At 34.2% G+C, this 57,671-nt stretch carries 49 protein-coding genes (2 of these 49 only partly in view); 17 read left to right on the top strand and 32 right to left on the bottom strand.

What is annotated here, in order from left to right; genetic code table 11:
* The 3 genes from cysS to lgt form a co-directional block, all read left to right on the top strand.
* Positions 1-869, top strand: the 3' portion of a protein-coding gene (gene cysS, locus ACNQGD_RS02980) for a cysteine--tRNA ligase (RefSeq protein WP_417998236.1). The gene continues 610 nt to the left of window position 1, outside the view; only the last 869 of its 1,479 coding nucleotides appear in the window; the start codon falls outside the window, past its left edge; its stop codon occupies positions 867-869.
* An 82-nt stretch (positions 870-951) separates the two neighbouring features.
* Positions 952-1,200 (top strand): membrane protein insertion efficiency factor YidD, encoded by a 249-nt coding sequence (gene yidD, locus ACNQGD_RS02975; RefSeq protein ID WP_417992681.1) that lies wholly within the window; start codon positions 952-954, stop codon positions 1,198-1,200.
* Positions 1,201-1,268: 68 nt separating this feature from the next.
* Positions 1,269-2,195 (top strand): prolipoprotein diacylglyceryl transferase, encoded by a 927-nt coding sequence (gene lgt / locus ACNQGD_RS02970; RefSeq protein ID WP_417998235.1) that lies wholly within the window; start codon positions 1,269-1,271, stop codon positions 2,193-2,195.
* Positions 2,196-2,447: 252 nt separating this feature from the next.
* Here the strand turns inward: lgt and ACNQGD_RS02965 are convergent, their stop codons facing one another.
* The 12 genes from ACNQGD_RS02965 to ACNQGD_RS02910 all read right to left on the bottom strand — a co-directional run bounded on the left by ACNQGD_RS02965 (position 2,448) and on the right by ACNQGD_RS02910 (position 23,857).
* Positions 2,448-4,715 (bottom strand): T9SS type B sorting domain-containing protein, encoded by a 2,268-nt coding sequence (locus ACNQGD_RS02965; RefSeq protein ID WP_417998234.1) that lies wholly within the window; start codon positions 4,713-4,715, stop codon positions 2,448-2,450.
* A 143-nt stretch (positions 4,716-4,858) separates the two neighbouring features.
* Positions 4,859-5,188 (bottom strand): acyloxyacyl hydrolase, encoded by a 330-nt coding sequence (locus ACNQGD_RS02960; RefSeq protein ID WP_417998233.1) that lies wholly within the window; start codon positions 5,186-5,188, stop codon positions 4,859-4,861.
* A gap of 415 nt (positions 5,189-5,603) precedes the next feature.
* Positions 5,604-8,576 (bottom strand): protein translocase subunit SecDF, encoded by a 2,973-nt coding sequence (gene secDF / locus ACNQGD_RS02955; RefSeq protein WP_417992670.1) that lies wholly within the window; start codon positions 8,574-8,576, stop codon positions 5,604-5,606.
* A gap of 225 nt (positions 8,577-8,801) precedes the next feature.
* Positions 8,802-9,737: a malate dehydrogenase gene (mdh, locus tag ACNQGD_RS02950; protein ID WP_417998232.1), complete on the bottom strand. Its 936-nt coding sequence runs from the start codon at positions 9,735-9,737 to the stop codon at positions 8,802-8,804.
* A 79-nt stretch (positions 9,738-9,816) separates the two neighbouring features.
* On the bottom strand, positions 9,817-11,760 hold the full coding sequence (gene gyrB / locus ACNQGD_RS02945) for a DNA topoisomerase (ATP-hydrolyzing) subunit B (RefSeq protein WP_417992668.1): 1,944 nt from the start codon (positions 11,758-11,760) through the stop codon (positions 9,817-9,819).
* Positions 11,761-11,940: 180 nt separating this feature from the next.
* Positions 11,941-13,557, bottom strand: coding sequence for an asparagine synthase B (gene asnB, locus ACNQGD_RS02940; protein WP_417998231.1), 1,617 nt, complete (start codon positions 13,555-13,557; stop codon positions 11,941-11,943).
* 195 nt (positions 13,558-13,752) lie between these two features.
* Complete coding sequence (locus ACNQGD_RS02935) at positions 13,753-15,378, bottom strand: amidohydrolase (protein WP_417998230.1); 1,626 nt, start codon at positions 15,376-15,378, stop codon at positions 13,753-13,755.
* 151 nt (positions 15,379-15,529) lie between these two features.
* Positions 15,530-17,206: an asparagine synthase B gene (gene asnB / locus ACNQGD_RS02930; RefSeq protein WP_417998229.1), complete on the bottom strand. Its 1,677-nt coding sequence runs from the start codon at positions 17,204-17,206 to the stop codon at positions 15,530-15,532.
* 199 nt (positions 17,207-17,405) lie between these two features.
* Positions 17,406-17,855, bottom strand: coding sequence for a hypothetical protein (locus ACNQGD_RS02925; RefSeq protein ID WP_417996715.1), 450 nt, complete (start codon positions 17,853-17,855; stop codon positions 17,406-17,408).
* Positions 17,856-18,041: 186 nt separating this feature from the next.
* Positions 18,042-19,853 (bottom strand): TonB-dependent receptor, encoded by a 1,812-nt coding sequence (locus ACNQGD_RS02920; protein WP_417998228.1) that lies wholly within the window; start codon positions 19,851-19,853, stop codon positions 18,042-18,044.
* A 44-nt stretch (positions 19,854-19,897) separates the two neighbouring features.
* Positions 19,898-20,761, bottom strand: coding sequence for a PhzF family phenazine biosynthesis protein (locus ACNQGD_RS02915; RefSeq protein ID WP_417998227.1), 864 nt, complete (start codon positions 20,759-20,761; stop codon positions 19,898-19,900).
* A gap of 81 nt (positions 20,762-20,842) precedes the next feature.
* A complete protein-coding gene (locus ACNQGD_RS02910; protein ID WP_417998226.1) occupies positions 20,843-23,857 on the bottom strand; it encodes a tetratricopeptide repeat protein in 3,015 nt (1,004 codons plus the stop codon).
* A gap of 248 nt (positions 23,858-24,105) precedes the next feature.
* Between ACNQGD_RS02910 and ACNQGD_RS02905 the strand changes: the two genes are divergently transcribed.
* Complete coding sequence (locus tag ACNQGD_RS02905) at positions 24,106-24,789, top strand: cell division ATP-binding protein FtsE (protein WP_417992660.1); 684 nt, start codon at positions 24,106-24,108, stop codon at positions 24,787-24,789.
* Entirely contained in the window at positions 24,789-25,703 is a 915-nt protein-coding gene (locus tag ACNQGD_RS02900; protein WP_417998225.1) for a glycosyltransferase family 2 protein, read from the top strand. The genes ACNQGD_RS02905 and ACNQGD_RS02900 overlap by 1 nt, the downstream gene beginning before the upstream one ends.
* Here ACNQGD_RS02900 and ACNQGD_RS02895 read toward each other — a convergent pair.
* From ACNQGD_RS02895 to ACNQGD_RS02885, 3 genes are read right to left on the bottom strand one after another with little or no spacing between them, the layout of a single operon-like run.
* Positions 25,677-26,777, bottom strand: coding sequence for a glycosyltransferase family 4 protein (locus ACNQGD_RS02895; protein ID WP_417998224.1), 1,101 nt, complete (start codon positions 26,775-26,777; stop codon positions 25,677-25,679). The genes ACNQGD_RS02900 and ACNQGD_RS02895 overlap by 27 nt on opposite strands.
* Positions 26,774-27,166, bottom strand: coding sequence for a sugar 3,4-ketoisomerase (locus ACNQGD_RS02890; protein ID WP_417998223.1), 393 nt, complete (start codon positions 27,164-27,166; stop codon positions 26,774-26,776). Before ACNQGD_RS02890 ends, ACNQGD_RS02895 begins: the two co-directional genes overlap by 4 nt.
* On the bottom strand, positions 27,163-28,290 hold the full coding sequence (locus ACNQGD_RS02885) for a glycosyltransferase (protein WP_417998222.1): 1,128 nt from the start codon (positions 28,288-28,290) through the stop codon (positions 27,163-27,165). Before ACNQGD_RS02885 ends, ACNQGD_RS02890 begins: the two co-directional genes overlap by 4 nt.
* A 36-nt stretch (positions 28,291-28,326) precedes the next feature.
* Between ACNQGD_RS02885 and ACNQGD_RS02880 the strand changes: the two genes are divergently transcribed.
* Entirely contained in the window at positions 28,327-29,466 is a 1,140-nt protein-coding gene (locus ACNQGD_RS02880) for a glycosyltransferase (protein ID WP_417998221.1), read from the top strand.
* A gap of 16 nt (positions 29,467-29,482) precedes the next feature.
* Here the strand turns inward: ACNQGD_RS02880 and ACNQGD_RS02875 are convergent, their stop codons facing one another.
* Genes ACNQGD_RS02875 through ACNQGD_RS02860 form a run of 4 tightly spaced genes read right to left on the bottom strand, consistent with a single transcriptional unit; the run spans position 29,483 to position 33,561 of the window.
* Positions 29,483-30,757 (bottom strand): O-antigen translocase, encoded by a 1,275-nt coding sequence (locus ACNQGD_RS02875; RefSeq protein WP_417998220.1) that lies wholly within the window; start codon positions 30,755-30,757, stop codon positions 29,483-29,485.
* 1 nt (position 30,758) lies between these two features.
* Entirely contained in the window at positions 30,759-31,925 is a 1,167-nt protein-coding gene (locus ACNQGD_RS02870) for a DegT/DnrJ/EryC1/StrS family aminotransferase (RefSeq protein ID WP_417998219.1), read from the bottom strand.
* Positions 31,922-32,923: a GNAT family N-acetyltransferase gene (locus tag ACNQGD_RS02865; RefSeq protein WP_417998218.1), complete on the bottom strand. Its 1,002-nt coding sequence runs from the start codon at positions 32,921-32,923 to the stop codon at positions 31,922-31,924. The genes ACNQGD_RS02870 and ACNQGD_RS02865 overlap by 4 nt, the downstream gene beginning before the upstream one ends.
* Before the next feature lie 35 nt (positions 32,924-32,958).
* Positions 32,959-33,561: a trimeric intracellular cation channel family protein gene (locus ACNQGD_RS02860; protein ID WP_417996727.1), complete on the bottom strand. Its 603-nt coding sequence runs from the start codon at positions 33,559-33,561 to the stop codon at positions 32,959-32,961.
* 210 nt (positions 33,562-33,771) lie between these two features.
* Between ACNQGD_RS02860 and ACNQGD_RS02855 the strand changes: the two genes are divergently transcribed.
* The 6 genes from ACNQGD_RS02855 (at position 33,772) to ACNQGD_RS02830 (ending at position 40,320) form a co-directional block, all read left to right on the top strand.
* The gene (locus ACNQGD_RS02855; RefSeq protein WP_417998217.1) at positions 33,772-34,557 is read left to right on the top strand and encodes a TrmH family RNA methyltransferase; all 786 of its coding nucleotides are present in this window, start codon (positions 33,772-33,774) and stop codon (positions 34,555-34,557) included.
* Between the two features lie 112 nt (positions 34,558-34,669).
* Positions 34,670-36,889 (top strand): RelA/SpoT family protein, encoded by a 2,220-nt coding sequence (locus ACNQGD_RS02850; RefSeq protein ID WP_417996729.1) that lies wholly within the window; start codon positions 34,670-34,672, stop codon positions 36,887-36,889.
* Between the two features lie 118 nt (positions 36,890-37,007).
* Positions 37,008-37,463: a Fur family transcriptional regulator gene (locus ACNQGD_RS02845; RefSeq protein WP_035670620.1), complete on the top strand. Its 456-nt coding sequence runs from the start codon at positions 37,008-37,010 to the stop codon at positions 37,461-37,463.
* Positions 37,464-37,521: 58 nt separating this feature from the next.
* Positions 37,522-38,793: an adenylosuccinate synthase gene (locus tag ACNQGD_RS02840; RefSeq protein ID WP_417992647.1), complete on the top strand. Its 1,272-nt coding sequence runs from the start codon at positions 37,522-37,524 to the stop codon at positions 38,791-38,793.
* A gap of 64 nt (positions 38,794-38,857) precedes the next feature.
* Positions 38,858-39,439 carry a GDP-mannose pyrophosphatase NudK gene (nudK, locus tag ACNQGD_RS02835; RefSeq protein ID WP_417998216.1) on the top strand — a complete coding sequence of 194 codons (582 nt, stop codon included), beginning with the start codon at positions 38,858-38,860 and terminating at the stop codon, positions 39,437-39,439.
* Positions 39,439-40,320: a DMT family transporter gene (locus ACNQGD_RS02830; RefSeq protein WP_417998215.1), complete on the top strand. Its 882-nt coding sequence runs from the start codon at positions 39,439-39,441 to the stop codon at positions 40,318-40,320. The genes nudK and ACNQGD_RS02830 overlap by 1 nt, the downstream gene beginning before the upstream one ends.
* Before the next feature lie 195 nt (positions 40,321-40,515).
* Here the strand turns inward: ACNQGD_RS02830 and ACNQGD_RS02825 are convergent, their stop codons facing one another.
* From ACNQGD_RS02825 to ACNQGD_RS02815, 3 genes are all read right to left on the bottom strand, one after another.
* On the bottom strand, positions 40,516-41,154 hold the full coding sequence (locus tag ACNQGD_RS02825; protein WP_131917079.1) for a peroxiredoxin: 639 nt from the start codon (positions 41,152-41,154) through the stop codon (positions 40,516-40,518).
* A gap of 258 nt (positions 41,155-41,412) precedes the next feature.
* Positions 41,413-42,624, bottom strand: a complete 1,212-nt coding sequence (locus ACNQGD_RS02820) for an MFS transporter (RefSeq protein WP_417998214.1) — start codon at positions 42,622-42,624, stop codon at positions 41,413-41,415.
* 54 nt (positions 42,625-42,678) lie between these two features.
* Positions 42,679-43,590, bottom strand: coding sequence for an AEC family transporter (locus ACNQGD_RS02815; protein ID WP_417998213.1), 912 nt, complete (start codon positions 43,588-43,590; stop codon positions 42,679-42,681).
* Between the two features lie 164 nt (positions 43,591-43,754).
* Here ACNQGD_RS02815 and meaB point away from each other — a divergent pair, with 164 nt between their 5' ends.
* The gene (meaB, locus tag ACNQGD_RS02810; protein ID WP_417998212.1) at positions 43,755-44,846 is read left to right on the top strand and encodes a methylmalonyl Co-A mutase-associated GTPase MeaB; all 1,092 of its coding nucleotides are present in this window, start codon (positions 43,755-43,757) and stop codon (positions 44,844-44,846) included.
* Between the two features lie 4 nt (positions 44,847-44,850).
* Here meaB and ACNQGD_RS02805 read toward each other — a convergent pair whose 3' ends face one another.
* From ACNQGD_RS02805 to ACNQGD_RS02795, 3 genes are read right to left on the bottom strand one after another with little or no spacing between them, the layout of a single operon-like run.
* Complete coding sequence (locus ACNQGD_RS02805) at positions 44,851-45,081, bottom strand: hypothetical protein (protein ID WP_417998211.1); 231 nt, start codon at positions 45,079-45,081, stop codon at positions 44,851-44,853.
* Positions 45,082-45,111: 30 nt separating this feature from the next.
* Entirely contained in the window at positions 45,112-45,339 is a 228-nt protein-coding gene (locus ACNQGD_RS02800; RefSeq protein WP_091204000.1) for a hypothetical protein, read from the bottom strand.
* A 28-nt stretch (positions 45,340-45,367) separates the two neighbouring features.
* Entirely contained in the window at positions 45,368-46,750 is a 1,383-nt protein-coding gene (locus ACNQGD_RS02795; RefSeq protein WP_417998210.1) for an MATE family efflux transporter, read from the bottom strand.
* A 231-nt stretch (positions 46,751-46,981) separates the two neighbouring features.
* On the opposite strand from ACNQGD_RS02795, the gene ACNQGD_RS02790 reads away from it, so the two are divergent.
* On the top strand, positions 46,982-47,572 hold the full coding sequence (locus ACNQGD_RS02790; protein WP_417992638.1) for a hypothetical protein: 591 nt from the start codon (positions 46,982-46,984) through the stop codon (positions 47,570-47,572).
* A gap of 58 nt (positions 47,573-47,630) precedes the next feature.
* Here ACNQGD_RS02790 and ACNQGD_RS02785 read toward each other — a convergent pair whose 3' ends face one another.
* The 3 genes from ACNQGD_RS02785 to ACNQGD_RS02775 form a co-directional block, all read right to left on the bottom strand.
* Positions 47,631-49,403, bottom strand: coding sequence for a cytochrome c peroxidase (locus ACNQGD_RS02785; RefSeq protein ID WP_417998209.1), 1,773 nt, complete (start codon positions 49,401-49,403; stop codon positions 47,631-47,633).
* 94 nt (positions 49,404-49,497) lie between these two features.
* Positions 49,498-50,946 carry a PhoX family protein gene (locus tag ACNQGD_RS02780; protein ID WP_417996740.1) on the bottom strand — a complete coding sequence of 483 codons (1,449 nt, stop codon included), beginning with the start codon at positions 50,944-50,946 and terminating at the stop codon, positions 49,498-49,500.
* A 176-nt stretch (positions 50,947-51,122) separates the two neighbouring features.
* Positions 51,123-52,004, bottom strand: a complete 882-nt coding sequence (locus ACNQGD_RS02775; protein WP_417998208.1) for a PPK2 family polyphosphate kinase — start codon at positions 52,002-52,004, stop codon at positions 51,123-51,125.
* Positions 52,005-52,176: 172 nt separating this feature from the next.
* On the opposite strand from ACNQGD_RS02775, the gene ACNQGD_RS02770 reads away from it, so the two are divergent.
* Positions 52,177-53,028: a DUF6929 family protein gene (locus tag ACNQGD_RS02770; protein ID WP_417998207.1), complete on the top strand. Its 852-nt coding sequence runs from the start codon at positions 52,177-52,179 to the stop codon at positions 53,026-53,028.
* 134 nt (positions 53,029-53,162) lie between these two features.
* Positions 53,163-53,879 carry a 3-ketoacyl-ACP reductase gene (locus tag ACNQGD_RS02765; protein WP_417996743.1) on the top strand — a complete coding sequence of 239 codons (717 nt, stop codon included), beginning with the start codon at positions 53,163-53,165 and terminating at the stop codon, positions 53,877-53,879.
* A 170-nt stretch (positions 53,880-54,049) separates the two neighbouring features.
* Here ACNQGD_RS02765 and mtaB read toward each other — a convergent pair whose 3' ends face one another.
* Positions 54,050-55,378 (bottom strand): tRNA (N(6)-L-threonylcarbamoyladenosine(37)-C(2))-methylthiotransferase MtaB, encoded by a 1,329-nt coding sequence (mtaB, locus tag ACNQGD_RS02760; RefSeq protein ID WP_417998206.1) that lies wholly within the window; start codon positions 55,376-55,378, stop codon positions 54,050-54,052.
* Between the two features lie 120 nt (positions 55,379-55,498).
* Here mtaB and ACNQGD_RS02755 point away from each other — a divergent pair, with 120 nt between their 5' ends.
* Positions 55,499-55,921, top strand: a complete 423-nt coding sequence (locus ACNQGD_RS02755; protein WP_417998205.1) for a hypothetical protein — start codon at positions 55,499-55,501, stop codon at positions 55,919-55,921.
* A 371-nt stretch (positions 55,922-56,292) separates the two neighbouring features.
* Here the strand turns inward: ACNQGD_RS02755 and ACNQGD_RS02750 are convergent, their stop codons facing one another.
* The 3 genes in view from ACNQGD_RS02750 to ACNQGD_RS02740 are tightly spaced (at most 23 nt apart) and all read right to left on the bottom strand, a layout consistent with a single transcriptional unit that may run on beyond the window.
* Positions 56,293-57,090, bottom strand: a complete 798-nt coding sequence (locus tag ACNQGD_RS02750; protein ID WP_417996746.1) for a Cof-type HAD-IIB family hydrolase — start codon at positions 57,088-57,090, stop codon at positions 56,293-56,295.
* Positions 57,091-57,113: 23 nt separating this feature from the next.
* Positions 57,114-57,332 (bottom strand): putative signal transducing protein, encoded by a 219-nt coding sequence (locus ACNQGD_RS02745; RefSeq protein ID WP_417996747.1) that lies wholly within the window; start codon positions 57,330-57,332, stop codon positions 57,114-57,116.
* A gap of 16 nt (positions 57,333-57,348) precedes the next feature.
* Positions 57,349-57,671 carry the 3' portion of a DEAD/DEAH box helicase gene (locus tag ACNQGD_RS02740; protein WP_417998204.1) on the bottom strand. 379 nt of this gene lie beyond the right edge of the window, so the window shows 323 of its 702 coding nt (coding positions 380-702); the start codon falls outside the window, past its right edge; the stop codon is at positions 57,349-57,351.

Below are 57,671 nucleotides of genomic sequence, written 5' to 3'. Positions count from 1 at the left end.
GGAAAAAAGCCGAACCACAACATATCATGCGTTGGCCTTCGCCATGGAGCGATGGATTTCCAGGCTGGCATCTTGAATGTACTGCAATGAGTACAAAATATTTAGGCAATCATTTTGATATTCATGGTGGCGGAATGGATTTGAAATTCCCGCATCATGAATGTGAAATTGCTCAAAATGAAGCGTGTACCGGGCAAACTCCTGTTAATTACTGGTTGCATGCCAATATGCTGACTTTGAATGGTAAAAAAATGGCGAAATCTACTGGTAATAATATTTTGCCAAGAGAAATATTGACCGGAGAAAACACTATTCTAAGCAAAGCCTTTTCAGCATCGGTAGCACGATTTTTTATGTTACAAGCACATTACAGAAGTATCCTTGATTTTTCTGATGACGCTATTGTCGCTGCCGAAAAAGGATACAAACGATTAATGGAAGCTATGAATTCATTAAAAGAAATCACTGCTGGTTCAGAAAGTACGATTGCTATTCCGGCTTGGAAACAATTATGCTATGATGCCATGAATGATGATTTTAATACGCCAATTTTAATTGCTCAATTATTTGAAGGCGTTCGTTTTATCAATTTATTGAAAGATGGAAAAGAAACATTGAATACCGAGGATTTAAAATCTTTTGAAAAAGCAATGAACCGTTTTGTTTTTGAAGTCTTGGGACTGGAAGATGAAAAAGTTTCGGATAGCAGTAATGACAAATTAGAAGGAACGGTAAACATGCTTATTGAAATGAGAAAACAAGCTCGTGACAATAAAAATTTTGCTTTATCAGACCAAATTAGAGATCAATTGATTGCATTGGGAATTCAGTTGAAAGATGGAAAAGAAGGAACTACTTTTAGCATTTAGTTTCCCATATCAAGTTGCAGAGTACTACCGTGAAATAATTTTGATTAACAAAAGTGAAGTTTTAAATTCTAATACTAAAGTTATGTTGTCAAAAATAATTATTTACCCATTTTTACTATTGGTTCGGTTTTATCAAGTTGCTATTTCCCCATTTACTCCTGCAGCTTGCCGATTTGAGCCTACTTGCTCTTCGTATATGATTGAAGCATTACAAACCCATGGCTTATTTTATGGTGGATTTTTAGGAATGAAACGTATATTGAGTTGCCATCCTTGGGGAAAAACAGGTTATGATCCTGTTCCCAAAAAAGCATGTAATCACAAACATTAACTTTTTTTAAATACGAAATTTTACTTTAAATCTTTATTTTTACGACTAATAAACAAATTTAACACTAAATGACACACGCTTTAAACATCGTTTGGAATCCATCAGAAGGAATCGATTTAGGCTTTTTTATCATCCGATACTATAGCTTAATGTTTGTAATTGCTTTTGGATTAGGCTGGTACATAATGAAACATATATTTGAACGTGAAGGAGAATCTATAGAAAAATTAGATTCTTTGTTTATCTGGACTGTACTTGCTACTTTGATTGGCGCCCGTTTAGGACACGTTTTCTTTTATGATTGGGAATATTACCGCAATCATTTATTGGAAATCATTTTACCATTCCGCTTTTCGCCAAATTTTGAATTTACCGGTTACCAAGGTTTAGCAAGCCATGGTGCAGCAATTTCTATCATAATCGCGATGTATTTTTACAGTAAAAATGTCCTTAAAAAACCCCAAATGTGGATTTTAGACCGAGTGGTAATTCCTGTCGCCAGCGGAGCCATTTTTGTAAGATTAGGAAATTTTTTCAATTCAGAAATTATAGGTCATGAAACCAGCTCTCCATTTGGGATAAAATTCATCAAAGATCATTTTAGTCCAATGGATGCTGTTAATGCAACCCAAATAGCAAATCCTAAAGATGCCTATACCGCAATCACAACTGACCCTAAATTTGCAGCATTGCTGGAGCAGGTCCCAGTAAGACATCCTACTCAATTGTACGAAGCATTTTGTTACATTTTTGTTTTTGCAATCTTATTTTTCTTGTATTGGAAAACTGAAAAAAGAAACAAAACAGGATATATATTTGGTATGTTTTTAGTGCTTTTATTTTCTGTTCGTTTTGTGGTGGAATCGGTTAAAGAAAGCCAAGGCGGATTTGAAAGTTCTTTGGGATTATTTTCTACGGGACAATGGCTTAGTATTCCTTTTATTTTAATTGGACTCTATTTCATTTTCACTTCCGAAAAACCCCTTAAAATATAACATCTTATTTACTTAATGAAGCAAAAAAGCTCCCGCAGATACGAGGGCACTGAAAAAGTCCCGCTAAAAAAAATTCCTACAAAATCTTGATGGGAAAACGGAATAAACGCTCTGAGAATCGCTTAATCAAGTTTAAAAACTTTTAAGTATGAAAATATAGCAAAGAGAAGGGCTTAAACTGATTTAAAGTTTAAGCCCTTCTATTTATAGGTAGTTTTTCAGTGCCCTCGCAGATACGAGAGCTTTTTTGTTTTATCTTTTTAATGAGAAATGCGATCTAAATTTTTTGGGAACATCTTGTTCTGTGTATTCAATGCTGAACCAATAATCATTGGCTGGCATTGGCTGTCCAATGTACGTTCCGTCCCATCCTGTTCCATTTGGAAAAATTTCTTTTAAAAATTTACCATGACGGTCAAATATTAGAATTTTAGAATTTAATTGATTTTGTAAAGTAAAAACATTCCAAGTATCATTATACCCATCCTCATTTGGCGTGAAAAATTTAGGATAATTGATTACTAGGACATTAGTTCTTGTAATTGGAATGCTACAGCCATTTTTCTCTTGAACTGTAATGGAATGAGTTCCTACAGAAACATATTCAAAAACTGGGCTTTCCTGAAATGGTCCATCATCTAATTGATACTCATAATCTCCAGTTCCAGTAGCGATGACAGTCACCACTTGATTTTTAGCAAAAGGTTCAGAAACTGTCCAATCTACAGCTAAGAGCGTATTTGAAGGATTCACTGTAACATTAATTGTTTTTGAAGTGGCACATTGATTTGAGTTTGGAGAAAAAACATAAGCAGCGCTTGCCATGTTGTTTACAATTGCTGGTGACCAAGTCCCTCTGATTCCATTTGGAGAAGTAGTATTCAAAATAGGAGTAATACCGCCCATGCAGATTGAGAAATTAGAAAAATTAGGTTGAACAAGAGGAATAACCGCTACTGTTAATGTTTGATTGTTTGCACACTCAGATGTATTTGGCGTAAAAATATAACTTCCACTAGTTGTATTGCTTACTGTTGACGGTGTCCAAGTTCCTGTGATTCCATTAGGTGATGTTGTTGCTAATATTGGTGCGGCAGATCCTGAACAAAACGGAGCTATTGCTGAAAAATTAGGTGTTCGCTTTGGTATAATTTTGACATTTAATGTTTGCGTAGTCGCGCATTGATTGGGATTTGGAGTAAAAACATAATTGTTGCTCGCTGTATTACTAACCGTTGACGGAGCCCATGTTCCAACAATACCATTTGGAGAAGTATTAGTCAGAAGTGGGGCTGTAGTTCCAGAACAAAACGGTGGAATATTTGCAAAATTTGGCGTAACTAGGGTTACAATATTTATTGTGACTCTAGATAACGTAGTTGAAGTACATTGACCTGTATTAGGTGTAAAAGTATAAGTGACAGGCCCTAAAACTGCTGTATTAACCGAAGCCGGACTCCAAGTACCTGAAATAGCTGGTGTATTATTTGAATTTGTTGGCAAGATTGGTGCAGTTGTATTTTGACAAACAGTAGCTGGAATACCAGTAAATGTTGGTGTGACTAATGGTGTAACAATTACATTCAAAGTTTGTGTAGCTGCACATGGAAACAACGTTGAATTTGGAGTAAACACATAACTTCCGCTAGTTGTATTGCTTATAATTGCTGGCGACCAAGTTCCCGTGATTCCATTTGGAGATGTAGGGTTTAATAATGGTGCTGGAGTTCCTGTACAAAAAGGAGCTATGACAGGGAAATTAGGAGTTACTGTTGAAGTTCCACAGGGAACACTACAAGTAATGGTTTGTGAAGACACACAAGGATGTGTAGCTGAAGACAACGTTAATGTTGCAGACTGCCCTGGTAACATATTAAAAACCTGAACATGAGAAACGCTAGTGTTTCCAGTGACTGCAGAGGCGCCTTGAATTGTATAGGTGTAATTATATGAATTAGAAATCAGAGGATTATTAGCCCAATCAAAAAATACGGAAGAAGTTCTATCAGCTGGTAAAATCTGCGAAGCGTCACATCTGAAACTAAGAATAGTTGCTCCATTGTTAGCAACTACGATAACATCAATTTTTGAACGAGTACTTTCAACACCTCCTACAGTTTCGCTAACATAATAAGAAGTAGTGCCTAGGGCAACTGTTGAAGGAGTTGGTGCAGTAACTGAAGCTGTTCCACCTGTTGCATTTGTTCCATACCAATTTAGTGTTCCTCCAGAAGATGCTGTAGCGGTCAATGCAGTTGCAGCAGCATTTTGACAATAATAAACAGGGGATGTAACTGTTGGCGGGGAAGCAAAAAAAACGAATTCTGTACTTACAGTAGTAAGAGGTAGTAAGGCAACCTTAGCATTAGAAATTTTTTCTAAAGTAAAAAATGAGTTATTGTTAACCAAATCAACACTACTATATTCAAGAGCAATACTGTCATTTTTAGCAAAAAGAACTGAATTAGATAAAATTGTAATCAAAAAAATAAAAACGAAAGACTTGATAAATTTTTCCATTATTAGTTAGGTTTTAATTTAATCAAAAAAGTAGTAAGCAATAACAAATATTTAGTAAATATATAAATTTTATACTTTCATAATATATAAGTTTTGACATATTAACTGATTATAAGTGACATAGAAAAAAAACTATAGATATTCTATAAAGGAAATGAAAAACCGAAATCAATATTTTTAGTATTGTAACCTGAATTAGAACTTTGCAATCCAGCATTGGAGATATGGCGAAAATTGGGTCTTATGTCAAATTCAATTTTATTTATTTTAAAAGTAAAGCCAATAGCCAATACATCTGAAAAGGCAAAACCTTTTGATAATCGTTCCGTTTCTGTATCAGTATACATAGGTCCAACACTTCCTAAAAGATAAATACTCGCCGTTTTAAAAATTGGTTTTCGCATCAAAAAACCAATATTCAAAACATATTCTTTTATATCTTTTAACTTGGTATATCTTTCCCTTTTTTTCATGTAATTAGGATCATCAGGCTGTACAAAATAAAAATTCAACAGTTGGTGTTTCGCAAAGTTTAGCTCTGGCTGCAGCAAGAACTCATACTCAAAGTTTTTTGTTTCTTTTATTGTATAGTATAATTGAAGTTTATAATAATTGTTGGTATACGTATAATCACTGTTTTTTAATTCATTCCCAAAACCATAATCAACACCTAATTTTTACTTTACTCCAATTATCTTGAGCGTAAAACGTCTGACAACTAAAGACAATAATTAAAATAAAAAATATTTTTTTATACATTAAATTTATTTTAAAGACATTACATTTCCTTACCGTTAAATTACAACTAAAAATAGTCATTACGGATTAAAAAAAAAGAGATTCAACTTACGTTGAATCTCTTTTAAAAATTTATATAAAAAAGCTTTTTTAGCTTTCCTGATGTGCTTTTTCTACCTTGCTTTTATCTTCTTTAGAGATTGTATCCACAAGTACTGGAGTTGCAATAAACAATGAAGAATAAGTTCCCACAATAATACCTACTAACATTGCGAATATAAATCCTCTGATAGATTCCCCACCAAAAACAAACATGATTAATAAAACCACGATCATTGTCAATGAAGTATTTATTGTTCTAGACATCGTCGTATTAATAGATTGATTTACAATCTCAGCAAAAGTACCTTTTGTTTTACCGGCTAAATACTCTCTAACCCTGTCAAATACAATAACTGTATCGTTCATAGAATACCCAATAACGGTTAGAATCGCAGCGATAAAATGCTGATCGATTTCCATACCAAAAGGCATAAATTTATAGCATAATGAATAAATTCCTAATACAAAAATAACATCATGTGCAATAGCTGCAATAGCCCCTAAACTGTATTGCCATTTTCTGTAACTGATCATCAAGTATAAAAATACGATCGCCATCGCTCCAAGAACAGCCCAATATGCGTTAGTCTTGATATCCTGCGCAACAGTTGGACCAACTTTAGAAGCTAGTAAAACACCTACTTTTTTACCATCATAAGCATTTATAAATTTATCATAAGTCATATCTGCTGAAAAATGCTGTTTTAAAGTAGCAAACAATAATTTATTCACTTCTTCATCCGCCTTAATTCCTGGTTCTTGAACTTTGAATTTTGTTGTGATTTTTAATTGATTATTACTACCAAATATTTTTACTTCAGCACTCCCTTCAAAAACTTTAGCTAATTCTGCTTTTACAGCTTCTGTTCCAATTGGTTTTTCAAAACGTACTTGAAATGTTCTTCCTCCAACAAAATCAACACCTTCATCAAGCCCGTTTGTTGCTAAAGAGATAACACTTATTACAACTACTATACTTGAGAATAGATAGGTCCATTTTTTAATTCCCAAGAAATCAAAATGAAAGTTATTAAACATATTCTTAGAGAAATTTGTAACAAACGTCAAATTATTCTTTTTACTTATGTTCCAATCAATGAAGATTCTTGCAATAAAGATCGAAGTAAATAATGATGTTACGATACCAATCAATAATGTAGTTGCAAAACCTTTAATTGGTCCTGAACCAAAAATAAACAATACCGCTCCAGTTAAAATATGCGTTACGTTAGCATCAGTAATTGATGACATCGCTCCTCTCCAACTGTAGGAAGTTTTAATTGCTTCTTCCAATGTTTTTCCAGCACGTAGTTCTTCTTTTGCTCTTTCGTAAATAATGATATTCGCATCAACTGCAGTTCCCATTGTTAAAACAATACCGGCAATACCTGGCAATGTAAGAACTGCTCCGATACTTGCTAAAATTCCGAACAAGAAAAGTAAGTTAACCGCTAATGCAACATTAGCATACCATCCAGCTTTACCATAATAAATCATCATCCAAAGTGATACTAAAAGTAATCCTATCAAAGCAGAATTAGTACCATTATCAATTGCTTCTTGCCCTAAGGATGGACCTACAACTTCAGATTGAACAATATCTGCTGCTGCAGGAAGTTTCCCTGCTCTTAACACATTCGCTAAATCTTTCGTTTGTGTAATATCAAAAGCTCCTGAAATTTCAGATCTACCTCCTGAAATTGCACCTGTAGAAACTCCCGGTGCAGAATAAACTACATCATCAAGAACAATAGCAATATTACTTTTTTGCGTATACGCCCTACCGGTCAATTCTTCCCAAGCTTTAGCTCCTTGACCATTCATTTGCATTGAAACCGCTGGTTTACCCGATTGGTCAAATGTATCTTTTGCATCAGTAACCACTCCGCCAGCCATTGCCGGCACATTGTCCCTGTTTCCTTTTAAAGCATATAATTCTAAAACTTCAATATTTTTAGCTTTGGCATCTTTTATTGTAGTTGGAATACCCCAAACAAATTTTGCATAACGTTGCTCTGCTGTCAACAAGATTCTAATATCAGCTCTTTTCAAATATCCGTTTATTACGGCAGTATCTTTTGGAGAGAAAAGCCCTAAAACTGGACCTCCACCTTGACCAATAATTTTATCAAATAAAGGATTTTCTCCTTTTTTAGTAGCAGTTGAATCTTTAGTATCCGTAAGTAAAGCACTTAAAGAATCTTTTACAACTGGTTTTACTTCCGTAATTTTGATTTCAGTTTTTTTCAATGCCTCATTAGCAGCCATTAAAAAGCTACCTATTTCTTCAATTTTGTAGGTTTCCCAGAACTGCAATTGAGCTGTGCTTGACAATAATTTTTTAGCACGATCTACATCTTTTGCACCAGGAAGTTCAACAAGAATCTGACCTGAATTTCCTAATTTTTGAATATTAGGTTGCGTTACACCAAATTGATCGATACGTTTTCTTAAAACTCCAAAAGCACTTTCTACAGACTCATCTACTTTTCTGGAGATAACCTTTCTTACTTCGGCATCTGTCATTTGAAAATCAACTCCACCTTCACCTTGTAAACTTCTGTTTGCGAAAATATCAGGAGAAGCTAATTTTACAGTTCCTTTTGAATTTGCTTCAAAAGCATCAAAAAACTTATCTAAATACGATTTATTCCCTTGTAAATCTGCAGTAGCATCAGCCAAAGACTTATTAAAAACTGGGTTTTTAGAATTATTCGATAATCCTTTTAAAATGTCTTTTACCGATATTTGAAGTATAACATTGATTCCACCTTCTAAGTCAAGACCTTTATTGATTTGTTTGTCACTAACTTCATTGAACGTAAAATCCGTAAAACCAAGATTAAATACTTTTTCTTTACTAATAGAATCTAAATATTTTACTTCTTTTTCAGGATTTCCACCAGCAAAAGATTTTGCATCACTTTTTACTTTGCTTGCAACAAAAGTGAAAGAAAGTTGGTAAATACTTACCAATGCAAATAGAATTGCGAAAAATTTAATAAGTCCTTTATTCTGCATTATTACTAAAAATTAATTATTTTTTATTTATTTATTTTTGCTTTAAACCTTATAGAATAAGACTTGACATCGATTTTTTAAATTCAAAAAAGAATATCTCGAACTACATCATTTTTTTAAACCGAGCAAATATATAATTAACGTTAAGATTAACCAATTTATTTATTAATTAATCTCAAGAAAAAGACTGCATATTAGCAGTCTTCCTTGTTATATATGTATTTTTTATGCTAAAATCGATTTTAAGGCATCATTCATTTGTCTAACCGCGTCAGCACTTTTAGCAAATAAGGCTTTTTCTTGTTCATTGAGCTTAATGTCAAGGATTTCTTCCACTCCATTTTTACCAATAATACAAGGAACACCTATACAGATATCATTTTGACCGTATTCTCCCTCAACAAAAACAGAACAAGCAATCATTTTCTTTTGGTCATTCAAAATACTGTCTACCAAGAAAGCAACTGAAGCCCCAGGTGCATACCACGCCGAAGTTCCTAAAAGACCTGTAAGTGTAGCTCCGCCAATCATCGTATCTGCAGCTACTTTTTGCAATTCTTCTTCTGATAGAAATTGAGAAACTGGAATTCCATTATAAGAAGCCAATCTTGTTAAAGGAATCATAGTAGTATCACCATGTCCGCCAATAACCATTGCTGAAATATCATTAGCCGGTTTATCTAAAGCCAAAGATAAATAGGTTCTAAAACGAGAACTGTCTAACGCTCCTCCCATACCTATTATTCTATTTTTTGGCAATCCAGTAGATTTCAATGCTAAATAAGTCATGGTATCCATAGGGTTAGAAACTACAACTATTATAGTATCCGGTGAATGTTTCAATACGTTTTCAGCAACTGTTTTCACGATTCCTGCGTTGATCCCTATCAATTCTTCACGAGTCATTCCTGGTTTTCTTGGAATTCCGGATGTAATAACAACTACATCACTTCCAGCGGTTTTAGAATAATCATTGGTAACACCTGATACTTTGGTATTAAAACCCGTATTAGTAGCACATTGCATAATATCTAAAGCTTTACCTTCGGCAAAACCCTCTCTGATATCTAACAATATTACTTCGCTGGCAATTCCTCTATAAGAAATTACATCTGCACAGGTTGCACCTACATTTCCTGCTCCTACAATGGTAACTTTCATATTTATTAGTTTATTTGGTTATTTGTTTAACCGTTGAATCGATTAAATAAATAACCAAATCAACGAATAAACTTTTTGATTAAGCATCAATATTTGCATAAACTGCATTTTTCTCAATAAATTCTCTTCGTGGCGGTACCTCATCACCCATTAACATAGAGAAAACTCTATCGGCTTCCGCCAAACTGTCAATAGTTACCTGACGCAACGTTCTGAAACTTGGATCCATTGTAGTTTCCCATAGTTGCTCCGCATTCATCTCCCCAAGACCTTTATAACGTTGAATTCCTGCGCTTCCGCCCATTCTTTCATTCGCTTGATCACGCTGAACGTCATTCCAAGCGTATTCTTTCTTGTTTCCTTTTTTAACTAAATACAAAGGTGGTGCTGCAATATATACGTGCCCTTCTTCGATTAATTCTTTCATAAACCTAAAGAAGAACGTCAAGATTAAAGTAGAAATGTGACTACCATCGACATCGGCATCACACATAATAATTACTTTATGGTAGCGTAATTTTTCAATATTTAAGGCTTTACTATCTTCAGCAGTTCCTATTGTAACTCCTAAAGCAGTAAATATATTTCGAATCTCTTCATTTTCAAAAACTTTGTGAACCATTGCTTTTTCTACGTTCAAAATCTTACCACGTAATGGTAAAATAGCCTGAAACGCACGATCACGACCTTGTTTTGCTGTTCCACCCGCCGAATCTCCCTCGACAAGATATACTTCGCATTTTGCAGGGTCTTGCTCTGAACAATCTGATAATTTCCCTGGCAATCCACCGCCTCCCATTACGGTTTTGCGTTGTACCATTTCACGCGCTTTTTTGGCTGCGTGACGAGCCTGTGCTGCAAGAATTACTTTTTGAACAATGATACGGGCATCATTTGGATTTTCTTCCAAATAATTCTCAATCATTTCACTCACCGCTTGACTTACTGGCGAAACAACTTCTCTGTTTCCAAGTTTTGTTTTAGTTTGCCCCTCAAATTGTGGTTCCGCAACTTTTACAGAAATAATAGCTGTCAATCCCTCACGAAAGTCATCACCAGAAATATCAAATTTCAGTTTGTCTAACATTCCAGAAGCATCAGCATATTTCTTTAAAGATCTGGTCAAACCAGTTCTAAAACCCTGCAAGTGCGTTCCTCCTTCGTGCGTATTGATATTGTTTACATACGAAAAAATATTTTCGGTGTAACTTGTATTATAAATTAACGCAACCTCAACTGGAATTTCTCCTTTGTCATGATCCATAGAAATAACGTGTGCAATAATGGGCTCACGATTTCCATCTAAATACCGGATATATTCTTTAAGACCTTCTGTAGAATGAAAGATTTCAGAAACAAAATTTCCGTCTTTATCTAATTCTCTTTTATCTGTAAATGTAATTGTAATTCCTTTATTCAAGTATGACAATTCGCGCATACGAGCAGACAAAGTATCATAAGAATACTCTATTGTTTGCGTAAATATGCTTGGATCAGGATAAAAAGTTACAATAGTACCTCTCTTAGTCGTTTCCCCAATTTGTTTAACCGGATACAACGCCTTTCCTTTTTCATATTCTTGCTCATATACTTTTCCATCACTGCTGTGAACGGTAGCTCTCAAATGATTAGATAAAGCGTTTACTACAGAAACCCCAACACCGTGAAGCCCTCCAGAAACTTTATACGAATCTTTATCAAATTTACCTCCGGCACCAATCTTGGTCATTACAACCTCTAATGCCGAAACACCTTCTTTTTTATGAATACCAACTGGAATACCACGTCCATTATCTTCAACGGAAATAGAACCATCCGCATTTATATCCACTATAATTGTATCACAATGACCTCCCATTGCCTCATCAATAGAGTTATCTACAACTTCATAAACTAAATGGTGGAGTCCTCGAACACCTACATCTCCAATATACATTGATGGACGCATTCTTACATGCTCCATTCCTTCTAATGCCTGAATACTATCCGCTGAATAATTGTCCTTCTTGATTTCTTCGCTCATATATTTTATTCTAAAAAAATGTAATTTTTGTCTAACACGCAAATATATAAAAACGCAAATTATATAACCGTTAAAATCCCTTTTTAAGCTCTTAAGTTATTAACATTTGTTCATATAACGACAAAAAAATGCTCTCAAAATGGAGAGCATTTTCTATTTATGTAAAATCAAATTATTATTTTAGACCGTAGCCCCAGTTTTAGCAATTTCGGTATCTGCCTGAACGTGCGACGCATTGGCTCTTCCGCTTGGATCTTGGTTTTCCTGCCATTTTGGAATCCACTTCCTAACCGTTTGTGCCGCACTTACTTGCGGATAATATTTATTAAATATTGACCTGTAAAAATACGCTTCTTTAGTTGCGGGAGAATTGTATGGGAATTCTGTTGCTGCTCCGGCTAATTGCTCATCCGTAACCTGAGTAGCACAATAATCAATTAATTCATCAATCCAGTTGTACCCAACACCATCAGAAAACTGTTCTTTTTGCCTCCACAAAACTTCCTCTGGAAGATATGGATTATCCGGAGTATCAAATGCTTTTCTTAAAATGTATTTTTCTTTTCCATCGTACGTTTTAGGCATCTTTTCTTCTGCTTTGATACGAACTGCTACATCCAAGAAAGCTTTGTCTAAAAACGGAACTCTAGCCTCTAATCCGTGAGCCATTGTTGATTTATCTGCTCTTAATAAATCCGCAGTAAATAATTTTTGAACCCTTTCAATGGTTTCCTTTTGAAAATCTTCTGTCGAAGGTGCATTTCTAAAATACAAATACCCGCCAAAAATCTCATCGGCTCCTTCACCTGAAAGCACCACTTTTATTCCCATATCCGCAATGGCTTTAGATAAGAAATACATTGGAGTACTTGCTCGTACCGAAGTCACGTCATAGGTTTCTAAATGCCAGATTAATTTATCTAATATTTTAATTCCCTCCTCGACAGTGAAGTGAATTTCATGATGCATAGTTCCTAAATATTCCGCTACTTTTCTGGCAGCCGCTGCATCCGGAGCATCAGCATCTAAACCAATAGAGAATGAATGTAATTTTTGACCGCTTTCCGCCAATAATCTGGAAGCAATTGCCGTAGTCAAGGAAGAATCCAATCCACCAGAAAGCAATACCCCAATAGGCACATCACTCATCAGTCGTTTGCGAGTCGCTTCGGTCAACGTTTCTCTGATTAATTTCAAGTCTAATTCTTGGTCTGCTTTTAAATAATCTTCGTATTCCGGCTTGTAATATTTTACAAAACCCGTTTTTTGAGTATAAAAATGTCCCGGAGGAAAAGTAGAAAATGTTTTACATTGATCCACAATAGGTTTCATTTCAGAGGAGAAATAGATTCTTCCTCTTTCGTCTAAACCATAATACAACGGCTTCACTCCCATCGGGTCTCTACCGGCAATAAAATCATCACCATCAACCACTACAAAAGCCCAATCTCCATCGAGCATGTTGCAAAAATCATAACCAAACTCTTCGTACAAATGCACAATAACCTCTGAATCTGATTTCGTTCTAAAAGTATGTTCTTTCAAAACACCATCTCTTAATTCCTGATGATTGTATATTTCGCCATTATGAACCATAAAAGCCGTTTTTGTTCCTTGTATCGGTTGTTTTCCGGAATGTAAATCGATAATAGACAATCGTTCATGGCTCAAAATATGTCCTTTCTCCATAACATGCAAATCACTTTCATCCGGGCCACGATGTGACATTCTTTTCGAAAGTTCTCCAACTAACTGTTCATCTTTTCCTCTTCCTATAATGGCTAATATTCCGCACATAACATTATATTTTTATTTTTTTCCAATTCTAACGCAACAAATATGCGATAGCAGTTATAAATACAAAACACAAACACACTATTTAGTTTCCATTTGAAACAAAAAAATTAATTTTACATTTAAAGTGTAATTAGAATAATCAATTAATAAAATTATTCTTTTACAATTGTAATTCATTAAGGAAGGTCCACAAACTTATTTCACTTTCTGACCTTTTAAATACGTGTGCGTTGGTTTCATTTTCACTATTTTATTTTCTTCCACTTTCATTAAATCCTGATCATACATTACAAAGTCAGCCCATTTACCCACTTCCAGACTTCCTTTTTCTTTTTCTTCGAAATTAGAATAAGCCGCCCAAATGGTCATTCCTCTTAACGTTTCGGCTCTAGTCAACGCATTTTCCATCTGGAAACCACCTTTTGGATATTCCTTACTGTCTTTTCGGGCTACAGCAGCATGAAAAGTCAGCATCGGATTTACTTCCTCTACAGGAAAATCGGTCCCTAAAGCTATCATTCCCGCTTTTTGAAGCAATTTTTTATAAGCATAGGCATTTTTCAGTCTTTCTTTCCCCAATCTATCTTCAGCCCAGTACATATCAGATGTGGCATGCGTGGGTTGAACCGAAGGAATAATTCCGAATTTAAAATAGTCAAAATCAGCTTCACGTAGAACTTGTGCGTGCTCAATTTTCCATCTTCGGTCTTTTGTACCTTCTAAAACTTGTCTGTATATTTTTAAAATCACCGTATTTGCCGAATCGCCGATAGCGTGTGTATTCAGCTGAAACTTTGAAGTCGCAATTTGCCTGGCTACTTCTTTTAATTCTGGAACCGGTGCCAACAAAGCGCCATATTGGTCGGGCTTATCAGAATACGGTTTGTGCATGCAAGCGCCACGAGAACCCAAAGCGCCATCTCCATACATTTTAAAGGAACGTACATTTAGATTATCCGTTTTATAAATTCCTTTTTTAAGATACAAATCGATATTTTTTTGATTGGCAGTAACCATAGCATATACATTAAGCGTCATCAATTTTGCTTTTTGCAAACTGTCCATCAAATGAATAATATCCGGATCCAATCCTGCATCATTTACGGTTGTCAAACCATAATCAAACATTACTTTTTCGGCATCCAATAAAGCGGCAATTTGTATTTTACGGGTTGGTTTTGGAATTATTTTAAACACTAATTCCATCGGATTATCTACTAAAATTCCTGTTGGTTCCCCGTTTGCAATTTCAATTTGACCGCCAATGGCTTTCGTATTTTTTGTAATTCCTGCTAATTTCAAAGCCTTACTATTCACTATAATGGCATGCCCGTCAACTCTATTCAAGACTACGGGAATATCCGGAAATGCAGCATCTAAATCTGCTTTTGTAGGATACTTTTTTACTTTCCAATCGTTTTGATCCCAACCGTTACCGACAATAAACGTTGGATTCTTATCTTTTTGAAAAGCCTTTAAACGGGTAATTATTTCGGCCATACTTTTGGTACCGCGTAAATCAGCTTCCTGTAAACTTAATCCATAGCTGTAAAAATGACAATGCGCGTCAATTAAACCTGGATAAATAAATTTCCCTTCGGCTTCTATCGTATTCTTAGATTCATATTGTTTTGCAATTTCTCGATTTGTACCAATAGCCACAATTTTTCCCTTATCGATTGCCATAGCCGAAGCCTTTTCAAAAGAATTATTGATGGAATAAATCGTTGCATCTGTAATAATGGTATCAACGGAAATTTTATTTTTTTGATCACAGGAAATCAATAAAAACAAAGCAAGAAATAATGTAATGAATTTCATAATAAAAAATTTAGTTATGCTAATATAAAAAACTCTAAGTAATTATAACGTTTTTTCAAACTGTATCCTTCTCCATAAAATAATTTCCATAAAAAAACGCTCTCGAAAAGGAGAGCGTTTGTCTGTTTATAAAATCTTAGTTAAATTGTGATTATGCTGTTACATACGCATCATCATGTACACTAGCTACTGCTCTTCCGGACGGATCATTCATATTCTTGAATGCTTCATCCCACTCCAAGGCAATTTTTGTACTACACGCCACACTTGCTTCTTGCGGTACACATAAAGCAGCGGCATCACTTGGAAAATGCTCATGAAAGATAGAACGATAATAATATTCTTCTTTAGAAGTTGGCGTTTGCAGAGGGAACTTGTATTTAGCATTTGCTAATTGTTCATCGGTAATTTCAATAGCTACCACTTCTTTCAAAGTATCAATCCAACCGTATCCAACACCATCACTAAACTGTTCTTTTTGTCTCCAAGCCACACTTGGCGGCAACATTTCTTCAAAAGCTTTACGAACGACCCATTTTTCCATTGGGTGTTCAGCGTTGATCATTTTATCTTGTGGATTAACTCGCATCGCCACATCCATAAACTCTTTGTCTAAAAACGGCACACGTCCTTCAATTCCCCATGCTGCTAAACTTTTGTTAGCACGCAAACAGTCATACATGTGCAATTTACCTAGTTTACGTACGTTTTCTTCATGGAATTCTCTTGCGTTTGGTGCTTTGTGAAAGTATAAATAACCTCCAAAAAGTTCATCTGCTCCTTCACCAGATAATACCATTTTAATCCCCATTGATTTAATAACTCTCGCCATTAACCACATAGGTGTTGAGGCTCTAATCGTAGTCACATCATACGTTTCTAAGTTGTAAATTACATCTTTAATCGCATCCAAACCTTCTTGAATAGTGAATTTTATTTCGTGGTGAATCGTTCCAATATGATCTGCCACTATTTGGGCTGCCGCTAAATCTGGAGAACCATCCAATCCTACCGAGAAAGAATGCAATTGCGGATACCAAGCATCGGCAACATCGCCGGATTCGATACGTTTTTGCGCATATTTTTTGGCCACAGCCGACGTAATTGAAGAATCTAATCCACCCGAAAGTAATACTCCATAAGGCACATCACTCATCAATTGTCTGTGAACCGCTGCTTCTAAAGCGACTTTAATTTCGTCAATGCTGGTTACGTTGTCTTTTACAGCATCGTAATCAACCCATTCCCTTTTATACCATTGTACAAATTCTCCATCCTTGCTTGACATATAATGTCCCGGAGGAAACAATTGAATTTTGGTACAATATCCTTCTAATGCTTTCAATTCTGAAGCTACATAAAAAGTTCCGTGTTCATCCCAACCAATGTATAATGGAATAATTCCCATGTGATCACGAGCAACAAAATACTCATCTTTTTCTACATCATAAATGGCAAATCCAAAAATCCCGTTCATTTCATCAATAAAATGAGGTCCTTTTTCTTTGTAAAGTGCTAAAATAACCTCACAGTCACTTTCCGTTTGAAAGTTGTATTTCCCTTCAAATTGTTTACGCAATGCTCTGTGGTTATAAATTTCACCATTTGCCGCTAAAACAAGTTGTTTGTCTTCACTGAACAAAGGTTGTTTCCCTGAAGCTGGATCAACAATTGCCAAACGCTCGTGAGATAAAATAGCTTTTTCATTACTGAAAATTCCGCTCCAGTCCGGTCCACGATGACGGATAATTTTAGACATTTCTAACACTTGTGGTCTTAAAATTTCCGCTTTTTGTTTTAAATCAAAGGCACATACTATTCCGCACATAACTATATGTTTTTATTGTTTTGTTTATTTTGATAGGGCAAAGATGGCGTTATAGTTCTAATTGAAAAACACAAATGCTATTTTTAGTTATAAATAATAACTAAAAAAGACTATTTTAGTTTAAAATGTAATTGAAAGGTTATAAAAATAGAATTGAAGTTGTGGATTGTAAAAATGGAATGTAAATTATAACAGCTTTTTATTCGATAGTCTCCACTAAATACTTCGTACCATTAATCTCAAAAGTAAACCCTTCTTGATTTCCCATGAGTTTACTTCCCAAAGGCGATTGTGGAGATAATGCGATAATATTGATTCCTTCGACATTAATTTTTGGAAGTGCCACACTCAGGTATAAATAGATTCCATTTGCTTTTACTAAGCTCCCCACAATAATAGTTTCAGCACTTGCAGTAGCGTCAATTTTATCCAAAACTGTTTTTTGATCCAGTACTTCTCTCAATTTACGATTGAGTTTTTCCTGCTCAATATGCATCATCGACAAAGCGGTTTCATGTTTGTCTCCAGCAGAACCTTTGGCGTCGTTTTTAGAATCTTCGGTAAGTGCCACAATCATATCTTTGAAAACATCGATTCGATCCTGAACTAATTGCAGGTAATGGGCATGTATTTTTTGTTTGAAAGTCATAATTTAAAGTTTAACCACAAAGTTCACAAAGAAAGCACATTGTTCACGAAGTTTTTTTTTAATTATATTTTCTGTATTTAGAAAAAAGTTTTTTCACAAAGAAGACAAAAGGTTGACTTAGAATTTTTAATTATATTTTCTGTGGTCTTTGTGCTTTCTTTGTGAACTTTGTGGTTAAATAAAAAATTAAAAATCAAATTTATAGTTCACGCCTAAAATCACCTGAAAACCCTGAACTGGAAAATTCAACCATTTTTGGTACGCATTATTAGTGATATTATTGGCTCTTGCAAAAGCAGTCAATCGGTCGCTGTATTTGAATCCAACATTTGCATTTACATCAAAATAAGATTTTAAAGTAAAAGGACCCGGCTGAACTACATATACTAAGTCGGTATTTACCTGAAAATCTTTTCGCTCGCCTACGTAAAACACATTTGCACCAGCGAACCATTTCTCCGTTATATTAAAATCAAGATTTGAACTTATTTTTATAGTAGGCAGATTCCAAGCTTCCTGCTCAAAATCATTGGTATATTTACTGAAAGTCCCGTTGATCCCAAAAGACACAGCTGAAGAAAAATCAGCTTTTAATTCTCCGTAAAAACGTAATGTTTTCATATCATCATACACCACTTGAAAGGAATTTCCATACCCATAATCAGCATTGCTCGCATTTTCAGTATAATCATTGCTTCTAAACAAGGCTTTATTTCTTTCGTTTGCATACGAAGCTTTAATATTATAACTCACATTGTTCGTTAATTTACCTTTTAATCCGGCAAAAACATCATACTGTTTGTCTGTTGGCGCAATATTTAATGTTGGCGATAAAAAAGGATTTTCATTAACAAAATCCATATAGGAGTTTTGTTCCAAATTTCCTTCGGCTCCAGCATAAAAAATCATCAAATCACCCACCACTTTGTAAGAAGCATTGAACTGCGGATACACTAGAAATTTATTATTGCTGTTTACATTATCCAAACTATAAAATAAACCAGCTCCAATATTCAGCGTCCAATCCTCTTCCTGCATTACAAAGCTAGGAACAATTCCAAAATTTGTAAAGCCATATTTGACAAGCTCTGTATTGGTATTTGAATAATTTTTCTTGAAACTACCTCCTACATAATCTACGATTATATTTGTTTTTACAGCACTTTCCAATACATCAAATTCTAGCGATGGTTTTGCATAAAATCGATTTTCAGAAGATCCGAAAGCATCTGAAAAATGGTTGTATTTCAAACTTGCTTTGTTCAAAATACTTTCGTTAAACACAACATTTCCGCCTAACGATATCGTACCGTAAGTTTGCTGCGGATTAATTCTGTTAATTAAATTCGTTCTGTCTTGAGGAGTCAAAGTGCTTCCGAAATTTTCAGGTAATCCGTACCAATTATAAATTTGGTTTTGATACCCCAGATCCACATTCCACGATACATTTTTTTGATTGGAGCCATACATCAAGTCTAGCGATGTGTCATAAAAACGATCTTCTAATGCTACATTTTGGATTCCGCCTTCAGACGAATGATGACGAAACATTCCACCAACATAATCCGTATCATTAAGATCATGATTCACGAATAATTCTCCTATAAAGGTTCCGTAATTTCCAACCCCAAAAGTGGCGTAATTTTTAAACAAATGTGCTTGTTTTTCTTTCTCTACCCCTTCTGCTTTCCCTTTGGATGGTGTAAAAGTCGAAGCTACCGGAAAAGAGAAAATAGTATATTTTATATTTTCTTTCTTGGCATTTCCTTCATCATCGAGTTCCGGAATTTCTTTGACTTTGAAAGCGTCTGAAATTTTTGGCGTATATGGTTTTACAACATTCACAGTTTCTGTACCTATTTGCTCTTTCTTTTGTGCAAACGAAAATTGGGAAAGTAAAAGAAATAAAATCCCCACCCCAACCCTCCCCGAAGGAAAGGTAGCCGTAAACGTTGCTGTATTATTTGTGAATGATTTTATGTTTAATTTAAATGTCATGTTTTATTTTTTTTACTTCTTATTTATAACTCTTACCCTGTAATTTAAACTTCCCATTCCCCTTTTGCAATGAATTGCGTTTTCCCTCCAATTTTTATAACAAAATGATTTTCAGCTACTTTTCCATCAAAATAAATTTGAGAAGATCTGTTTATAAAATCGCCCTGATGATTGATAATTTGAATTTCTGGCGCATTATATTTTAACAGAAAAGCCTGTAAACAAGTGCTTGCACTTCCCGTTGCTGCATCTTCAATAAGTTGATTATTTTCAACACACAGCATTCTGCTAATGAGTTTTTCATCTTCTAAACAATAGAAATATAACGCTCTATGATTGGTTTTACAATGCCCGCGCAACCATTCGTCCGTTTTAACCTTGTCGAGAATTAAATTTTCCAATGCTTTTTTATTTTTAAGAGGAACAATTACAAAAGCACTTCCTGTAGTCACTTCCTGAATGGGAAATGCATCATCAAAATCAGCAGGGTTTAAATTGCTGAAGGTTAAAAAATCTTCTGCTGAAAAAGTATCCAAAAACTGGGGTTGAGCCGACTGTAACCAAACCAAATCTCCCGATTGATGCACTGGAATTTCACCAATTGGAACCGATAACGTAATTTTTTCAGGCTGATTTTCAAATATGGTGTTCATCAAAACCCACGATGTCCCTATGATTGGATGTCCTGCAAACTTCATTTCGTACTCTGGAGTAAAAATTCTAATTTCTGCGAAGCTATTTTCAGCGTCAAGCTTAGTTATAAAAGTGCTTTCCGCAAAGTTGATTTCACGGGCAATTTTTTGCATCTGTTCGTCACTTAAGCCTTCAGCCTCTAAAAAAACAGCCAATTGATTGCCTGCATATTTTTTCTCTGTAAAAACATCAACGATGTAAAAAGGTAGATTCATTCTCTTTGTTTTTTGGCTTTCGATTATTTTAAAAATTTCATGCCCATTCTTCTTTTTTCTTAATCTAATTCTACGCCTTCTTTACTTAGTAATTGATGAATTTGTTTTGGATTCTTCAGCTTTTATTATATCCAATTCTTTTTGCGCATCTGAAACTACATCCTGAAAATCAGTAAAGTTTTGAATTACATTTTCTAAAATATAGGTTGCTTGGTAGCTGTCTTTCAGTCCGTAAAAGTTTTTCGCCATCAATACTAATCCTTTGGCTCCAAAATATTTATAGCTGGAATAACTCTTCGCTAATTTTTGAACTGCAACATTTGAAGATTCAAATTTTGCGTCTTTATTTTTAAAATAAGCGTCATAATACAAGGCTTCAGCAGCTAATTCTCCTTTGGCAATCGTCATTAATTTTGCATAGGCAACTTTCGCTTTTGCTTCATCACCTGTTTCAATTGCTGCACGTGCAATGATAATCTGCGCATCGCTTTTTACATTATCATCTGTTTTAGGATTGATCAAAACCTTCTCGGCATAAACACCTGAATTCGGATAATCTTTCTTATCGTAATACAATTTCATCAAATTCGATTGCGCAAAAGTTTTATTCTGAGAAATATCCGCTTCGTTTTCTAAACGGGATAAAACCGGAATAGCTTTCTCATACTCTTTGTTTTTAAGGAAAATTTGAGCCAATCGTGACAACGATTGTTCTGTAAATTCACTTCTGGATTGTGCAATCACGTATTCATAATTAGGAATCGATTTACTCTCTGATCCATCAGAAAAATACAATTGAGCCAAATAATAATTAGCCTGTAAAGCATGAATTCCTCGAGAAAACTGATTTATATAACTACTAAATCCTGCAATTGCCTGCTTGACATTATTCTGTTGAAATTGTTTTTCAGCGGCTTCATACGTATCATTATCAAGTTCTGCATCAGTCACCGCGACGAAATCCAATGTACGAACCCATGTTGCATACTCATCCACTCTGCCATTATCCACATAAATCAATCGAGCAGTGGCTACCGCTGCTAAAGCTTCTGGAGTTCTAGGAAAATCAGCGGCTACTTTTTTAAATTTTAATAATGCCTGCTCGTCTTTATCTGTGTTATAATACACTAATCCCTGACGCAAAATAGATCTGGAAGTAAAAGAACCTTTTTTAAATTCAGTATTTAAACGGTCATACGTTTTTACGGCAAGATCATTTTTATTCTCGGCAACATACGTATTTGCCAATTCAAAAAGCGCATCGTCTCTGTATTCTGATTTTGGATACAATTGTAAAAAAGCATTTAGCTCCTCCATTTTTTTATCGTTTTTAGCCATAAATCCATAAGAAATTGCCTTTTGGAAATACGCATAATCTGCGTCTACACTTTTAGACTCGATCACTTTAGTATACGCTTCCATTGCAGGACCGTATTTTGAAGTTACAAAACGGCAATCCGCCAAACGCAAATAGGAATCATCCAAACGTACTTTATCTGAAGGTGCTTTTTCTATTTGTTTTTGGAAATAATCCCCTGCTTGCTCGTATTCTTTCAATTTAAAATACGTGTAAGCAATATTGTAATTACTGTTTTTAAATTCCGGTGTAGTTGCCGCTTGGTTTGCACCAATGAATTGCTTGAAACTCAGTAACGCCTCTTTGAAATCATTCAAAACATATTCCGTTTCGCCTTGCCAGAAAGTAGCACGAGCCGTAAAAATCGCATCTTTTTGTTCACTTACGGATTTCGTAAACATTTTCAATGCTTCCGGATAATTCTCATCGGTGTACAATTCTAACCCTCTATAAAAAAGCACTTTTTGGTACGCTAATTTATTTTCCGGTGCTTTATTTTTTTCCAATAAAACTATAGCTTCTTTGTAGTTTTTAGAAGAAATATAAGAATCTATCAATAATTTTTCCACCTCAGAACGGCTTGCATTATCTGGATATTTATTCAAGAAAGCTTGCAAAACTGCTGGTACACTTTGGTATGAATTCCCTAATTCATAACTCAATTTAGCATAATTCAAACTGGCATCTTCCTGAATGGCCAAATCAAATTCCATTTCCGAAGCATTTTTGAAAGCATTCAAAGCTTGTTGTTTTTTATCGGTATTCAGGTAACTTTCTCCCAAATGATAATAGGCATTTTGCGCTACGAAATCTTTCCCTCCAATAATTTTATTAAACTGAGAAATTGCGTTTTCATAGTCTTTTTGCTTGTAATAGGCATATCCCAACTGATAAAAATCCGTATTATTCCATTTCCCTTTTTTACCTTTATAATCTACTAAATATGGAATTGCTTTATCATATTGCTTCAAATTGAAATAGCTTTCGCCAATGATTTTACTCAGTTCTGATTTTTCTAAAGGAGTAGATTTAGCCATCGCTTTCTGCCCTAAATCAATTGCTTTTTGGAAATCACCAAGTTTAAAATTCATATCCGCCTGATAATACGAAAGCTTTTCTTTGTACTTTTCTTCGCCTGAAACTTCGTCAAAATACTTTGTTGCCTGTTTGTAATCATCCCCTTCGTACGCCATAAATCCCAAATAATACTTAGCCTGAGAACCATATTCGGCAGAATTAACGACTTTATTTAAATACACTGTAGCTTCCTTTTTATTTTTGGCGTTAAAAAAACTATAGCCTTTCTGGAAGTTAAATTTATCTTGATCGTTTCTGCTCAAACTACTTTCATCCACTTTATCAAACCATTGTAACGCTTGCGGATAATTCCCTTGGCTAAAATGATAATGTGCCACTTCAATATACGCTTGGTTTTGTTTTACGCTCGTAGGATAATCCAAAACAAATTGCTCCATCAATCCATCCGCATTCGCCTGATTGGTTCGAATGGCACAATTTGCAGCATAATACGCGCAATCTGATTTTAGCTCTTCAGTAGTCGCCGTTTCCTTTACTTTATTAAAAATTAGTTGCGCCGATGCATATTGCGCGTCTTTAAACAAAGAAACCGCTTTATTGAAATCTTTCGAATCGTGCGTGTAAATGGTTGATTTTTGTGCCGAAATAGTGGCCGTTATAATAAAAATTGGAATAAAGAAGAGCCAAGAAATTTTACGCATTGTGATTTTATTTTAATAATTCAAATGTATCATATTCTGAACTCTATAACGAATCGTTATTGGCTTTTATTATGAACATTTTTTTTAACACCGTAGAATTCACCTTTACAGGCCCTACTATTCAACGCTGTAAATGCCGCTACTTTCCCCTATTATTTATAATTATCAGAATTCTATCTAATTGAATAGAATTTATTTTGAATAGAACCGTTATCTTATTACTTTTACCCAATAAACAAATGCAAATTATGTCACAATCCGTACTGTCTTTAAAAAATGTAAATATTTATCAAGAAGGAAAATCTATTTTAACAGAGGTGAACTTGGAGGTAAAACATGGTGAATTCCTATACATCATTGGAAAAACAGGTTCCGGAAAAAGTAGTTTGATGAAAACCTTATATGCTGATTTACCTTTAACAGAAGGAGAAGGAAACATTGTAGATTTTGATTTAGCCACTTTAAAAGAAGATGACATTCCGTTTTTGAGAAGAAAGATTGGAATCGTTTTTCAAGATTTCAAATTATTGCCAGACAGAACTGTAAAAGACAATATGTTATTTGTTCTAAAAGCTACAGGCTGGATTGACAACGTAGAAATGCAGAATAAAATGGATGAAGTTTTAGACAAAGTGGGTATGAAAGAATTTGGCAATAAAATGCCACATCAACTTTCAGGCGGTGAACAGCAGCGTGTTGCCATAGCCAGAGCTTTACTGAACGACCCCGAATTAATCCTGGCTGATGAACCAACTGGGAACCTTGATCCACAAACAAGTGCCGAAGTATTGGAAGTCTTAAAGAAGATCAATGCTAACGGAAAAACCATCATTATGGCGACACACGATTATGCATTATTGATGAAATTCCCTTCGAAAACATTGAAATGCGAAGATGCAAAAATCTTTGAAGTAGTTCAGAGAACGGCATAATGCTTTCCATTCTTGTTCCAATATACAATTACAATGTTTATCCTCTTGTTTTAGAGTTACACAAACAATGTATGGATTGCGGAATAGATTTTGAAATTCTATGTCAAGACGATGCTTCAAAATCAAGTTTAAATGCATGTAATGAAAATGTAAACGCAGTATCAAATTGCAGTTTTGTATCCTTAAAAGAAAATCTAGCGCATCGAGAAAACAGAAATTCACTCGCTGAGCAAGCAAAATTTGATTATTTGCTTTTTATCGACGGAGACTCTATAATTATTCATGATCATTACATAAAAAAATACATTGACAATCTTCATGATTTTGATGTTGTTTATGGCGGCAGGTTGCATCCTGAAAAATGTCCTTCCGACAACCAAAAACTACGTTGGGAATATGGAAGATGTATTGAGGATAAATCTGCGGTACACCGAAAGAAAAAACCGTATCAATCGTTACTTTTTAATAATACCGTGATTAAAAAAGACTGTTTTGATAAAGTAAAATTTGATGCCAACAAGAAAAAATACGGTCATGATGACACCCAACTTTCATATCAGTTGAGTCTGTTAAAAGTTAAAGTAAATCAGATTGAAAATCCTGTTGAACACGGCGAAATTGACACAAACTTGGTTTATATGAACAAAACCAAAGAGTCCTTAGAAAATTTGATTTCGCTGTACAAAGAAGAAAAAATTGCTGTTGAGTTTGTAAAGCTTATTCAATTGTATCATTTTTTGAAACAAACAAAATGCACTTTTATCATTTCAAAAATACATTCGGTTTTTGAAAAATATCAGCTGCGAAATTTAACCGGTAAAAATCCTAATTTATTCCTTTTTAATTGGTTTCGGATAGGTTATTTATGCTCGATAAATGATAAAAAATTAATTCTTTTTCATTCCAATAAATAATTGATTCCAGGTTTCCATAATAGCATCGATATGGTATTTTTCGCTAGATAACTTTGCCTTTTTACCCATTTCTCTTCTTAATGTCGCATTTTCGATTAAAGTCTCAATTGCTTTTACATAATCTGATTCGCTACCGTTTTCGATCAAAAAACCATCTTCATTTTGAGATAAAATTCCTCTTGGTCCACACGGACAATCATAAGCAATACAAGGCAATCCAGAAGCCATTGCCTCAATTAAGACCATTCCAAAACCTTCAAATCGAGACGTCATCAGATAAAATGAAGCCTCTAAATATTTCTCGTTAATATTCTGAACCGGTTCATAAAAAATAATATTGTCCGAAATGTTCAGATTTTCAGCTAACAATCGTAAATTACTATTTTCAGATGATTTCCCATAAATTTCCAATATCCATTCTGGGTGTTTCTCAACCACTTTTTTCCAGATTTGTACCATTCTGTCAAATCCTTTTTCATACGTATGCCGACCAACTGCAATACCTTTTTTATTTTCTAAAGTACTTGATTTTTCGGAAATAAACCATAAAGGATTTGGAATGACAATTGCATTATTTATTTCCCATTCTGCAATGCTTTCGCTCGTTTCCACAACAAATCGATTGTATTTCTTTATCCCGATTTTTTTTAAAAGAGAAATATAATTAGACGCAACTTTAGTCAAAATATTTTTATCTGATTCTCTTTCTTCAATAAACTTGGAACTGTGCATTTCTAACACAAGAGGAACTTTATTTTTTAAAATAAAAGGTATCAAATACGCTTTTAGGCCATTGTCACAAACAATAATAACATCTGGTTGAATTGCTTTAATTCTACTTTTTAACCCTTTCGCAAAAGAATTAAGAAACTGAAATAAGTTCCCTTTCAATAGCAAATCGTGAAAAATAATATTAGAATTAAAAGAATAAAACAAAGGAAAATGTCCGTCGTTCTGAGTCAGAATATGAACTTCATATCCCAATTTTTCAATGAGATAATTGGCTTTTACAGAAAGCACTCGGGCTACACCGCCTTCGTTATTTATGTTGGGAACAAGGTATAAAAGTTTCATTTTTTAGAAATCAAAAATTCATCAAAATCCCGAATATAATCTTCTTCATCGAATACATCAGATGCCAAAACCAAACAAACTGCTCCAGAAGAAAAATTTTCTAATTCCCTCCAAATGTGATTTTCTATAAATAATCCTTTATCAGGTTTATTCAATGTAATTGTTTTGACTGAACTTCCGTTCTTTAAAACCACATCAAAACTTCCTGAAATGGCTATCAATATTTGTTGGAGATTTTTATGGGAATGTCCGCCTCGTTTTGAAGAACTTGGAATATCGTATAGATAATAAACTCTTTTTATATCGAAAGGAATGGAACCGTTTTCCATTACTGCAATGTTTCCTAAGGCATTTTCTATTTTTGGAATGTCAATTATTCTTACATTCATAATTTTAATTTTGTTGTATTAAAAGAACCTTCCATTTTCATCAGTTCTAACCATTGCTGACCAATTGTTTCCAGTAAAAAAGGCTTTATGCTTTCTAAAGCATTTTTCTTGCAATGCAGATATAAAGATTCATCTGACTCTAATAAATTCATTGCTTCTGTAAGTTTTTGCAAGTTTTGATTTTCTACTAAAATCCCATTTATTTTATCCTTAATAATTACACTTGGTCCACAGGGACAATCAAATGCTATAACGGGAGTTTCACATGCTAAAGCTTCTAACAGAACATTGGCAAATCCTTCGTTTTTACTCGATAATACGAGAAATTTAGCTTTAGAAATATACTTAAAAGGATTGTTTTGGTATCCTAAAAAATGTACATATTCTAAAACTCCATTTGCTTCTGCTATACTTTTCAATGGGCTTTTATTGCCTTTTCCCAGTATTATAAGATGAATATTTTTTTTAGGTAAAATTGAATTTACATAACTCAATATTAACTTATCAAACTGCTTTATTGTACTCTCATATTGACCTATCGCTATGATATAATCAAATTCAATGTCAATAGATTCCGTGCACTTTTCGTTAACTTCCTCTAGATTTACCGGATTAGAAATAGTAACTACGTTTTTTAAATTATGTTTTTGCTCCATCAACTCCTTCATTTCTGCCACAATAGCGACATTCGCATAACAATGATTGTACATAAACCTAGTTAACAAAGAGTTGTTGGGCATATAATGATCTATCAAAAAACTATGAACTGTAAATATCGTTTTTGTATTATAAATCAATCGTGACAAAATTAATTCCTGAATAGGTTTAATTCTAAAACGAAAATCTATTATATAATCAAAATTATTTGCATTTAAACAATTTCGCAATGCAGTCAATCGCTTGTATTTATTGATAAATCCATTTTTATTGTCTTTCAACAACCCTAAATTGACAAGCCTCCCAGAATACGGATACGATACTTCATCTAAAATAATGATGTTACAAACGTCTATTCCCATTTTATCAAAAAAAATCGACAACGTAGCCATAACTTTTTCGCTTCCTCCTCCACTTAACCGATACCCAATTAAAGCAATTTTATACTTAAAGTTTTGTTTTATCATTGCTGATTGCATATTTTCGTTACAAATATACTATTCATGCGAATTTTACTTATCGGAGAATATAGTCTTTTACACAATTCTTTGAAGGAAGGGTTAGTTCAACTTGGACATGAAGTAATTTTAGCAGCAAATAGTGATGGTTTCAAAAACTATCCCGTTGATTTAGATTTTGAAGCCAAATGGAGTAAATTTAAGTTAATTAATATAGTTAGACAAATTATTTATCGCCTTTTTAATTATGACTTTGCGACTTTAGAATATGGAATTCGGTTTTATTTTTTGCTTCCAAAATTTAAAAATTTCGACGTAATTCAGTTCATTAATGAAGCGCCTATAAAAACAACAAAGAAATTAGAACTTTTCTTGATTAAGAGAATTTTCGAATTAAATAAAAGAGTTTTTATTTTGTCCTGCGGCGCTGATTATTTGAACATGAAATTCGATATAGAAAACAAAACCAAAAAATCGATTTTACAACCCTTTTTTCTTAATCCAAAACTAACCAAAGAGTTTGATCCATTATTTGAATATTTAAAAGAAAATCATAAAAAAATACACGATTTTATTTTGGAAAAATGCAGTGGAATAATCGCCACCGATTTTGATTATGTTGCTGCCGTAAATAAAAGTTCGAAATATTCCGGTTTTATTCCATACCCAATTAATCATACTAAATTAATGTTTCAGCAATTGAACATTGAAAATAAAATCGTAATTTTTCTTGGCATAAATGAATGGAGCTACAATCAAAAAGGCATTCCTTATTTTGAAAAAGCACTTGAAATTATAAAAATAAAATACGGAAACAGAGTTGAAATAATTAGCACAAAAACAGTTCCGTATCCCATTTATATCGATTTATACAACAAAGCACATATTTTATTAGACCAAAATTTTAGTTGCGACCAAGGATATAATGCACTGGAAGCCATGGCAAAAGGAAAAGTTGTATTCACTGGTGCCGAAACAGAGTTTGTACAACATTATAATATATCCGAACGAGTGGCTGTAAATGCTTTGCCGGATGTGAATTATTTAGTGACAGAATTGTCATTTTTGATTGAAAATCCTGAAGAAATTAGAGCAATTGGCAAACGGGCAAGAGCATTTGTGGAGCAAGAACATGATTATATAAAAATTGCTAATCATTACTTAGAAACTTGGAATAAAGCTTAATTTTTTATCTAAAAAACTAAAACAAACTCTTCCTGAAATAAACAACCAACACTAACAAATAAATAAAATTATCAAAAGCTTGAGCCATTACAACTCCTTGAATTCCATGTAAATCAACTAAATAAATACTTAAAAAATATAAAACGAGAAGTGAAAACAACTCTGAAACTATAAATGCTACAGTTAATTTTTTTGCAAAAAACTGATACCCTAAAATCAAAGACGCTACTTTTAGAACATCCCCTGCCAACTGCCAAAAAAACAAAGTCGTTACCGGTAGAAAAGCATGGGTAAAAAGTAGATTAACGATAAAAAATCGTAAAAAGTAAAGCACCGCTAATACTATTATGAAAACAGGTACAATATTTTTGAAATAACTCCAAAAAACACGTTTTGTCTCCAGATTGTTTTTGGCGACAGCCAATTTCGGCAAAAAATAAACAGTCAAAATTGTAGTAACAAACAACATATAATACGTCGAAATGCGTGTCATTGTTTCCCAAAAACCGGCTTGTTCCAGTCCAATATTCTGGATAACATGATTTCGGATTAATAAATACACCAAAGGTCCTAAAACTGTTGAAACCAAAGCCATTAAAGAATAAGACGATAGGTTTTTTACCACTTGATAATCAAACTGATACATCCGAATTGTTTTAAAAAAGTTGATTTCCTTGTTTACGTAATAAAATGTCACAAAAAACAATAAAGCAGGAGATAGTACTAATGACAGTAATGCTCCTAAAGTTTGATAGTTGAAAATCATACCAATAGAGACCAATAAACCAATGGCATTCCCTATTATATTGACCCAAATAACTCTTTTGAATTGCCCTAAACCATTAAGTACAGACAACAAAAAAACAGAAATCGCGTACCAAGGCAAAGCCAAAGCCAATGCTTTGAAAACAATCGCATACTCAAAATTATTTCCAAATATTTGACGGTTCCAATAAGACGCAAAAAAGTATAAGACGCCACTTAAAACAGTCGCAATACATACCAAACTAATAAAAACTGTGGTAATTATTTTTTTAAGCTGATTCTCATTTTTATCGTTTTCAGCAACATATTTTATAATTCCGTTTTGAAAACCTAAAGTCGAAATGCCTTCTAAGGAAGTTAAAAAATTCCTCAAATTACCAACTAAAGCCATTCCGCTTGGACCTACAAAAACAGCCAATAATTTTGAAGTGATTAACCCAATTCCAATTTTTAAAATAACACTTAAACTATTTAAAGACGTAATCTTAAACAACTGTGTCTGTGCTATTTTTTTAATAAATTCCAATTTAGTATTTATTTAAAACTGCAACAATAAAACTCACCTCATCCATTGTCAAGACTGGGCTTATAGGCAAACTCAACACTTCATCATGAATTTTTTGGGTTATTGGAAAAGACAAATGATTCCATAATGATAACGCTTTTTGATTGTGAGGCGCAACGGGATAATGTATTACCGTTTGAATATTATTCTGATGTAAATAGTTTTGCAACTCTATTCTGTTTTGGGTTCGAATGACAAACAAATGAAAAACATGATTATTTGATAAATCCCAATTTGGCAATCGTATTTTATCATTTTTAATTTCAGACAAATAGCGTTTTGCAATTACTCTACGTCGTTGATTTTCAATATCTAAATGGGGCAATTTTACATTAAGGAAAGCCGCTTGCAGTTCATCTAATCTTGAATTTATACCTACATAATCATTATAATATTTGGTTTCAGAACCGTAATTACGCAACGATTGAATGACCTTAGCCAACTCCGAATCACTTGTAGTAACTGCTCCTCCATCGCCCAATGCACCTAGATTTTTCCCAGGATAAAAACTAAAAGCCGCCGCATTCCCAAGGTTTCCGGCTCTCAAAAAAAGTCCTTTTACTGCGCTCGGGATGACATCTTCAAGACTACGATCTATTGACTGAACACTGAGCCCTGAACACTGAACACTACCATGAGCCTGAGCCGCATCTTCGACAACCAATAAATTATTTGCAACAGCAATTTCATGTATCGCATCCATTTCTGCCAATTGTCCATAAAGATGAACTACTAGAATTGCTTTGGTTTTTGAAGTAATCTTTTGTAAAATTAAATCAGGATTGATGTTGTAGGTTTCTAATTTTGGCTCGACCAAAACAGGAATTAAATCCGCTTGTAAAACAGCCAGAATACTCGCAATATAAGTATTTGCAGGAACAATAACTTCATCCCCTTTTTGCAATTTTCCAAGTTGAATATACCCCTTAAAAATCAAGACTAAAGCATCTAACCCATTTCCAGTCCCGATGCAATATTTGGCACCACAATACTTGGCAAAACTCGCTTCAAATTCCTTGACTTCATTTCCTAAAACATACAAACCATTAGCTAAAACGGCTTTCAGTTTTCCTTGAAAAGCGGTTTCATACGGTTCGTTTATTTTTTTTAAATCAAGAAATGGAATCATTCGGTCAGTCTGTTTTTTGATTTAGTAAAAAAGGAATCTAGCTTTACATAATTTGCCGTTTCAATTTCATAAAAATCATGAACTATGGTACTGGCTCCGAAACTTTCTTTCCAATAAGACAACCCATCATTCAATAATTTTCCTTGCGCTTCATTGGAAATTCCAAAATCAAAAAATCGTTTGTCAGCAAAAGCTTCTTTAATCAAAAAATGATATAAAAAATCTAAACTTCCTAAATTTTCATCTTTTTCATATTTAGAAATGTATTGACAATGCGCAACCGTTTCACTTTCGAAAACAGTCGTTCCAGCCACAATTTTATTGTTATAATACACATTAAACTGCCTGATATTTTTAGGGAAAAGACTTTTCAAAAGGTTCATTTCTGCAATGGAATGAATCGGTTTTGCTCTATGTCTTTCATTCAAGTTTGGAATCAATATCTCATTCCAAAACAGTTCAAAAACCTCTTCTTCTTTGATAACCAAACCCTTTGCAACTCCTTTTTGAATGCCTCTTTTTCTGATTTTTGAAAAATTATTTATCTGTAATAAATCAATCACAGACAAACTATCTCGTCTTACCAATTTGGCTTCAGCCAAAAATAAAGCATACTCAATTTCTTCGGCAGGTTTAGTATGATAAATAGATGGAATCGTTTTCAGATGCAGTTTCTCTATTTTATTGTCATTTAGAAACAACAAAACACACCTAAAAGCATTAATTACAGTTGTCAATTTTGACTTATCACTGTAAACCAAGCCACCATAAGTCAATCCTTGATGCGAAAAAATTTCATTCCTAACTTTATTCGCTGGTACAACTCCAATCCATTTATCCTTATAAAAAACAATCAAGGAATTGTCCTCAAACCGATCTTTGTGGTATTCCATAAAATCACGGTGAAATAAAAAGGTAGCGTTTTTGGCTTGACCAATAAAGGTATTCCAATTTGCATACTCGCTTTCCTGGTATTGTTTGACAGAATAATTTTTCACTATTTGATTTTAGACTTCGTGAAATTAAGCATTTTTTATTTATTCTCTAAAGGTGATAAATACCATTTGAATTTCACCGCCATCAGACGAACCGAAATGATAACTAAGGATGTCACTAAGTATAAAACATCACTTTCTAAATTAAATTCCCGAAGAATAAAGAAAACAATTCCACCAAGAATACAAATTGTTGCATAAATTTCCCTTCTAAAAATAACGGGAATTTCAGTACATAAAATATCTCGAATAACGCCTCCAAAACAAGCTGTCATAGTTCCTAAAGCGACGCAAATGACTGGATGAAGTCCAATATTTATTCCTTTTTCGAGACCTATTAACGTAAAAACACCCAATCCAATAGTATCAAATAAAAATAAAGAAGTGCGCAATCGATCGAATTTTTTCCTAAAAATAATGGCCAATACAAATCCGATGATTATCACATACACATACTTTAAATCCAGCATCCATCCCACAGGAGTTCGCCCAATCATAATGTCCCGCAACGTTCCGCCACCCACGGCAGTTACAAATGCAATAATAAATACACCAAAAGGGTCCATTTTTTTATTCATTGCCGTCAAAGCACCAGACATGGCAAAAGCCATCGTACCGATGATGTCTAATAAATGGAACATGCTATTTTTTTTTGGATTTAAAAATGGATACTAAGATGCTGTTTATTGAATATATTTCAGACAAAATTAAAGAAAATACTCGTGTAACCAACTCCTATTGGCTACATTTAATCCACGCCCATATCAGTAGATAAATATTCGAATCCAAATATAGAAAACTGAATTTTCTCTATGTATCTTTGTTTCCTATAAATTAAATAGTTGTACCTCTTGAAACAAATCACTTCGATACAAAATCCATACATAAAATCTTTAGTGCAATTGCAGGAAAAAGCAAAAGCGCGTAAACAATCCGGAACCTTTTTAATTGAGGGAAAACGTGAAATTTCTATTGCCATTAAAGGCGGTTACGAAATGGAAACGCTGTTGTTTTTACCTGAAATTTGTTCCGAATCCGAAGCCAGTCAATTATCTAAAAATGCCGAACTGATAGAAATCAATAAAGAAGTCTATCAAAAACTAGCGTACAGAGATACCACCGAAGGCATTTTGGCTGTAGCCAAAACCAAATCGTTGCAATTATCTGATTTGAAATTATCCGAAAATCCATTGATTCTTATTGCCGAAGCACCGGAAAAGCCCGGAAACATTGGAGCTTTACTTCGTACCGCCGATGCTGCAAATCTTGACGCGGTACTAATTGCCAATCCAAAAAGTGATTTATACAATCCAAACATTGTGCGTTCCAGCGTAGGGTGTTTGTTTACCAACCAAATTGCAACCGGAACAACGTCAGAAATTATTGCTTTTTTAAAAGAACGAAAAATCAATTTTTATTGTGCGACTTTACAAAACTCGACTTCGTATCACACACAAGATTACACCACCCCAACGGCTTTGGTTGTAGGAACGGAAGCCACCGGATTGACCGAGGAATGGCGAAAACAAGCGACCCAAAATATTATTATTCCAATGCAAGGCGAGATCGATTCCATGAATGTTTCGGTTGCAGCAGCAATCTTGATTTTTGAAGCCAAAAGACAGAGAGGATTTTAGATTTTGGACAGCAAATTTAAAGACAAATCCAAGTTTCTTTCGTTTAAAATTCAAAGATACATTTGCATATCTCCCAACTTATTCTTATTTTTAGGAAATGAACAATGCCGTTATGACAGAAATAGATTTAGAAAAAGAAAACAAGGCGATTGCCCAAGAATATAAAGAATTGCTTCGCATAAGTTACCAAACTTTAACACCAGAAGACAAAAAATTAATCCGGAAAGCATTTGATGTTTCCGTAGAAGCTCATAAAGAGCAACGCAGAAAATCAGGTGAAGCCTACATCTTCCATCCCATTGCTGTGGCAAAAATTGTGGCTTCCGAAATAGGTTTGGGAGCTACATCCATCGCTGCCGCATTATTGCATGATGTTGTTGAAGACACGCCAACTACTATTCAAGATATCGAACGTTTGTTTAATCCTAAAGTGGCTCAAATCGTCGAGGGATTAACCAAAATATCCATGGTTCAAAAGGATTTGAATGCATCATTACAAGCCGAGAATTTCAGGAAAATGATTCTTACACTAAACGATGACGTTCGAGTAATTCTGATCAAACTAGCCGATCGTTTGCACAATATGCAAACTATGGAATCGATGCAGGAAGACAAACAAACTAAAATTGCATCAGAGACTTTGTATATTTACGCTCCTTTAGCACATCGATTGGGTTTATACAACATCAAAACGAAGCTTGAAGATTTAGGGTTAAAATATACTGAACCAGCAGTATACAATGATATTTTAAGTAAAATAAAAGAAACCAAAGAAGAGCAAGATGCTTACATTGCTGATATTACTACGGTTCTAAAAACAGCTTTGGATGAAGAAGGAGTCGAGTACATTATAAAAGGCCGTCCAAAATCCATCTATTCTATTCGTCGAAAAATGAAAGCGCAAAACGTAAGCTTCGACGAAGTATATGATAAGTTTGCTTTGCGCATCGTTTACAAATCAAATCCCCACGACGAAAAATTTCTTGCCTGGAAAATCTATTCTATTGTAACAGATCATTACAGACCTAGTCCAAGTCGATTGCGCGACTGGATTTCGTCACCCAAATCAACAGGTTATGAAGCATTGCATATTACTGTAATGGGACCAAAGGGCCGCTGGGTTGAAGTTCAGGTTCGAAGTGAACGCATGGATGAAATTGCCGAAAAAGGCTATGCTGCACATTACAAATATAAAAATGGCGCTACCGAAGAAAGTGGTCTGGATGTTTGGCTAAATTTACTAAAAGAAGCTTTAGAAAATTCAGAGACGAATGCAGTAGATTTTGTGGAAGATTTCAAAATGAATCTATATTCCAAAGAAATCTTTGTGTTTACCCCAAAAGGAGAAATAAAATCATTGCCAAAAGGTGCCACTTCACTTGATTTTGCTTTCAGCATTCACTCTGAAATAGGAATCAGAACAAGAGGGACACGCGTCAATGGGAAACTAGTTCCTTTGAATTTCGAATTAAAAAGTGGCGATCAGATTGAAGTCATTACCTCCCAACATCAAAAACCTACAATTAACTGGCTGGATTACGTAACTACTTCCAGAGCCAAAACAAAAATAAAAAACGTTTTAAACGAGAATACCAAGAAAATTGGTGAGGAAGGAAAAGAACTCCTTACTCGAAAATTAAAACATTTAAAAATAACGTTAAACGAATCAGTGGTTAATGAATTGGTCAACTTTTTTAAACTAAAAACCAGTTTAGATTTATTTTACAGAGTGGGAATCGGTGCTATTGAAAACCAACAACTCAAAGATTACGCAGCGCAAAAAAGCAATACGTTCATTAATTTTTTCAAAAACAAAATGAAACGTTCGCCAAGTACTGCTAATGAAGACATCCATAAACCAATCATAAGCAGTAATTACGACATGCTGGTTTTTGGAAAAGAACACGACAAACTGGATTATAAATTATCGCCTTGCTGCAACCCAATTCCTGGTGATGATGTATTTGGTTTTGTAACGATCAACGAAGGAATAAAAGTACACAAAAAAGATTGTCCAAACGCCATTGGGATGCAATCCAACTATGCCTACCGAATAATGACAGCCAAATGGATTGACTCTTCACAAGAAGAATTCAAAGCCATCATCAACATAACCGGAATGGATGTTTTAGGACTCACAAACCAATTGACAAAGGTAATTTCGAACAATATGCACGTTAATATTCAGAGTATTTCTTTGAGTACCGATGCAGGAATTTTTCATGGTCAAGTTGCGGTAATTGTTCAAAACAATACCATTTTGAAAAAAATGATCAACAACATCAAAAAAATTGACGGAATTGATAAAGTAACAAGGGTTTATAAAACATAGAAAAAAATCCAGTTTTTAGTTTTAAATCTCAATTTGTTCCACTTGAAACTAAAAAACTTAAAACTAAACAAACCTTAAACTTTATACTTTAAACTAAAAAATTTATCTTTGCTCGCATATGACACTCATTTCCACAGATAACACCAAAAACCAAGAAATTGTAAAAAATGTTTTTACAATGTATCTTGAAAAAAAAGGGCATCGCAAAACTCCTGAACGTTATGCTATCCTTCAGGAAATTTACGATAGCGAAGAACATTTTGATGTAGAGAACCTTTATATTAAAATGAAAAATAAAAACTATCGTGTAAGTAGAGCAACTCTTTACAACACGATTGAATTGCTATTGGACTGTGCTTTAGTGCGTAAACACCAATTTGGGCAAAATCAGGCGCATTATGAAAAATCATATTTTGATAAGCAGCATGATCATATTATAATGACTGATACTGGCGAAGTAATTGAGTTTTGCGATCCAAGAATTCAAAGTATCAAAAAAACAATCGAAGAAATATTCGACATCGAGATTACCAACCATTCCTTATATTTATATGGAATAAAAAAACAAAAATAGTACGGATAACTGACTAGTTGTCCCTTCAATATATCACTAACTACAAATAACAGATAGAATGACCGTAGATTTATTACTAGGATTACAATGGGGAGATGAAGGAAAAGGAAAAATTGTTGATGTTCTGACTTCAAATTATGATATTATCGCTCGTTTTCAAGGAGGTCCAAATGCAGGACATACTTTGGAATTTGACGGAATAAAACATGTTCTTAGAACTATTCCTTCTGGTATTTTTCATAAAACTGCTGTAAACATCATTGGAAACGGAGTAGTAATTGATCCTGTAGTTTTTCAAAAAGAAATTGAAGGTCTTGAGAAATTTAATTTAGACATCAAAAATAAATTAATCATTTCAAGAAAAGCACATTTAATTTTACCAACGCACCGTTTATTAGACGCTGCTTCTGAGGCTTCAAAAGGAAAAGCAAAAATTGGTTCTACATTAAAAGGAATTGGACCTACTTATATGGATAAAACCGGAAGAAACGGTATTCGTGTGGGTGATATCGAATTAGAAGATTTTGCAGATCGTTACAGAGCTTTGGCTGACAAGCATGAAGCAATGATAAAATTCTACGATGTTGCTATCCAATATAATTTAGAAGAATTAGAAAAAGAATTTTTTGAAGCTATCGAAGAACTAAAAAAATTAGATTTCATTGATAGTGAAGAATATTTACACCAAGCTCAAAAAGCTGGTAAATCAATATTATGTGAAGGTGCTCAAGGTTCCTTATTGGACGTTGATTTTGGAACGTATCCATTTGTAACTTCATCAAATACTACTGCTGCCGGTGCCTGTACCGGTTTAGGGATTGCTCCAAATAAAATCAAGGAAGTATACGGAATTTTTAAAGCGTATGTAACACGCGTAGGAAGTGGTCCATTCCCTACTGAACTTTTTGACGAAGATGGTGCAACTATGGCACGTGTAGGAAATGAATTTGGATCCGTAACCGGAAGACAAAGACGTTGCGGCTGGTTAGACTTAGTAGCACTTAAATATGCAGTTCAGGTTAATGGTGTAACGCAACTGATGATGATGAAAGGTGATGTACTTTCAGGATTTGAAACATTGAAAGTATGTACCGAATACAATTATAAAGGAGAGAACATTTCTCATTTCCCTTATAACATCGAGCCAGAAAACGTAACTCCGGTATATCAGGATTTCAAAGGTTGGAAACAAGATTTGACTGGTATGACTACGTATGATGAATTACCGACAGAATTAAAAGAATATATTGCATTCATTGAAAAAGAAGTGGAAGTTCCTATCAAAATAGTTTCTGTAGGTCCAGACAGAAAGCAAACTATTCTGAAATAAGATTACGAAACGCTCTGAAAATTCAGAGCGTTTTTTTTTTAGTTTAAAAAACCAATCCAAGCGAATGAAAAATCCAAGTATCAAAATACAAAAAACTGAATTGCTCTCCGACAACTGGTATCTCTTAAACAAGGTAACTTTTGACTATCAAAAAAAAGACGACTCTTGGATTACCCAAAAAAGAGAAGTCTATGATAGAGGAAACGGCTCCGCTATTTTGCTTTATAACGCACAACAAAAAACAGTTATTTTAACACGTCAGTTTCGCTTGCCGACGTACCTTAACGGAAATGAAACCGGAATGATGATTGAGGTTTGTGCCGGACTTCTGGACCAAGATAATCCAGAGGAATGCATCATTAGAGAAACTGAAGAAGAAACAGGTTACCGCATTTCTAAAGTAAAAAAGGTAATGGAAACCTATATGTCTCCCGGAGCCGTAACTGAAATATTATATCTATTTGTTGCTGAATACGATGAATCCATGAAAGTGAGTGATGGTGGAGGAGTAGCACATGAAGAAGAAAATATAGATGTTATGGAAATGTCTTTTGACGAAGCGTATGCTATGATTGAATCCGGTCACATGCAGGATGCAAAAACCATTATGTTACTACAATATGCCAAAATAAACAATCTTATTTAATGAACAACACCACTAAAGGAGTTTCATTTGCCTTATTCGCAACCATACTTTGGTCCGTAAATATGGTAATTGCCAGTGGGATAAAAGGTCATATTCCTCCTATTGGATTGGCTTTTTGGCGCTGGACAGTTGCTTGTATTGTTTTGGCTCCATTTGCTATAAAAAGTACTTATGAAAATTTAAAAATTGTAAAGAAACACATTCGGTATCTTACGCTTACAGCAGTACTGGGCATCACTATTTTTAATACACTAATTTATTTTGCAGGAAAAACAACAAGCGCAGTCAATCTATCGTTAATTGCCATTTCGATTCCATTATTTATTGTTGTCCTCTCCAGAATTATTTTTAAAGAGAAAGTATCCAATATAAAAATAGTGGGAATTGCAACTATAATCACGGGAGTTTTAGTGCTTATTTCCAAAGGTTCCTTACAAGCATTACTCCATATTAACTTCACCATTGGGGATTTATTGATGTTTGTGGCTTGCTTCTTTTTTGCTTATTATACAATACTAGTACGAAAAAAACCAGGTGAATTAACACCAAAAGTGTTTTTGTTTAGTGTATTTGTAATTGGTACCATTTTACTGTTCCCTTTTTATATGTATGAACACATTTATTATAAAAAAGTAATTTTTGATACTAAAACAGTCTTGGTAACAACATACGTTGGCGTTGGCGCTTCCTTAATTTCATTTTATTTATGGAACGAAGCCATACGACTAATTGGGACCTCAAAAACAGCTTTAATTTATTATTTGATTCCGGTATTCAGTGGGATTCTGGCATATTTTTTTCTAAACCAAGCTATTTTATTGACTCAAATCATAAGTATGGGAATCATTATTTCCGGGTTATTAATTACCAATAAAAAGTAACTATTCCGATTTTTTTACTACTAAATTAATTAGTAATTCTAACAATGAGATTTAGAGGTAAAGAGAGCATTTAAAGACATTATTTACTGTATTAAAAATTTAAATTCCTAACCGTCTGATGAATGTGCTAAATAAAAAAGCAGAATGAATTTATCTTCATTCTGCTTTTTTATTTAAAAGCTGTATCGAAAATTACTATTTATTAGGCTGCGGTGTCATTCTTAAATATGGTTTTACTCTTTCGTAGCCTTTTGGAAATTTAGCAGCAATATCTTCGTCCTTAACTGCTGTTGATATTACCACCTTATCACCATCTTTCCAGTTTGCAGGGGTTGCTACGCTGTATTTAGCTGTCAATTGCAAACTATCAATTACACGTAATAATTCATCAAAATTTCTACCGGTTGATGCGGGATACGTCAACGTCAATTTTATTTTCTTGTCTGGTCCAATTATAAAAACCGAGCGAACTGTAAAACTCTCATTTGCATTGGGATGAATCATATCGTACAATTCAGCAACATGCTTGTCTTCATCGGCAATTATAGGAAAATTTACAGTTGTATTTTGAGTTTCATTGATATCTTTAATCCACTCCATGTGTGAATCAACACCATCTACACTCAATGCAATTACTTTTACATTTCGTTTTTCAAATTCAGGATAATAATTTGCAACTGTTCCTAACTCCGTGGTACAAACAGGTGTAAAATCAGCTGGATGAGAGAATAGAACTCCCCAAGAATCTCCTAACCATTCATGAAATTTTATTTTTCCTTGTGACGTTTCTGCTTCAAAATCAGGAGCAATATCGCCTAATCGTAATGTTGCCATAGTCATTTATTTAATTGATTAGTAACACTGTAAGTTATTGAAATAAAAGCAATAAAGGAGAAAACTAATCTTAAAATTGTACTAAATTTTTATAAAAACCAGAAAGCAAAACTTTAAAAATAATGCTATTAAGAAACCAAATGCCCTAGCCCTGATCGCAACGGCATCTCCCGATATAGAAAAACAAGGCTTTTTCAGCCGTAGTTTTTATTAATCGGGATATAGTGTAGAGCAGGAAAAAGCTCCTGAAAAGAGGTGTTATTTTTTCTTTAAATTAGGCAGAAAGAGCGCTATTATTCCTATCAAAGGCAAATAAGCACACAGATAATACACATAGGTAATGCTGGTGTGATCGGCAAGATTCCCCAATAAAGCGGAACCCAAACCGCCCATTCCAAAGGCAAAACCATAGAAAAGACCGGAAACCATTCCGAGTTTTTTAGGCAATAATTCTTGCGCATAAACTAAGATTGCCGGAAATGCAGAGGAGATTATGATTCCAATTAAGACTGACAAAACGCCTGTCCAAAACAAATCAACATACGGCAACAATAAAGTAAAAGGTGCTGCTCCCAAAACCGAAAACCAAATGACATATTTTCTTCCGAATTTATCACCTAACGGTCCGCCAATTAAGGTTCCAATGGCACAAGAAGCCAAAAACAAAACCAAATGAAATTGCGCTTCCTGCACTGATAATCCAAATTTTTCGATTAAGTAAAACGTAAAATAGCTGGACATGCTGGCCATGTAAAAGAATTTTGAAAATATCAAAACCAATAAAATTCCCACTGAAGTAACTATCGTTTTTTGGGATAAATTAGGCAAATCGATTACGGCTTTTTTTGCACTTCTTAAACTTAAATGATTTTGATACCACAACGCAATTCTACTCAAAACAATCAATCCGAGAATGGCAACAATCACAAACCAAATGATGTAATATTGTGAATTAGGAACCACAATCAAAGCGACTAACAAAGGGCCTATTGCTGTTCCGGCATTGCCTCCCAGCTGGAAAATGGACTGTGCCAAACCACGCTTTCCTCCAGATGCCAAAAAGGAGATTCGGGACGCTTCAGGATGAAAAATCGAAGAACCAATCCCCACCAAAACAACCGAAATTATAATCATCGAAAAACTGGAAGCATACGATAAAAACACGATTCCGGATAAAGTGAATAGCATTCCGAAAATTTGAGAAAAAGGCTTTGGTTTTTTGTCCGTATACAAACCAACTAAAGGCTGCAATATAGAAGCTGCCAACTGATACGCCAAGGTGATTAATCCGATTTGTGTAAACGTTAAATTGAAATTTTCTTTTAAAATAGGATATGATGCAGGAATCACGGCTTGTAATAAATCATTCAATAAATGGGCGAATGCAATGGCAAATAATATCGGATAAACGGTTTGCTGTGCAATGGGAGCTGTATCTATTTTTGATACAGTATCAGGAGATGAATTCATATTTTTAAATAAAACTATATTACTAATTATTGGTTCCGATTCGTTTTATAAAATTTAAAGAAACTGAACCACAAAATACCAAAACAACAAGGTAATAAACGATAATGGGATTCCAAAACCAATCATCATGCTGCTTAAACGCGGTTTTAAACCGTGAGTAGAAGCTAAAATACAAGCGGTAATCATAGGTGCCATCGCTGACTCCAATATAGCAACTTGAATAATTTTAGAATGCTGTTGCAAAATTACGACATACAACACGTAAATGAGAGCCGGGGTCAATATTAATTTATACAAAAGTCCCAGTCCCAAAAACTTCCAATGCTGGCTTTTTCGGTCAAAACGCATTTGTAAACCAACCGAAAGTAAAGCCAAAGGTGTTACTCCGCTACCCAGTTTTTGTAATAAAAGCTGAACATAATCCTGGAAATCAAAATTAAAAACATTCATCAAACAGGCTATCAAAAAAGTGATAAATGGTGGAAAAAGAAGAATTTTTTTGGCGATTTGAAAACCGCTTGGGTTCCCACTGGAATATAAAGTTGCCACGAGAATTCCTAATGTAGAAAGCACCACAAAAGAACCGGGTTGATCGACTAGAATAGCCGTTTTTAAACCGTCTTCCCCGTATAATGCTTCAATTATTGGGTAACCTAAAAAGGAAGTATTACCCAAACCGGCCGTTAAAATTAAACAACCAATAAGTTTCTTAGACCAGCCGAATTTACTGCCTAGAAAACTAAAAAATAAATAGGATACAATAAATCCAATCCAAGCAACTCCAATTGGGAATAACAATTCAGTGCTCCATTTTATTTTTGGAATATAATACAAAGCGAGCGCTGGAAGACAGATATAAATAACAATCTCGTTTAATAGCTTGTAAATAGTTACGGGAAATCCTTTTATATTTTGGAATACAATACCTAGGAATAAAAAAACAAAAATTAGGATGAAATTAGTCATAATACAGCAAAGATATTGCTAATGATTTACAAAATGAATTCAAAAAAATAAAATTTGTAAAATATCCTCTATAAAAAATGAACCCTCAAAATGAAATTACATTTTAAGAGAATGGCCTTCTATTCAAGATAGTTTTATTATTTTTACTATTCTAAAAAATAGTTTTGTCAAATAAAAAACACCATCCAAGCGCCTTAAACGAAAAACCCGGAATTTCTCCACCAGAAATTATCAGCACCGTTGCTGTTAAGCATATTCAGCAATTTAGAAAAATACAACCTTCTAAAAAAGAACTCGTTGAAGGTATTTTAGGCGAAAATATTACTGCACTGAGTCGCGCCATTACTTTAGTAGAAAGTACGAATGTCAATCATTTGGCGAAAGCCAACGAAGTAATAAATGCCTGTTTGCCTCATGCTAACAAATCCATCAGAATAGGGATTACTGGAGTTCCAGGCGTTGGAAAAAGCACCTTCATAGAAGCTTTTGGAAAATATTTGACTGGTTTAGGGAAAAAAGTAGCGGTACTTGCCGTTGACCCCAGCAGCACGATTTCACATGGAAGCATTTTAGGTGATAAAACCCGAATGGAAGAATTAGTTAAAGATAAAAATGCTTTTATACGACCCTCCGCTTCGGGGGAAACATTAGGTGGTGTAGCTCGAAAAACCCGCGAAACCATTACGCTTTGTGAGGCTGCCGGTTTTGACACTATCATCATAGAAACCGTTGGCGTAGGCCAAAGTGAAACTGCCGTTCACAGCATGGTTGATTTTTTTCTGCTATTAAAAATTTCTGGTGCGGGCGATGAATTGCAGGGTATCAAACGTGGCATCATGGAAATGGCAGATGCTATCGTCATCAATAAAGCCGATGGTGACAATATCAAAAGAGCGCATCTTGCTAAACTGGAATTCAATAGAGCGTTGCATCTTTTTCCTGCTAAAAAATCAGGTTGGACACCCACAACTGCAGCCTGTAGCGCCATTACCCATGAAGGAATATCCGATGTTTGGGAAACCATTCAAAAATTTCTGGAACTGACAAAAGGCAATAACTATTTCTTTGAAAAGCGAAAAGAACAAAACCAATATTGGATGCTGGAGACCATCAACGAGCAATTGAAAACCAATTTTTACAGCAATCCTGAAATTCAAAAATCATTGGATTCAACTAAAAAAGCGGTGCAAAATGATGAAATCTCACCCTTTGCAGCCGCTCAAAAATTATTGAAAAAGTATTTTGAAAAAGACTAAAATATTATTTTACGATCTTTCTCTTTAAATAGGCTTCGTAACCGTAATTTATGATCATTAAGCCTAAGGCAATCTCAGCAAATTTCCCTATAACATATCCTATTGTATGTCCATAATTATAGGCATCACTAGAGTTTTCATTTGAACGAATTTCAAAAGGAAAAAAATTAAAAACCCCCTTAATTACGAGTAATGCGCCAAAAACAAACAGGGAATACATAAATATATTTTTCATTTGAATATCAATTAGGTAAAAAAAAACCAACTATTCTTCGTAAAGTTTAATTTCTCGGTCATAAAACTCATTGGCAAGAACGATTAATCCTTCCATTTCTGCATTTAATTCTGCTTCGTCAAGATCTTCAGCTTCTTCCATAAATTCTACCTCATCATCTTTCAGATTAATTATAAATCTAGGGTAATCAAGATGTATGATGAAAATATCCTCGGGAAAATCAGTGTTATCGCCCAGTAAAAATTTTGGTAATTCCATGAATTTAATAGTTAAGTAATTTATTATTTTATTTGTTCTCGTTTTGCACCACCAACTTTCTTGTCAATCTCGCAAAGCGAATATACAAAAATAAAGCGGCTGCGGTTAACCCTGCCAGAAGCCCGATCCAAATTCCAACGGCTTTGAGCTCCGTATATTTTCCTAAATAATACGAAATAGGAAAACCTATTACCCAATACGCCACAAAGGTTATGTACATGGGAATTTTTACATCTTGTAAACCCCGTAACGCTCCCAAAACAACGACTTGAATTCCATCCGAGATTTGGAAAATGGCTGCAATCAATAGTAATTTTGAAGTGATTAGGATGATTTCTTCGTTATCCAGCATCTGAGCTGAATCCGTCATATTCAAGAATAAATGCGGTAAAAAATTATGAAATACCACAAAGATTATTGCAAAAAAAGTTTCCAGTATAATTGCCAATAGGAAAATAGATCGCGCTACAACAATCAACTTCTTATAATCGTTCATTCCTTTAGTATGGCTCACTCGGATCATTGCAGTAACGCTTAAACCCATAGCAACCATAAAAGTTGAGGACGCTAAAATAAGTGCAATCTGATTGGCAGCCTGACTATTTTTTCCCAAAGAACCAGAAAGCCAAATCGCAGCGGTAAACAAAGTCACTTCAAACAACATTTGCATCGCTGAAGGCAAACCAAGATTGATGATTTTTTTCAATATTGATTTTCTAATTTCTTTGAAACTGAAATTTTTAAAATATTTTCTCAACGCTGAATTTCTTTTCATCAGATAATGCATGAAAACGACCATCATAATCCTTGATAATACCGTTCCCAGTGCAGCACCCAGAATTCCTAATTTTGGAAAAATCCAAATTCCATAAATGAGTACGTAATTAAAAAAAATATGTACTACGTTAGCCATGAAAATAGCATACATCGAATATTTTGTTTTGGCTAAACCATCTGCAAATTGTTTGTATCCCTGATAGATAATCACTGGAATCAAAGAAAATGCAACCCAATCAATATATGGAGCAGCCATATCAGCTACTTCTTTGGGTTGGTGCATCAAATACATAATTTGTTTAGAGAGCACCGTCAAAATAAATAATGCAACTCCTAAAACCGTACACAAAAGCAATCCATGATGAAAAGTCGAACGGATTTTTTGATCATCTTTTTCAGCATCAGCCTCAGCCACTAAAGGAGTAATTGCAGTAGAAAACCCGATTCCTAAAGACAAAGCAATGAATATAAAGCTATTACCCAATGAAACGGCAGCCAACTCTGTAGAGCCCAATTTGCCTACCATGAAATTATCAACGATACCGATTAATGTATGTCCTAACATTCCTAAAACTACAGGATATGCTAATTTAATATTATAAGAAAACTCTTTAAAGTATTGAGATGAATTCACTTTTTGCTTTTTTTGATGGCAAAGATAATTAGAAGGTTTCAATTCTTTCAATACAATTGATAATAAAACACTCCTCAGTGATAGCTTATTTGAATAAAACAAGTAATTCTATAACAAAATCAAACAATTCTATAACAAACTACGTCTGTTAGCAGTGTAATTTTGCAATGTTGCCAACGGGTAATTAAATCTAATTAGCAACAATAAAACAATAAATAAAAAATTATAATTATGAAAATGACAGGAAAAATCAAAATGTTATTTGTATTTGCAATAGCAATGATGTTTGCTAGCAATGTACAAGCACAAGAAACAAAAGAAGTTAATGAGACTACAAATTACGATCAAGGTTTCCGTTTAGGTGTTGGTTTAAATGCTGGATATTCTACTAATGATCCTTATAAATTATCACTTGGTGCAGATGTAAGAGGACAATATGATTTATCTCAAAGATACTCTTTGACGTTGACTACTGGTTACACTAATTTATTTGTAAGCAAAGCTGATGCGTTTCCTGGTCAAACAGAAGGAAAAGATTTAGGTATTATTCCAGCTAAAGCGGGTTTCAAAGCTTTTATTTGGGAAGATCAATTTTACGTTATGGGAGAAGCTGGTGCAGCATTTGCAGTAAGTAATGTAGACAATACTAGAGACAAAACTTCTTTATTGTTATCTCCAAGTATAGGTTATGCTACGAAATACATCGATATTTCTTTGAACTATACTCACTACAATCATTTTGATCGTTTAAACACTAACGGTTCTCTTGGTAGAGGTGTTGGACAAGTAGGTGTACGTTTAGCTTATGGTTTTCAATTGTAAAAAATTTTGAGTTAGTTAATAAAAATGCGCTGAATTTCAGCGCATTTTTTGTTTACTATCAGTAGTACTTCTTATCCGTCAATGTTTTCATAAAAGCTATAAGCTGTTTTTTTTCCAAGTCCGTAAGATTCAGTTTGTCTTCGGGTAACGTTTGATTTTGTATGTTAAAACCCAATCCGTTTCCACCGCCGTCATTGTAAAAATCAATTACTTCTTCCATCGTTTTAAAAACACCATTGTGCATGTAAGGTGCGGTCAATTCTACATTTCTTATGGTTGGTGTTTTAAAAGAATTACGATGAATTTCGGCTTTCGTTACTTCAAATTTACCCAAATCAGGATCTAATTTTTTATATTTATCAGGAACGCCCAACACTTCACTTTCTGATTTCACAAAACTTGGTGGTACCGTTCCGTTTGTCAATGGAATAAAATGACACGTAGCGCATTTTGCCTTTCCAGCGAATAAATTAAACCCGGCAATTTCATCCAAATCAAATTTTTCTGCTCCTCGCATAAATCCATCAAACTTTGAATCATAAATACTCAATGATCTTATGTAGGATCCTAATGCATTTTTTATGCCAAATTCATCTATCTCTTTTTTAGGAAATGCCTTTTGGAACTTGGCAACATAACTCGCTTCTTTTTTTAAAGCTGCAACTGATTTTGCCAATGAACCGTGCATTTCATTTTCATTTGTAATGACCGCTACAGCCTGATCTTCTAAATAATTGACTCTGGAATCTGAGAAGAAAGCACGCTGAAATGCAATATGAGTAAGGGTAGGCGTATTTCTTTTTACCAAAGATTTACCGTCTAATGAAATGGATTTCTCCAAACCATCCGTGAATGCTTTATCTGAATGGTGACAGGAAGCACAAGAACGAGAATTATCTCCGGATAAAACAGGATCATTGAACAATAATTTCCCTAATTCTATTTTTTCAGGCGTTGTTTCATAATCTGGAAATGCGGAGAAAGCTTCGGCATCAAAAGCGTTTTTATCAAAAAGTGTCTGCGCAGTTGTTTTTAATCCTCTTGTTTCTTTTATAAAAGGAATTTTCAAGCTGACTTGCGTTTTATGCAAACCAATACTTAACGGATTGGCGATTTCTCGAATAAAAAAAGCGCGGTCAAATGTATTAAAGTTGGTATTCGTTTTTAAATACTCCTTTCCTTTTTTAATCGCTTTTAAAACGCTCTGAAAAGATTCATCGGCTGAATTATCCGCATAAATTTTATAATATTTCTCGATGCTTTCTAATGCTGATGCTGCTTCCGGAATGGATTTTTGAGCAATCGGGGAATCAAATCCGGTTATTCCCAAGGTTATAATTCTAAAGACTTCCAAACGCATCGCATCAAAAACATGGGAATCTGTCAATTCATTCGTTTGTGACACTTTGTCCAATCGATTTAAATTAGCCGATAAAATACCCATTTCTTCCAACAACTCTGCTTTTGATTTTGGATTATATGCCGGAAAAATAAATTCTTCAATCACTTGAAACCCTTCGGGAGGCAAAGTCTTTCCATCATTTTCTTCAAATTCTGCCAAAGCTGGACCATTTATAGCTTTAGAAACAACCGGGAAATAATATTCACTCATCGTTTCCACTTGTTTGTAACTGCTGTGCGCCTTTAGAAACTGTTGCTGCAGCTGAACTGTTGAGGAATTTAACTGTATTAAATGCTCCAGTTTAGAAACCGCATCTATGACTTTTAGAATATCTGATTTGAATATATTATTTACCGTTTCATGCTTAGGAATAGCATTTTGGCAAGAGACCATTACAATTAGAACCAATAAAATGAAACTGTTTTTCATGATAAATGCGAGTAACTTTAAAAAATTGTAAAAAACAAAAACCACGGTTCCAAATGAGAAACCGTGGATATTTGTAACTATTTGGTTGGGTTAATTATCGTGCTAATCCTTTGATTAAAACAATTTGACTTGCCTGATCTTCATTTGGACGATTCGTTCCTCCATCGACACCTTTATATTTTGTCCCTCTCCAAGTATGAGGCTGAACACTCAATAAAAAGGTATCATCAATCCCTAATTGTTCTGAAACATCAATCATGGCTCCGTATTCCCAATCCCCCAATTTACTTGTTCCTCCTACATTATATTTTGTAGCATCTGTAGCCGTACGACGGTGGTCTAACTCAACAACCACTTTCATTTGTTTTGTCGCCATGTTGTATTGGTAAATGTAAGCATCGTGGGTTTCATCACCATATCCATTGGCATCTTCCTGAACATAAACGTAGTTTTTTGTCACACAGATATTATCCGGATTTTGGAATTTTCCAGCAATTCCAGTACGGTCATCGCCATCAAGAATTACTTCAAGAGTACCAGCCAAAGGGTTATTTGCATCCAAATTTAATTTGTAAACTCGACCATATTTTGTTCTTGAAGCATCTGCATTTGCTCCGGTTGTATTTTGTCCTGTAACATTAAAATAAATTTCTCTTGCTCCGGCATCTGTACCTTTTTTATAATCCAAATCCTCTACTCTTCCAAATTTGATTCCTTTCAATGTATTTACAGATGCATTTATAGCCGCTCCGGTCATTGTAGTATGGTTCTCAATTTTCACAAAAGAAACACCGTACGATTGGTTCACAACCATATCTTTCTCTCTCTGATTGTTATCCGTTCTTTTCATCATGTACAAAGAACCGTTCGCTAAATCACCAACCGTGTTTGAAACATACATAAACACTTGGCCGCCATACGTTCCTGAATCATCATCTCCTATTACTACCACTGTTTTTCCTGCAAACGCAGATGCTTTTAACGGCAAAGCATTTTCAGCACTTATTCTTCCCAAAGCAGGTAATTCTTTAGAAACTGAAGCAGAAGCAACATCTCCAAAAGGATTTATGGCATGAGTACGCGATTCTTCACCAGATTCTCCACAAGTCAAATACAATGGACCAAAACCATGTTCAGCAACCGTTGCCATTGTAGCTCCACACAACCTCCAAGTTCCACCATTAGAATTCAATAAATATTCTCCTTTTGTAGGTTTGAATGTTTTGTCGAATGTGACTCTTGATACCGCAAAATTGTCTTCGTGATTAACCAAAAAAGTAAAAGTACCATCCGTATTTTTCAATAATCCTGATCCATCCGCAGAACCTCCAAAAACAAAATTTGGACTTCCTGCCAAAACATCATCAGAAGCTATCAATGAAAAAAGCTCTAAGCTTTCAAAGCCCGCTTGCTTTTTCAATAACACTGGAGTCAAAGATTGATTCATTAAAATAACACTAGTTGCTGCATCCGAAGATTTAGAATCATTCTCACATGAGATTAATGATGCTAAAAATAACATTGGTAAAATAATTCTTTTCATTTTGGTCGATTGTTTAAATTTTTAGCAAAGTAATGCCGTGAATTTAAACTCTGAATGAATTAAATATTAATAAAAAGCCAAGAGTTGGCTGAATTTTAAAGCGATAAAAACAATAATTTTACATACTAACCATATCGTAATACAATGATAAACTTCAAATAACTTTCGTAAGAAAACTAATGCTCTTTCTTCAACATCTCTTTATACATTTCGATATTTTCCCTAACTTTCTCCTCCATTTTAGGCTCTTGAATATCAGTGTGTTTTTGCATTTCTTCCCAAATAATTTTGGCCACGATATACCGCGCCATTTCCTTATCATCAGCTGGAATGACATACCAAGGTGCATATTCTGAACTTGTATTGTTAATTGCTTCCTCGTAATAATGCAAGTAATCATCCCAATGATCCCTTTCTTTCAAATCGCCTGTCGAGAATTTCCAATTGTGTTTTTGCTCTTCTAGTCGGCGTAACAAGCGTTGTCTTTGTTCTTCTTTACTCATGTGCAAAAAGAATTTCAACATAATCGTTCCGTTTTGGGTAATGTGCTTTTCAAAATTATTGATTTGCTCCATTCTATTTTCCCAAAACTGCGCCGTAATATCAGCAACAGTTTCAATACCAGGCAAATTTTCATTCACAATATATTCAGGATGCACTCTGGTGACCAAAACATTCTCATAATGTGACCTGTTAAAAACCGTAAACTTCCCTTTTTCAGGCAAAACCAAATAATGTCTCCACAAATAATCGTGTTCCAGTTCAGTTGAATTCGGCGTTTTAAAACTATGCACCACCACACCACGGGAATTAAACTCTTTGAAAACTTCCCGAATCATACTATCCTTCCCCGAAGTATCCATACCTTGCAAACAAATCAAAACGCCATAGCGATTGTGCGCATACATCACATCCTGTATTTCACTCAATTTGACCTGCACTTTATCTAATTTATCTTCCTTTTCATCATCACTATTTCCATTAAAAAGGTTCGTAGGAATACGGGACAAATCAATTTTGCCAATCACTTTAAAATCGTCGGGGTTTATAGACTTCATATGAAATATTTTATCTTTGCAAACTCAAATATAACAAATTATAAGGATTAATCCTGATGAATTTCAGGAGCTTTTTCCAGCTATTCGTTGCAATCTTTTATTATTTTAAAAAAAATAATAAAAGGATTTTCACTACTATCTGGGCTAGGCACTCCTTTTCAAAACAAATACAATGGAAAAATTTACACTCGAATTATTATTTCAAATCATCGGCATTGGTTCCGCATCAGGACTTATATATAAAGACAATTCACTATTGATTATAGGTGACAACAGCGGTTTTCTTTATGAATATCACATCAATTCTCAGGATTTAAAACGCCATCCATTACTGGAAAACCCCACCGAAAATACGCTAAAAAAAGACAAAGCTGATTTTGAAGCCATAACTCATTTTGGTGATAGTTTATATATTTTTGGCTCTGGATCCACCCAAAAAAGAAACAATATGATACAAGTCAACTCCGGCGATAAAAAAGTAGTTGCGACAAATGACATCGCCGATTTGTATGCCGTGATGCAAAATTTCGGAGCAATAAAACCCGAAGATTTCAATATTGAAGGCGCCATCTATACTGGCGAAAGTTGGTTTTTATTAAATCGTGGCAACGGAAGTTCCAATAAAAATGTTCTTTTCACCATCGAAGGAAAAAACCTGACCAACGATTTCACTATACTTTCTAACGCCTACAAACTCCCAAAAATAAAAGGAGTGCGCAGTAGTTTTACCGATGCCATTTTAGTCGACAACAGCATTTATTTTTTGGCTACAGCCGAAGATACCGAATCAACTTATGATGATGGCGAAGTTTTAGGAAGTCTTATAGGGAGAATCAACCTGAAAACCATGAAAATCGATTTCACTCAAAAAATCAGTAACACCCATAAATTCGAAGGATTGACTTTATACACCAATTCAAAAGAAAAAATCGAGTTCCTGCTTTGTGAAGACAAAGACACCGAAGTTTTAGAAACGGATATTTACAAATTGACTTTGGACAAAAATGAAATCAACTTCAATTAAAAAATGTGTCTTTTAGTCAAAATATATAGAACGTTAAATTTAGATTAAATAGAAAATCAAAATAGATTTCAAGTCTAAAACGCACTACTTTTACAGTAAACTTAGCCTTTTATTGGCCTCAAATAATTCATAAAATGACAGACTTAAAAAATAAAAATGCCCTGATCACCGGCGCAGGAAAAGGAATTGGAAAAGCAATCGCTTTGGCCTTAGCCAAAGAAGGCGTAAATGTAATTTTGGTAGCCAGAACACAGGAAGAAATAGACAGTGTAGCTGCAAAAGCACGTTCGTTAAGAGTCAAAGCGCTGGCAATAACCGCTGATGTTGCCGATATTAATTCGGTAAACGCTGCCGTTACCAAAGCATTGGCTGAATTTGGAACTATTGATATTTTAATCAATAATGCCGGAATTGCTGCTTTTGGAAAATTCTTAGAATTAGAACCTACGGATTGGGAACGCATTATTCAGGTAAACTTAATGGGAACGTATTATGTGACCCGCGCCGTGCTACCTAATATGATTGAAAGACAAATTGGCGATATTATCAATATTTCTTCGACAGCAGGATTAAGCGGAAATGCTTTAACTAGTGCCTACAGTGCTTCAAAATTTGCTGTTTTAGGATTGACGGAATCGCTGATGCAAGAAGTGCGCAAGCATAATATTCGCGTGACGGCAGTAACACCAAGCACTGTTGCCACTGAAATGGCCAAAGATTTAAAACTGACCGATGGAAATCCGGAAAAAGTCATGCAAGCTGAAGATATGGCCGAATTAATCATCGCACAACTCAAACTAAACCGACGCGTTTTTATAAAAAACAGTAGTATTTGGTCTACGAATCCTTAAAAGTAGTCGAAAGTCAAAAGTCTTAAAGTCGAATGAACGACTGGCACTATAAAAATCATTAAGGGATTAAGAAAATTAAGCGTAGACTTAATGAACTTAATCCCTTAATAGTTTTTTTTTAAAAAAATCTTTAACTTATATGACTTATATGGTTGAAAAATAATTTAAACTTACACCAAAGCCGAAGCAAATTCCATTCGTACACTTCCGTCTTCATCAATTTTAGTCAAATTGATTTCATGTAAGGTATTGACTAATTCTGGATTCCAAGGCGTCTTTACTTTGACGTAGTTTTCAGTAAAACCATGAATATACCCTTCTTTATTTTCGCTTTCGAACAAAACAATTCTGTTTGTTCCCAACTGGCTTTCATAAAAAGCACGACGCTTTTTAACGGATAAGCCACGCATCATTTTGCTGCGTTTTGCCCGAACATTTCCAGGAACAACACCTTCCATTACTGCCGCTTCAGTATTATCACGTTCTGAATACGTGAAAACATGCAAATACGAAATATCCATATCATTCAAGAAATGATAGGTTTCTAAGAAATGCTCATCAGTTTCACCCGGAAAACCAACAATCACATCCACACCAATACAAGCGTGAGGCATGACTTCCCGAATCTTATTCACTCTTTCGGTATAAATTTCACGTTGGTACCGACGCTTCATCAACTTTAGAATATCGTTACTTCCGGATTGCAACGGAATATGAAAATGCGGTACAAAAGTCCTGCTTTTCGATACAAATTCGATCGTTTCATTTTTCAATAAATTCGGTTCAATTGACGAAATTCGCAATCGTTCGATTCCTTCCACTTTGTCTAATTCCTGAACTAATTCTAAGAAAGTATGTTCGTGTTTTTTATTTCCAAATTCCCCTTTTCCGTAATCCCCAATATTTACACCGGTAAGCACAATTTCTTTTATGTTTTGTTTCGAAATTTCTGAAGCATTTTTCAATACATTTTCCAGTTCATCACTTCTCGAAATTCCTCTAGCTAATGGAATCGTGCAATAGGTACATTTATAATCGCAACCATCTTGTACTTTTAAGAAAGCACGGGTTCTGTCTCCTATCGAATAACTTCCCACATAGAAATCAGCTTCGGCAATTTCGCAGGAATGCACTTCTCCAAAATCATTTTTAGACAAATCATTGATATAATCTGCCAATTTAAATTTTTCTGTAGCACCAAGAACTAAATCCACTCCATCTACACTCGCTAATTCTTCCGGTTTCAATTGCGCATAACATCCTACTGCAGCTACAAATGCTTTATTATTCAATTTCATTGCTTTACGCACCACTTGCTTGAACTGCTTATCTGCATTTTCAGTAACGGAACATGTATTAATTACGTACATATCAGCTACTTCCTCAAAATCAACGCGATCAAAACCTTCGTCCTGTAAATTACGTGCAATCGTAGAGGTTTCTGAAAAATTCAGTTTGCAACCCAGCGTATAAAAAGCAACTTTTTTTCTATTTTTCATAAGATAACTCAATTAATGAAATCGTTGTCAAAAAATTGAGTGTGCAAATTTACATATAAATTGCAAGATTTAAAATTGGATTATCATTATATTTGAAAATGGATTCTAAAAATTAAAATCATGCAATCAACTAATTTACAAAAAGATAAACTAGAGTTAATTGAAAAAATTATTCATTTAGAAGACAAAAATACATTGGACTACATAAAAAGTATCTTGAATGACGAAACTTCTGAATATGAATTAACTAATGAACAAAAATTAGTTTTAGAAGAAGCGATACAAAAATACTATTCTGGAGAAGAACCTACATTCACTTGGAAAGAGATAAAAATCAATGCCAGAAAAGCTATAATGAAAAGAAATCTTAAATTTACTTTTCGAGCTAATATTGATACAATCGTTGCTTATGAATTTTATAAATCTAGATGCAAAAATTTAGGAGAACGATTTCTTGACGAATTAGAAAACTGCTACAAATCAATCGTTTTAAATTACACCACATACAAAGTTGTTCATAAATATACAGGCAGGCAGTCGTAAAAAAATTCCCTTTTATTATTTTATATAGTACTGACGATAAATACATTATCATAACATCCGTTTTTAGCACTAGTGAAAACCCAAGTAAAAAATTCAAATAGTTCCTTTTTTAGGATACTATTTAGATTTCAGAAAACATACTTTTTCTTTTCTTAAAAATATTTTTTTTAACAGTAGTACAAATCCCTCTTAAACATAGTTTATCCATTTCTCCATAAAACAGCAGACAAATATTTCTTTCTTCTTACCATACAACAAAGACAAGAACTGTTATTAAAATATCCGATAATTTACATAGCGCACCATGTAAATTATCGGATATTTTAATAATAGACAAATCGAATATTTGTCTTATGCTTCACTTAAAAATCTTAATTCAAGATAAATCGTCTCACCACTTCTGCCACACCATGATCATTATTTGACGCAACAATAACATCGCCTTTATCTCTCAATTCTGGATCTACATTATCTACCCAAACCCCCAATCCGGCATATTCAATCATGGTTAAATCATTTCCTGCGTTTCCTACGGCTATGATTTCACTTTGATGAATATTCAGTTTTTCAGCTAAAAATTTAATACTAGCTCCTTTATCAATTCCGTTTTGTGCTACTTCAAGAAAGAAAGGCTTTGACATGCTGACACTAAGATGTGGCATAGTCGCTTTCAAATCTTTTTCTACTTCTTTTAAATAACTTGGCTCTTCTAATAAGATACATTTTACAGCGGAAGATTGAACCTCCTCTTTAAAACTAAGAACTTTATTGTGCTTTAAACCGGTGATGTTTTTTTCGATCTCAATGTATTCAGAATCTGTCTCACTCACAATTTTTCCATCAACATAAGTAATAATATGTGTCTTACTTTTTAAACTGTAATCATACAATTCATGGATTTGTTCTTGGGTCAACGTCTGTTCAAAAATGACTTTATCTTCCTTTAAATCCGTAATTACAGCTCCGTTATAGGATATCATATACGAATTATCCAATTGCAATTCTTTGGCGTAAGCTGTCATTGCAGGCGTAGGCCTTCCGGAAGCCAAAATAACATAAACACCCAATTCCTGTGCCTTAAACAACATTGCTTTATTCTCGTCTGAAATGATATGGTCATCGGTTAACAAAGTGTCATCCATGTCCAAAACTAACATTTTATATTTCATTCTGCTTTTTATTATGAATGCGGTTAAATACTCATCCTAAATTCTTCAATAACTGGATTCGCTTTAGAAAACTCCGTTTCTTGGATAAACAATTCCACCGCTTGACCTAGTTCTCCAAAACCTCCCAATCGAGCTGATTGTATGTTATTTTTCAAAACGGTTTCAACGCCTATTGCTTCAATTCTTTGTTGTAACGCTAAAGCTAAAATTTCACTTCCCGAAAACACTTTCATTAATCCCATCTTGTTCTTTATTTAATTATTTAGTACCCTTTTCTTCATCACCTTCTAGCTCCTCAAAGTCATCTTGTGTTTCAGGTTCGAAATCTTCATCCTCCTCTTCGTCTTGACCATCAAAATCGAATTCAAAAGGCTCCTCCAGCATTTTTTCAGCAAGAACTTCTATTCGTTCCGTGAATTGTTCCGAAAAAATAATGCGCTGCGTTCTGACAATACTGTTCGAAATACGCATAATTTTAGTTTCATGACGCAATCTCAAAATTGGGTCTGCATCATCCAAAATAAACATTTTCAATCGGTTTACATTAAATCCAGCCGTGGTAAACATTTCGCTTAACTTGT

The sequence above is a fragment of the Flavobacterium glucosi genome, assembly GCF_048286535.1.
Taxonomy (GTDB): Bacteria; Bacteroidota; Bacteroidia; order Flavobacteriales; family Flavobacteriaceae; genus Flavobacterium.
This window is presented reverse-complemented; position numbering and strand designations above follow the sequence as displayed.

Excerpts from the sequence above, each read along its gene's own strand:
- yidD (WP_417992681.1), top strand. The coding sequence starts at position 952 with ATGTTGTCAAAAATAATTATTTACCCATTTTTACTATTGGTTCGGTTT.
- lgt (WP_417998235.1), top strand. The coding sequence starts at position 1,269 with ATGACACACGCTTTAAACATCGTTTGGAATCCATCAGAAGGAATCGAT.
- ACNQGD_RS02965 (WP_417998234.1), bottom strand. The coding sequence starts at position 4,715 with ATGGAAAAATTTATCAAGTCTTTCGTTTTTATTTTTTTGATTACAATT.
- ACNQGD_RS02960 (WP_417998233.1), bottom strand. The coding sequence starts at position 5,188 with ATGAAAAAAAGGGAAAGATATACCAAGTTAAAAGATATAAAAGAATAT.
- secDF (WP_417992670.1), bottom strand. The coding sequence starts at position 8,576 with ATGCAGAATAAAGGACTTATTAAATTTTTCGCAATTCTATTTGCATTG.
- mdh (WP_417998232.1), bottom strand. The coding sequence starts at position 9,737 with ATGAAAGTTACCATTGTAGGAGCAGGAAATGTAGGTGCAACCTGTGCA.
- gyrB (WP_417992668.1), bottom strand. The coding sequence starts at position 11,760 with ATGAGCGAAGAAATCAAGAAGGACAATTATTCAGCGGATAGTATTCAG.
- asnB (WP_417998231.1), bottom strand. The coding sequence starts at position 13,557 with ATGTGCGGAATATTAGCCATTATAGGAAGAGGAAAAGATGAACAGTTA.
- ACNQGD_RS02935 (WP_417998230.1), bottom strand. The coding sequence starts at position 15,378 with ATGAAATTCATTACATTATTTCTTGCTTTGTTTTTATTGATTTCCTGT.
- asnB (WP_417998229.1), bottom strand. The coding sequence starts at position 17,206 with ATGTGCGGAATAGTATGTGCCTTTGATTTAAAACAAAAAGCGGAAATT.
- ACNQGD_RS02925 (WP_417996715.1), bottom strand. The coding sequence starts at position 17,855 with ATGACTTTCAAACAAAAAATACATGCCCATTACCTGCAATTAGTTCAG.
- ACNQGD_RS02920 (WP_417998228.1), bottom strand. The coding sequence starts at position 19,853 with ATGACATTTAAATTAAACATAAAATCATTCACAAATAATACAGCAACG.
- ACNQGD_RS02915 (WP_417998227.1), bottom strand. The coding sequence starts at position 20,761 with ATGAATCTACCTTTTTACATCGTTGATGTTTTTACAGAGAAAAAATAT.
- ACNQGD_RS02910 (WP_417998226.1), bottom strand. The coding sequence starts at position 23,857 with ATGCGTAAAATTTCTTGGCTCTTCTTTATTCCAATTTTTATTATAACG.
- ACNQGD_RS02905 (WP_417992660.1), top strand. The coding sequence starts at position 24,106 with ATGTCACAATCCGTACTGTCTTTAAAAAATGTAAATATTTATCAAGAA.
- ACNQGD_RS02900 (WP_417998225.1), top strand. The coding sequence starts at position 24,789 with ATGCTTTCCATTCTTGTTCCAATATACAATTACAATGTTTATCCTCTT.
- ACNQGD_RS02895 (WP_417998224.1), bottom strand. The coding sequence starts at position 26,777 with ATGAAACTTTTATACCTTGTTCCCAACATAAATAACGAAGGCGGTGTA.
- ACNQGD_RS02890 (WP_417998223.1), bottom strand. The coding sequence starts at position 27,166 with ATGAATGTAAGAATAATTGACATTCCAAAAATAGAAAATGCCTTAGGA.
- ACNQGD_RS02885 (WP_417998222.1), bottom strand. The coding sequence starts at position 28,290 with ATGATAAAACAAAACTTTAAGTATAAAATTGCTTTAATTGGGTATCGG.
- ACNQGD_RS02880 (WP_417998221.1), top strand. The coding sequence starts at position 28,327 with ATGCGAATTTTACTTATCGGAGAATATAGTCTTTTACACAATTCTTTG.
- ACNQGD_RS02870 (WP_417998219.1), bottom strand. The coding sequence starts at position 31,925 with ATGATTCCATTTCTTGATTTAAAAAAAATAAACGAACCGTATGAAACC.
- ACNQGD_RS02860 (WP_417996727.1), bottom strand. The coding sequence starts at position 33,561 with ATGTTCCATTTATTAGACATCATCGGTACGATGGCTTTTGCCATGTCT.
- ACNQGD_RS02850 (WP_417996729.1), top strand. The coding sequence starts at position 34,670 with ATGACAGAAATAGATTTAGAAAAAGAAAACAAGGCGATTGCCCAAGAA.
- ACNQGD_RS02845 (WP_035670620.1), top strand. The coding sequence starts at position 37,008 with ATGACACTCATTTCCACAGATAACACCAAAAACCAAGAAATTGTAAAA.
- ACNQGD_RS02840 (WP_417992647.1), top strand. The coding sequence starts at position 37,522 with ATGACCGTAGATTTATTACTAGGATTACAATGGGGAGATGAAGGAAAA.
- nudK (WP_417998216.1), top strand. The coding sequence starts at position 38,858 with ATGAAAAATCCAAGTATCAAAATACAAAAAACTGAATTGCTCTCCGAC.
- ACNQGD_RS02830 (WP_417998215.1), top strand. The coding sequence starts at position 39,439 with ATGAACAACACCACTAAAGGAGTTTCATTTGCCTTATTCGCAACCATA.
- ACNQGD_RS02825 (WP_131917079.1), bottom strand. The coding sequence starts at position 41,154 with ATGGCAACATTACGATTAGGCGATATTGCTCCTGATTTTGAAGCAGAA.
- ACNQGD_RS02820 (WP_417998214.1), bottom strand. The coding sequence starts at position 42,624 with ATGAATTCATCTCCTGATACTGTATCAAAAATAGATACAGCTCCCATT.
- ACNQGD_RS02815 (WP_417998213.1), bottom strand. The coding sequence starts at position 43,590 with ATGACTAATTTCATCCTAATTTTTGTTTTTTTATTCCTAGGTATTGTA.
- ACNQGD_RS02805 (WP_417998211.1), bottom strand. The coding sequence starts at position 45,081 with ATGAAAAATATATTTATGTATTCCCTGTTTGTTTTTGGCGCATTACTC.
- ACNQGD_RS02800 (WP_091204000.1), bottom strand. The coding sequence starts at position 45,339 with ATGGAATTACCAAAATTTTTACTGGGCGATAACACTGATTTTCCCGAG.
- ACNQGD_RS02790 (WP_417992638.1), top strand. The coding sequence starts at position 46,982 with ATGAAAATGACAGGAAAAATCAAAATGTTATTTGTATTTGCAATAGCA.
- ACNQGD_RS02785 (WP_417998209.1), bottom strand. The coding sequence starts at position 49,403 with ATGAAAAACAGTTTCATTTTATTGGTTCTAATTGTAATGGTCTCTTGC.
- ACNQGD_RS02780 (WP_417996740.1), bottom strand. The coding sequence starts at position 50,946 with ATGAAAAGAATTATTTTACCAATGTTATTTTTAGCATCATTAATCTCA.
- ACNQGD_RS02775 (WP_417998208.1), bottom strand. The coding sequence starts at position 52,004 with ATGAAGTCTATAAACCCCGACGATTTTAAAGTGATTGGCAAAATTGAT.
- ACNQGD_RS02770 (WP_417998207.1), top strand. The coding sequence starts at position 52,177 with ATGGAAAAATTTACACTCGAATTATTATTTCAAATCATCGGCATTGGT.
- ACNQGD_RS02765 (WP_417996743.1), top strand. The coding sequence starts at position 53,163 with ATGACAGACTTAAAAAATAAAAATGCCCTGATCACCGGCGCAGGAAAA.
- mtaB (WP_417998206.1), bottom strand. The coding sequence starts at position 55,378 with ATGAAAAATAGAAAAAAAGTTGCTTTTTATACGCTGGGTTGCAAACTG.
- ACNQGD_RS02755 (WP_417998205.1), top strand. The coding sequence starts at position 55,499 with ATGCAATCAACTAATTTACAAAAAGATAAACTAGAGTTAATTGAAAAA.
- ACNQGD_RS02750 (WP_417996746.1), bottom strand. The coding sequence starts at position 57,090 with ATGAAATATAAAATGTTAGTTTTGGACATGGATGACACTTTGTTAACC.
- ACNQGD_RS02745 (WP_417996747.1), bottom strand. The coding sequence starts at position 57,332 with ATGGGATTAATGAAAGTGTTTTCGGGAAGTGAAATTTTAGCTTTAGCG.